The sequence below is a fragment of the Gardnerella sp. KA00243 genome (assembly GCF_049244105.1).
GTDB classification, from domain to species: Bacteria; Actinomycetota; Actinomycetes; order Actinomycetales; family Bifidobacteriaceae; genus Bifidobacterium; species Bifidobacterium leopoldii.
This window is the reverse complement of sequence record NZ_CP058375.1, coordinates 346,029-403,699: the sequence shown is the minus strand read 5'-3', so window position 1 is coordinate 403,699 and position 57,671 is coordinate 346,029. Positions and strand designations below refer to the sequence as shown.

The window sequence follows — 57,671 nt, the reverse complement described above, 5'->3', positions numbered from 1 at the left end:
GAAAAACGTACTAAAACTGATGAAAGCAGCAATAAGCCTTGGTAATTTTAAATCTTCAAGATTGGTTATAAGCGAAGCAATAAGCATTGAATAACCTTTTAACCACATTGAATATTTTTTAGTGACTTTTTATTAATGAACGTGTGTAATAACGATTATGCACACATATTACGAATGGCAATGGCTTATACAACGCACTCAAGAGTGCGCTCGCTGCGTTATAGCAGAATCCGCAGCGACTGAATTAGAAGATTGGCAAGGGCTTGCAGCCGAACATTTTCGTCATAGTATGAAAAATATTTCCGCACAAGCGTATGCGTTATATAACATTCGCGGAGGAATATAGTATGTCTTGGAAAGTTAAGTCCTCTGTTGTAGGTGGAATGACGATTAGCGTTGCTGATAGAGAAGCGTATATTAGTTTTTCCAGAAAACTCAACAATATTGCTAAAGAATTGCTTACGCTAAAAAATTTATGGCTTAATGCAGCGATGGTTATTGCCGGTCAAAATTATGGTATACAAAAAGAATCAGGAGCATATATTCATGATTCTTCGCAATCATTTTTAACTGAAAGCATATGTCATGAGTATGCTCATAAATGTTATTTAATGTCTCAAAATTTAGAAAATCTTGCTTTTCTTATTGTAAGAGCAAATAATTTATATGAAGATGCAGAATTTCGTGCAAAAGACGAGTTAGACAATAAAATTTCTTTCTTGGCTCTTGCAAACCCTATTTTTGCTTTACACGTTTTATTGTCCGCAAGTCTTGCTGTCAAACAAGATGATAAAAATCATTCAGGTTTCCAATATCTTGCTAAATGGTCCTACGCAACTAAGAGTATGCAACAAGGAATTATTCGAGGTTTATCGCAGCACCTTATTTTAAATCCTATTACAAGTTTGCCAATATTTATTGCCGGAAATGCGAAAGGCCCCATAAATAAAAAAGAGCGTGAAACCTCACTAAACTTTTTATCCAATGCTCAAAAATATTTATCACAAGCTATTCCATTTATTTCTAGTGCTCTTAGCTTCGTAAGCGCGCCTATTAATGATCGAAAGCAAGGTAATAATTTACTTCTCACTAAAGTAAATGAGACGTGGAGAAAACCTGGATCTGTTCTTGCTAGACCTGGACGTAATCTGCTTGAAACTTTAGAAAATTTAACGGAACTTGGAAGCGGAAATTTGGGCGTTAGGCCACCACTTGTTAATCCAGATGCTGCTACTATTGCAATTCAACGTTTTAAGCGCAGCGATGGCAGTTCGTCATGGTTAGTAATAATTCCAGGAACTGACGGTAAAGCACACTCTCCTTTTGGTTGGGCACAAAACGCAGAAGTAATGAGTCATAGTTCTTTAATGAGAAAACAAGCTGATAGCACTCGAATGGTTGTAGAAGCTATGAAACGTTCTGGAATTAAACCTAACGAGCCTGTTGCTTTAGTAGGCCATTCTCAGGGAGGCATTGTTGCAGCAAGCATTGCAAGCGATTACTCTAAACAGTACAACATACAGCATGTTGTTACTGCTGGATCTCCTATTGCAAATCATCCAATTCCCAAGAAGACTTGGGTTACTAGTATTGAGATGGACGATGAGATTGTACCATCTTTAGATGGCAAGGAGAATCCTCGTAGAAATAATTGGGTGACTATTCATGGGCATGCAATTCATGTTAAAGAATCTAAGCGTTCTTTACCTCCTGGAGTCACGCGTTTTTCTGGCAAACAATATTCGATTAAAAAATTCGATAATGACGGAATATTCGTTAATGATGTTCCAGAAGAAGGAACTTTAACTCATGATTTGCATTACCATACTGCAGCTTATGAAGATGCTCTTCAACTCGGATCTAAAAGTGTGCGCGAACAAGATCGACATTTTCAGAATACTATTAATGGCAAATTGCAAAGTACTACATTGTGGCAAGGAGTAATGAAAAAATAAAATAATTAAATTCTTATCGAGTAAAATTAAGCTAATTCGCAGCATGATGTAACCTTAAACTATGAAGCTTACCGATATTTCTCCTGCAATAGCTCTGACTCCTCTCGATGGACGTTATCATAATCAAACATCCGCACTCGTTGAATACTTAAGCGAACCTGCGTTAAACCGCGAGCGCATGCGTGTAGAAGTTGAGTGGATGATTCTTCTCGCAAATGGTTATGAAGCTAATCGATTCCAGCCAATTGTTAAGGGTGTTAATCCTTTAACTGATGAAGAATGCTCATATTTGCGTTCTATTCCTGAAAATTTTGATGCTGAAGGAATTGCTCGTCATGCTGCGCATGAGGCTATTACTCATCACGATGTTAAAGCAGTTGAATACTACATTGACGATGCGTTAGACGAAGCAGAGAATAAGCTTGGTCATGCTACTGAGCTCTCAAATTTAAAAACTTTAGTGCATTTTTCATGCACAAGTGAAGATATTAATAATCTTTCTATTGCGCGTTGCGTAAAGCAAGCTGTTTTAAACGTTTATCGTCCGAATTTAGAAGCGATAGTTGATTATTTAGTTAAGAATGCTAACGAATATAGAGATTTATCTATGCTTTCGTTAACTCATGGCCAGCCTGCTACTCCAACTACTTTGGGTAAGGAATTGGCAGTGTTTGCATATCGTTTACGTCGTCAACTTCGTCATCTTGATAATCAAGAGTATTTAGGAAAGTTGAATGGTGCTACAGGAACTTTTGGAGCTCATTTAGCTGCTTTCCCAGAAGTTGATTGGATTAGCGTATCTCAAGAGTTTGTTGAAAATAGAATGGGTCTTCAATGGAATCCATTAACAACTCAAATTGAAAGCCACGATTGGCAAGCTGAACTTTATAGCACTGTAAGTCACATAAACCATATTTTGCATAATCTTGCAGTTGACGTATGGATGTATATTTCTAGGGGTATTTTTGTGCAAGTTCCTGTAAAGGGAGCTACAGGATCTTCTACTATGCCTCATAAGGTTAACCCTATTCGTTTTGAGAACGCTGAAGCTAATCTTGAGATTTCTTGCTCACTGTTTGACACATTATGTGCAACTCTTACTGAAAGCCGCTGGCAGCGTGATCTTACAGACTCTACTACTCAAAGGAATGTTGGCTCAGCTTTCGGTTATGCTCTTCTTGCTTTGAATAATCTTTTAGGCGGTTTGAAGTCTATTCATCCTAATAAAGAATTTATGGCAAAAGAATTAGACGGAAATTGGGAAGTTCTTGGAGAGCCAATTCAAACAGCAATGCGTGCTGAAGAAATTGCTGGCGTACCTGGTATGGAACGACCATATGAGCAAGTAAAAGAATTAATGCGCGGTCACCATATTTCACAAAGTGACGTAGAAGAATTCATTAAATCTCGTAGCTTTGATGCCAATACTGCAGCTCGTTTGCAAGCAATGACACCAGAATCTTACACTGGATTTGCTTCACGATTGGTGGACTTTATTGATTAAGTAGACGGTAAAGCCATGCAATCTAGCATAAATCCAAATCTTGTTATTGAAGATACTCAGCCTAGCTTAGTACGTAGTTGGGCTGATTTGTTGTATGCAATATCATCAGTTGTAATTGGCGTTTTTACTTTGTTGTCGTCAATGTGTTTATCAGCAACAGCTGATGCTATGAAGATTGATGCACGAAGTGCTACTCAAATTATAGGATTATCTTTTAATAATCTTTCATTTGTTCTGATACAGCAAGGTCTTACTCTCATTGTTGTTGCAGAAGTTATTGCACACATGGTTTCTGACAGGCGTTGGATTGATACCGCTATTTCTGTTATTACACTGTTTATAAGTTATGGTTCAGTATGGCTGTTATCTATTGCGATATTTTCTACACACAATATAGCTTTGATTGAATCTTTACAAATGCAGTCCAATAACACTTGGGCTGATTTGCTTCCAGACATGTATGCTGTTCTAGTTGCTTTTCTTACAGTTAGTGGTCCTAGACGCGAATATAAGCATGTAATGTGGGGCTGGAATGCTTTATTCATTGTTACAGCAATACTTCTATTTTCATCTTGGGACTCCTACTCTGCTGTTCTTGTATCATGCTGCTTAGGAAGAGCAATTGGTACGCTTATTCGTTTCGCAAAAGGCACACGCAGTAAGGGTGCTTGGGGTGACGATATTGTTCTTGCTTTAAAAAATATTGGCATAGATAATCTTACTCAATTAACTCGTAGAACTCAGCAAGCTGATCATACTGGAGTTCTTCGTTCAAGTCTTGATGACGATTTAATTGAAAATTCAAGATTGTATGATGCAACAGACATTCACGGCATACGTTATGTAATTTCAGTATTAGATAATCAAGTTCATTTACCAGGTTATTTAAATCAATTATGGCAGTGGGTGCGTTTAGTAGATATACCGACTCGTAGAGATCGTTCTGCTAGGCATTCTGTTCATCACCATCTTTCTATGCTTCTTGTTTTACGAAATATGCATTTGCCAACAGCGAATGTTTATGGAGTAAGCGACAGTGATAAATCTTCAATAATGGTTTTTCACGCTTCTAACGCTCTGCTGCCTTGTAATTTGAACACTTTAACTATTGATGATGCAGCAAAATTAATGCGTTATGTCGATGCGGCTAATACTCGCGGTATTACGCATAGACGCATCACTCCTGAAACTATTGCTAGGCTTGAAGATGGAACCCCAGTTATTGCAGGTTGGCAAAATGGCGATGTTGCCAGCGATGATACAAATATTGCACTTGATAAAGTTCAGCTTTTAACGCTTATTGCATCTTGCACAGATATTGACACTGCTCTTAAAGCTGCTATTAACACATGGGGTGTAGAAAAGTTATCTGCGCTATTGCCTTTTATGCAAAAAGCCGCTATTCCTGCTTCTACGAGATCTTTGCCATCTTGGAATAAAAAAGTTTTCCAAAATCTTTGCAATAAGCTAAGTGAAACAGTTGCTTTAAGCACAGATGAAGAAGAATATGATACTGTGCGTTTAGCTCGTTTCAATATACGTTTCTTTGTTAGCTTAGTTCTTTCGATTGTTGCTGTTGCTGTTATTGCTACACAGTGGCATCCGCAGGAAATATTTGCTGCCTTGCGTCACGCAGATAATGTAATGGTATTTATGTGCTTTGCTTGCAGCATGTTTGCTTGGATTGGATCTGCAATTACTCTCGGCTCATTCATGGATGATCAAAAACCTTCTGCACATGTTTTGTTTGCATCTCAAGCAGCTTCTGGTTTCACAGCAGTTTCTATGCCTGCTGGTGTTGGTCCTGCATTTGTAAATATGCAATTATTAAAGAAAAACGGGTACACCCCAGCTCAAGCTACAGCAATTACTAGTGCAGTATGGCTTATTCAAGCATTAATGACAACTTTGGTATTACTTTCTATAGGCGTTTTCACTGGTAAAAATGTGCTTTCTGGAATGATTCCTACTCATATGCTCATTACTTTCATTGGAATAATCACTCTTATAGTTTGTGTTTTAATGGTTATCCCGTCCGCTCGTAAAACAATTCGCAAACATTATTTGCCAATATTATCTGATTACGGTCGTCAAATTAAGGAACTTATTTCACATCCTATGCAACTTATTGCGGGCTCTTTCGGTGCTATTGTGCTTGTTTCATGCATTGGATTGGGTTATTGGATTTCTTTACTTGCATTTGGATATTACGCAAATCCTTGGGAAACAATCTTACTATTCTTACTTGCTAACGCTGCTGGGTCGGCAGTGCCTACACCAGGCGGCTTGGGTGCTGTCGAAGCTTCTCTTACTTTCGCTTTTACATCTGTAGGTGTTCCTCCAACAGTTGCTTTGTCTGCCACCCTTCTGTATAGACTTATGTTCTACTGGTTAAGAATTCCGTTAGGCGCGTTTGCAATGAAGTGGCTTAGCAATAATGAGCTTATATAAGTGAGATTTACAAACATTTGTGTATTTTTATTAGCAAATATCGTATCTGATTTAATACGAGTATGTTTTAAATAAAAAATAACAAAAAATAAATAAAAATATTAAGAAAAAATGCAAAAATGGCTACATTTGTAGGGAAAATGTACTAGTATCTAGTATGAACGTGACCTTTGAAGAGAAGGTCCCCTGACACAAAGGATGCTGCATGGCATACAACAAGTCTGATCTCGTTTCTAAGATCGCACAGAAGTCCAACCTGACCAAGGCACAGGCCGAAGCCGCCGTCAACGCATTCCAGGATGTGTTCGTTGAGGCTTTACAGTCCGGTGAAGGTTTGAAGCTTACTGGTCTGTTCTCCGCAGAACGCGTAAAGCGTGCTGAGCGCACTGGCCGCAACCCGCGTACCGGTGAAACAATCAAGATTCCAGCTTCTTACGGTGTACGTATTTCTGCTGGCTCCTTGTTGAAGAAGGCTGTCACTGCCTGAAATTAAGCGTTTTTCGTATTTATTACATTAAACAAATACTATTTGCGCAAAAACGAAGATGGGCACTCCAAAGCTGGGGTGCCCATCTTTTATAAATCTCCTCGTTCCATTTTTCGCAAACGCGGCTCTGCGCTATCTTTTGCTCCCGTAATGCGGTAAACGTCAAAAACGCCTTCAATTTTACGGATAGCAGCAAGTAGAGTTGCTAAGTGCTGAGGATCTGCCATTTCAAAGGTAAATTGACTTGTTGCAACACGGTCATCGCCTGTAGCAATAGTTCCGGAAAGAATATTTACTCCATGATCTGAAAGAACGCGAGTAACATCCGAAAGAAGATGTTGTCGATCCAATGCTTCAACTTGGACCTTAACCAAGAACAAGCCTTTATCGCTAGTCCATTGAACAGGAATAACGCGCTCTGATTGAGTTTTTTGCAAATCGAGCATGTTCTGGCAGTCAGTCCTATGCACAGACACACCTTGGTTTCGTGTTATAAAACCAATAATCATATCTCCTGGAACTGGCATGCAACATTTTGCAAGCTTTACCCAAACGTCTCCAACACCCTTAACTGATACTCCCAAAGCGCCGTTAGACTTATGGCTGCGCTCAACATGACGTAAAGGCAATGCTTCTTGTTCTACTTCTTCTGCAACTTCATCAGCGCCCGCATCTTTTACTAAACGCGAAATAACATTCTGTGTAGAAACTTGGCCTTCGCCAATAGCCGCATATAAAGACTCAACATTAGTAGGCAAATTCAATTCATCAGCAACGCCAATTAATGCCTGCTGCGTCATCAAAGTAGTTAAAGGCAAGTTACGTTTACGCATAGCGCGAGTTAGCTCATCCTTGCCCTCTTCAATCGCCTCAGAGCGGCGTTCCTTGCTAAACCATTGACGTATTTTATTTCGAGCACGAGGAGATTTTACAAAACTCAGCCAATCGCGTGATGGTCCAGCTGTATCCGACTTTGAAGTAAGTACCTCTACAGTGTCACCGTTTGAAAGCTTCGTATCAAGAGGAACTAAACGTCCATTTACACGAGCACCCATCATGCGATGACCAACTTCAGTATGCACAGAATATGCAAAATCAACAGGAGTTGCATCCTGCGGAAGCGCAACAATACTCCCCTTTGGAGTAAAAACATAAACTTCAGAAGCACCAAGATCTTGCTTTAATGAACCTAAGAATTCATCTGAATCTGGAGTCTCACTAGTCCAATCAGCAAGCTGTTGAATCCACTTAAGATTATCTGCTTCGCTAAGCTCTTTTTTGTCATCAATATTATTTTCGCGTTTTAAATCATCATTATCAGGCTTACTTAAAGCGCGACCAGCCTGACCATTAGCTTTGTACTTCCAATGCGCTGCGATACCAAATTCAGCACGCCTATGCATATCCCATGTGCGTATTTGAATCTCTACTGGCTTTCCACCAGGGCCTACAACTGTAGTATGCAAGCTTTGATACATATTCAACTTTGGAGTTGCAATGTAATCCTTAAAACGTCCTGGAACAGGGCTCCATCGAGCATGCACTGCACCTAATGCTGCATAACAGTCACGAATAGAATCGACTATTATTCTCACGCCAACTAAATCGTAAATATTAGCAAAATCATGACCTCGAACGATCATTTTTTGGTAAATAGAGAAATAATCTTTTGGTCGACCTTTTACTGATGCTTTAACGTGTTGTTCTGCAAGATCTGCATTAATTTCTTCAAGAATTTGTCGTAAATAAACTTCGCGCTGACCTGCTCTACGAGCAACTAAAACAACAATTTCATTATAAATTTTTGGATACAGTACTTTAAAACTCAGCTCTTCAAGTTCAGTTTTAATTGCATTCATACCTAAACGGTTAGCAAGAGGCGCATATACGTCAAGAGTTTCTCTTGCTTTTTTATGTGAACTTGATGGCTTAACATACCTCCAAGTGCGAGCATTGTGCAAACGATCCGCAAGCTTTACTACAAGCACTCGCACATCGCGGCTCATTGCAACAACCATCTTACGAATAGTTTCTGCTTGAGCACTTTCGCCATATTCCATGTTGGATATTTTTGTAACACCATCTACAAGACCTGCTACAGTATCGCCAAATTCAGCTCGACATTCTTCTAGCGTGTAATCTGTATCTTCTACAGTGTCGTGTAATAATCCTGAAGCAACAACAATTGGTCCCATTCCAAGATCTGCAAGAATTTGAGCTACAGCAAGAGGATGAATAATGTATGGCTCACCAGATTTGCGTCTTTGACCTGTATGCTGCTTTACAGCACGATCATAAGCTCTATGAAGAATGCTCATATCCTCATTAGGATGATGCCATTGGCACATGCTCAATATTGGCAATAATGGATTTCGAGAATCTTCGCTGATTTCACATCCGAGCCTATTGGATCCTTTTACATCCTCTTGAAGTTCACCCATTTGGCACCTCCTGGTACTTTTACTATCCTACCTGCAATTCGCTCAATACACTACAAAAACAAAAAATACATACAATAAATCCGACTCAGTTTTAAAAACCGGTCGGATATTTATAAAAAGATTATTGTACGCCAGTGGAGCCAAAACCTTTATCAGAGCGATCAGATTCAGGTAATTTAGATGCGGGAATAAATTGTGCTTCTACATAACGTTGTATAACCATTTGAGCGATACGATCACCTTTATGGAATTGCACTGTGTTCTCAGGATCTAAATTAATAAGAGGAACCTTAATTTCACCACGATACCCGGCATCAACTGTTCCAGGTGCATTTAGCACAGTCACACCCTGTTTTGTTGCTAAACCAGAACGAGGATGCACTAAAGCAACATAACCTGCAGGTAAAGCTATAGCAACTCCAGTAGGAACAAGCGCTCTCTGGAAAGGACGCAAGGTAAAATCTTGGGTAGTTCTTAAATCGGCACCTGCATCACCTGCATGCGCGTAGCAAAGCGGCTGTAATGTAGATGTTTCATCATCGAGATACTTAATTAATACCTCAACCTGTTCGGGGCCAGTATAGGTCTCGTCATATGCCATTTAAGCTGCGCACTCCTTGCAAATAGGCTGACCATCAGCATTAGTTTCAGCTAACTGGCTGCGATGCTTAACTAAGAAGCATTCAGAACAAATAAATTCATCGCCTTGCATAGGGATAACAGTTACGGATGCATCTTCGTTACTTAAATCAGCACCTGGCAACTCGTAGTCTTCAGCAATAGCATTTTCATCATCGTCAATATCGCTGCTTGAATTTTGAGAACCTTTACTCAAAGCTTCCAACGACTCTTCGTCCTCATCTTTGCTACGAGGAGAATCATAATCCTGTGCCATTATGGTCCTTTCGTTTTTAAAGCTACTTACGCGCATAGCATACACGAATACTACCCCGTATATTACACATTTTTTATTTTAAATAAAATGGTAAAGAATGCAGTGTATGGACTAAAGTATATAAATAGTATTGTTAAAAGCGAAGAAAGTGGTGCATAATGCTTGAAAATCCGCCAAAAGAGGCGAGTTTCGACCATATTGACGCAGACGGTAATTTGATTTTCATTTGTGAAAACACGCCGTTACGTATTCAAGTGGACGACACGCTGGAACGCGCCATCGCTGGTTCACATAAAATTACGAGTAAAAACAGCGATGAACAGAACTCAGCAAACGCTGGCGCAAATTCTATGCAATCTAATGCAACATTGCCTATTTCGCAAATTCAGGCATTGATTCGCGCAGGAGTTGCACCTTCACATGTAGCACAAAGATACAACGTTAGTGAAGCACAAGTTAGGCGTTTTTCTGCAGGCGTTGAAACCGAAAAGCAGTATGCAATTGAGCAGTTCCTTCTAGTACCTGCTCCTAAACAAAGCAATATGCGCACTATTGCAGATTTAATTGAAAGAACGTTAGCTAAAGCACATATTGGCATGGAAACAGTGCAATGGAAAGCAACGCGCAGAGGATTAGAGCCATGGCGAATTACTGCTACTTTCAAAACTGCTAGTCGCACTATTAAAGCTGAGTGGACATGGAACATGCATGACAACTCTGTTACATGCGCGAACCCTTCGTCTAGATTATTGCTTGGTGAAGATGTTAATGCAGCGGATACTTCTAAACAGTCTCCATATGGTGGAGCTTATAGAGACACTGTAAGCATTAATTTCCCATTCAACACTGAAGAGCTTCCAGGAAATTCTATTCGTTCTGCCAGAATCGAACGAGCTGTTTCTCAATGGGAACTTAGAAACAGTGACAAACTTGCAGATGCACAAGCCCAATCTTCCTTCGAAAATCAGGACAATAATTCTGACATACAGCAAGTATTAGAAAAAGGCTATTCTAAGCGTTCTACTAAAACAAATACGCAATTTATTAAAGAAGATAATTCTCAGCAGCCTTCGCTAATACAACCGGATGCTGAATTTATTAATAGAAACGAAACGAATAGCAAAATCGTCAATGAGTCTAATGAAGCACAAAAATCATTGGCTGCAAAAGTTCAAAATGCTGAAAAAGCAGATATTGTTAATACGAATTTGCAAAAAAATGCTGCTGAAAGTAATCAAAATTCTGCTAAAAATAATCAAGAAATTAATGCTAATGGTCAAGAAAAATCATCTTCTGAGCACAATAAACGTAAAGCTGGAAGAGCAGCAGTACCAAGCTGGGATGAAATATTATTTGGTGAAAGCTAAATAAGAAGTTTAAAAATAAATTTTTCGCTTATTGACAAAATGTGTGACACTCTTAGTAAAATTTGAGTGTCACACATTTTATTTGCTAAGTTGTGATTTATAAAAACATTTTCAATACTAGAAGCAAAAACTCACTAATTACACTAAATCTATGAGGCACGGAATATCCATTTCCATGTGAGTCATTGATCCATGAACGCTAGGTAAACTCATAGCTTTATCAGATTGAATGCGAGAATCAACAATTGTGTAAGCTCCACAAGCTTGCACAATAACATCGCCAATAACAGCCTCTGCCCTGTTGTTTACTAAACCAAAAAGACCATCGTCAATGGCTTGTTTTTTACTACGTACAATTGCATTAGTTCCAAAATATTCACGCCAACGGTAAATAATATCTTCAGGATTTGCGTCACTGTTAGCATACAACATTACAGAACGAGGTTCACCGCCAACCATCGATACGCCTTTTATCAACTCATCATGCTTAGCAATATCAACTCGCTTATTGGGATCAGATTTAATCATCCCATGATCTGCAGTAATAACAATTAATGTTCCAGGAGCACAATTTGCTCGCAAAAGACGCAACTGCTCATCAATTTGCTCAAAAACAGAAACCCACTGCTGAGAATCCCAACCATAATTATGACCGGTTTTATCAGCGTCACGTAAATACATATAAGTTAAACCTGGAGTTTTACTGCTATTAGCAGCCTTAAGAATGCGAGCTCTAGGAGTTCCAGCAGTAATATAATTTGCTCCACGAAAAGCAGCTTTGGTAAGAGGAGTATTTTCAAACTTTGGTAATCCCACGCTATCTGCACGGACTCCATTAGAAACTAAACTTTCAAATATAGTTGGCTCTTGCTGCAAAACTAGCGGATCAGGCGCATCATTAAATTGAATAAGCTGCGCAAGTTTACCAGTTTGAGAATTCTTTTGCGTGTAACCGGTCATACAAGTAAGACCCGGACATGTGCCTGTTCCAAAAGTAGCCATTGCAGCAACAGTTGTGCTTGGGACACACGTGCTAATTGGTCTTTGATTTATTGATTCTTTAAGCAAGGATCGTAAGTAAGGAGCGTGACCTTTGCGCATAAGAATATTCCAGTATCCTAAACCATCTATTAGCACTACAATTGCAGAATTAGATTTAGGGAAACCAAGGCTTTTTCGTAAAGCGTGTAGATCGTTATGAATAGCTGTTTTAACGGGAGCATCTATTGCATCACTTAAAGCTGGAAGAATCGAAGATATATGTAACGCTCCACCAAGATTTTTTTCATTAAAATCATAAGAAAAATTTTCATTAACTGCGAAATTAGAAAAATCACCGTACTTAACATTTCCAACGAATTGTAAAAGATCATTTTCAGACGGTATTTCAGCACTCATACTTACTATTGAACCACTTATATTGCATTGAACAAAACGCGAATAACAAATATTTATATAAATAACTAATCAAATTGCTGAAAAATTCAGCAAAAACATGCTGTTTGTGCATATAAATTGGTAAGATTGATAGCCGTAATGTCATTCAAGGAGTTCTAAATATGCCCTCACGCCATCACTCAACACAGCAAGCTTTCGACCCAAGAAAAGTTAAAGAGCATATTGTTGAAACACCATTGAACGAAGAAATGAGCAAATCCTTCCTGGAATATGCTTATTCAGTTATTTATGCTCGAGCTTTACCGGACGCACGAGACGGAATGAAACCAGTGCAGCGACGCATTGTGTATCAAATGGGCAATATGAATTTGAGTCCTGATCATGCTTATATGAAATCAGCGCGCGTTGTTGGTGAAGTAATGGGTAAACTTCATCCTCACGGTGATTCTGCAATCTATGAGGCAATGGTTCGCTTAGCTCAACCATTTTCACTACGCTTGCCACTTGTTGACGGACACGGTAATTTTGGTTCTCTTGACGACGGTCCAGCAGCTTCTCGATACACAGAAGCGCGTTTAGCTCCTGCATCACTAGGTATGAACGCGGATATCAACGAAGATACAGTTGATTTCGTACCAAATTACGACAATAAACTAAAAGAACCTACTGTGCTTCCTGCAGCTATTCCAAATCTTTTAGTAAATGGCGCTTCTGGAATTGCTGTAGGCATGGCAACTAATATGGCAACACATAATCTAGGAGAAGTAGTTGCTGCAGCAAAATATGTTATGAAACATCCTGACGCAACCCTAGATGATCTTATGAAACTAGTTCCAGGACCTGACTGGCCTAGCGGAGGAATTATCATTGGTCGAAGTGGCATTCGCGAAGCTTACGCAACAGGTCGCGGAGCATTCACTACAAGATCTACAACACATATAGAAAATATTACTGCTCGCAAAAAAGCTATTATTGTTACAGAACTTCCGTTTATGGTTGGACCAGAACGCGTTTTGGAAAGAATTTCTCAAGGAGTTAAATCAAGAAAATTAGACGGTATTTCAGGTGCTATTGATTTAACAGATCGACATAACGGAACTCGTATTGTTATTGAGATTAAGACAGGCTTTGATCCTAACGCTGTGCTTGCTCAACTTTTTAAGCACACTCCTTTGCAAGAGAGCTTTACTATTAACAATGTTGCACTTGTTGACGGCAGACCTCACACAATGGGATTGAGAGAGCTATTAGACGTTTGGATTTCTCACCGCAGAACAGTAGTACGCAGACGCAGCGAATTTAGGCGCAAAAAAGCTCAAGAACGCTTACACTTGGTTGACGGCTTACTTCTTGCACTTCTTGATATTGATGAAGTAATTCAGGTTATTCGTTCATCTGAAGATGCAGATAGTGCAAAAACTAAGTTAATTAAAGTATTCGATCTTGATGAAATTCAAGCACAGTATATTCTTGACTTACGTCTTCGCAGACTTACTAAAATGAGCCGAATAGAGCTCGAAGCTGAACGCGACGATTTGCTCAAAAAAATTGAAGAGCTAAATCAAATATTAAGTTCTGAAGCAAAACTCGACAACGTCGTAATAGCAGATATGGATACTGCAGTTAAACAATGGGATACTCCACGCAGAACAATTTTGCTTGACGAAAATGAAGATGGTAGTTTTACTCCAGTAGCCTCCAGCATAAATAAAAACAGTGAGGATATTGCGATTAAAGCTGTGCAATCAGCAAATAAAATTACTTCAACTCAAGCAGATTTGGCTGCAGCAGCTAATGCAGCTCGTAAAACTGGAGAAGCTGACGCATCTTCTGTTGCAATGCAATTAAGTGACGAACCTTGCGCAGTAGCATTAAGCACTTCCGGGTTAATTGCTAGAACAAGCATTGCAGTGTTAGAACATTGGAATTCACACAATAACAACGTATTTAACACTCCTTGTAAAACAATGTTTGCGACAACAACGCGTTCGACTTATGCTCTTGTTACTTCATCTGGTCGACTAGTTCTAGCTCATGTTGCAGACTTGCCACAACTTAACTACGAAGAAGGAAAACCTGCACTACTGAGCCACGGAGTAAAAGCACAAGAATTGCTAACTTCCACACAAAGCACGGATCCAGTAAGAGGAGAACATGTAGTTTCAGCAATAGCATTTAATGCCTCACAAGATGCTACTCCACTTGCAATCGGCACACGAAACGGTGTAGTTAAAAGATGGAATTTTGAAGCTCCAACTACCATGGATTCATGGAGCATAATTGACTTAAAAGACGACGACACCGTTATTGCTGCAGCCCCAGCGGAAGACAACGACAGACTTGTGTTCATTAGTAGTGATTCTTCATTACTTACTTTTGACGCTAAACAAGTTAGGCCACAAGGACGTACAGCAGGCGGAATGGCAGGCATTCGTTTAGCAGAAGGCGCTAAAGTTGCAACCTTCGCAGTAGTGCCAGAAAAATCAATAGAGTGGCATTACGAAGAAGGTGAAAATGGTTTATTCTCCGCTTCTGGAACAGTAGTGTTCACCGTTGCTGGAGACAGTGAAGCTCTTCCTGGAACCGAAAACGGTTCTGCAAAGATTACTCCATTTGACATGTACCCAACAAAAGGTCGCGCAACTGGTGGCGTGCGCTCGCAAAGATTCCTTAAAGGTCAAGATACGTTGATACACGCGTACGTTGGATACTATCCATTGCAAGCCGTTACAGAAGGCGGAAGCAATGTTGAGCTACCTAAACCAGATATGCGTAGGGATGCTTCTGGAACTGAGCTTGTTTCCCCAATTGCACATATTGGATAGCATTACGAACAATTTTTAGAAAATTATTAGTGATTAGTCACCAATAAGAAAATAGATAATATAAAACTAAAGCTATTAAAAATTAGGTAAATTTTTTAAAGAGAAAGGGAAAATATGTCATTTTGCACTCATTGCGGCAGTAGCATGGTAGACGATGCAAAGTTTTGCGAACAATGCGGTACGCCTAACGAAAATTACGAAGATAAAACTAAAGAACAAGAAATAAATCAAGTAGAGCAACAAACACATGCTCAAGAGTTGCAAGAAGAAACTAATAAAAGTAATAAAAATAATAAGCAAAAAGGCGCATTCATATCAATTATTTGCGCAATAATAGTTCTAGCTATAGTTGCGACCGCTGGAACGATTTATTACATAACGCAAGTACAGCCAAATTCAGGTATGGTCACAGTGCCAGTGATTAAAGATACAAATGCTCAAGCTGCTGCAACGAATTTACGCTCAAAAGGTTTTAAAGTAGAAATTGTTAGGGAACTTAATAAACGCAAAAAAGGTTCTTTTATTTCATTAAAAGGCATTAAACCAGGTAGTAAGGTTAATCATTCCACAAAAATAACAGTTGTGGAATCTCTTGGTCCAGGTATGCCAAAAAACGTTATTGGGAAAACTGTAGACGAAATTACTGACGAAGTAAAAGCAATGGGCTTAAAAGTAGAAGTTCATAAAGTTCCTGCAACAGTAAAGCCTGGAACCATTATTTCAACTTATCCTATGCCCGGAGAAGCTTTTAATGCAGCTTACGAAGGTGACAATATGCATATTGCTATTGCTAGTAAATGCAACAAAAAAGTAGTACCTGCAGACTTGTTAGGAAAAGATATAGACAGCGCAAAACAAATACTGGAAAAAGTTGGAATAACGAAATACGAATTAAAACCACGATTTTCTTCTCGTAATTATATTGATAAAATTGTGGGCTCCTACCCTGCATTGGGTGAAGAAAATTTGAAAGAAGTAAAAAAGGTTACTCTATACTACGGTGTTGATGCAAGTGAAACAAAAGAAGTACTAACTAAAAAAGAGCATCTGGACGGAATAAATAATGCTGATGTCCGCGTAACAAAAGGCCTTTCTCCAATTGCAGGAGTTTGGTGTAATAAAGGCGGCGAATGCTTATACTTCAATGAAATGCCATCGTTTGTTGAAGGTGAATCTACAGTTGTGTTAGGGACACGCGTTGGCGATCTCATGAATGATGGAGCTAAGCCTATTATGATAAGTGATGAAAATTATCTTAGCATGAATAACTATTCGCAAGATATATCTGGATCTATTCTATACGATAAAAAATTACCTATGAATGATATGATGAAAAATCATTTACTTTCCGGCGATACTGGCGCAGTAGAATTCTACAAAGGATTAGATTTGCCATCTTGCGGAAACAATATATTTTCCCCATCACCAGGTGTAAGAGTTTGTGAACATGGTAAAGATATAAACGCAGAAAACAGCCCTGAAAAATTTGATGATCAAGGAATGTATAAAGGTTCTAACAAAGATGCTAATACAGGATTAACCTACAAAATGCATGATTTCTTTGTGCTTGTTCCTGTAAATACAAAATTTGATGAACTTGAAAAGAGCGGATACTTTAAAGGCAAAGGGAAAAATAAGCCTGATTTTAGCCGACCATTCATTATGCGAAGAGATCCAAAGCTGTACGATAAAACACAAGTAGCTATTCCTGATGGAGTTACTGGACCCGATTATCCAACTAGCCCGTTTGTGCCAACGAAAAAGAACAAGCCAGTGCCTTTCGCGCCAGCTCCAGACGACGACAATGTTTATTACAAGATTGAAGAACCTTTAAATTGGTTAAGGTTCGATATTATAAAAACCTTGTAGTTAAAATTTGACGTTGTAAAGCAAATAATATTAGCACTTAAAAAACGCTTAATCATTTGCTTATCAATAAAATTAAGCCCTTCTAGTTGTAGTATTTCAACTTTTTAAGGGCTTAATTTTATTATAAGAGATTATTATGCATAAACGCGCATCAGACGCACATGCATAAAAGTCATTACAGCGAGAAGAATAAGCAAATAAGCTGGAAGCAGCATCATGGAAACATTCTGTGCAACTATTCCAAAAATCGCAGGTATTACCATAGAGCCGATGTATGCGCTTGCCATTTGCATGCCAACAATTGCTTGAGACTTATCAGCACCAAAATAATGCGGAGTTGAATGAATGATGCATGGATAAACAGGAGCGCAACCAAGTCCAATAATAATGAATCCTGTAACAAGCTCAATATGATTCGGCAAAGGCAGCAGCAACACCAGAATGCCCATAAGCATTACGCACTGCCCAATACGAATCATGGTTGCATCGTTAAAACGCATAGTAAGAAATCCGCTTACAAAACGACCAACCGTAATACCAACATAGAACAGGCTTGCCCAACCAGCTGCAACAATGCGGCTAACTCCTCCATGCAAAACCATGTAACTACTAGCCCACAAGCCTGCAGTTTGTTCCAACGCACAATAGCAAAAGAACATAATAAGTATATTTTTAGCTCCTGGAATGCGCAAAATTCCCGCATAAGATACCTTTTCAAAAGATTTTGTTTTTGACTCAACGATCTTATTCAATTCATTCTTTTTATTGTTTTTCCACAACGGCAAACTCATGAGCAGCACAAGTGTTAAAGCAATCTGCATAACGGCAATATACTGGTATCCAGCAGTCCATCTTTGACCATGCGAAAGCGCAAAACCCATAACATAAGGACCTGCAGAAGCACCAATTCCCCACATGCAGTGAAGCCAGCTCATATGCCAACTCTCATAGTGCACTGCAACGTAGTTATTAAGAGCCGCATCCACTCCTCCAGCACCTAAACCGTAGGGTATAGCTAGAAAAATAAGCACAAGATAATTCGGAGCAAAAGAAAAACCTAGTAACGCTAAAGCTGTTAGAGCAACTGAAATAAGCGTAACTTTCCCAGGGCCAAATTTGCACGTAAGTTTGTTCGAAAGTAATGCAGAGATAATTGTTCCTGCAGAAATAACCATTGATATTCCGCCAGCCCAAGAAATTTGCGCACCAATATCGTGACTCATAGTAGGCCATGCAGCTCCAAGAAGAGCATCCGGCAAACCCAAACTGATGAAAGCAAGATAAATAACAGCAAGAAGAAGGTTAATCATAAAAATTCCCAAACATTAGTACTTCATATTTCTAACGCAAACACGCCTTCATAAAGCAATATAAAGGAATATAAATATACAAGGCGACATAAAGCAACGCAAACAACATGCCGACATCAGGTATCGATTTTGGAACGATCAAAGTCATCAGCGTTATCAACAATAAACTGCTTGCGCGGAGGAACATCATCACCCATCAGCAAATCGAATACTTCGCTCGCTTGCTGAGCATCTTCCATACGAATCCTTCGAAGCATACGGGTTCTAGGGTCCATAGTAGTGTCTGCAAGCTGATCCGCATCCATCTCGCCCAAGCCCTTATAGCGCTGAATATCGCTGTTAAAATCAATGCCCTTAGCTTGCAAATCATCAAGCTTTCCAGCCAATTCGTCGTCTGAATAAGTATAAATATACTCACCCTTTCGCTTTCCAGCGAGCGCAATTCTGTGAAGAGGCGGCACTGCAGCATAAACATGACCGTGCTCAATAAGCGGACGCATATAACGATAGAACAGCGTCAGCAGCAAAATACGAATGTGCGCGCCGTCAACATCAGCATCAGTCATCATAACAATCTTGTTATAACGCGCTTGCGAAATATCAAAACTTGCGCCCGATCCCGCTCCAACAACCTGAATAATTGCAGCACACTCTTTGTTTGAAAGCATTTGTGCAAGACTTGCCTTTTGCACGTTCAAAATCTTACCGCGAATTGGAAGAAGCGCTTGGAAAGCAGAGTTCCTAGCAGCTTTTGCAGTGCCAAGTGCAGAATCACCCTCGACGATGAAAAGTTCTGCAACATCGTCGTTTCCAGGCTGGCAATCAGAAAGTTTTGGTGGCATTGAAGCAGACTCAAGCGCATTCTTTCTGCGCGTAACTTCCTTAGTTTTACGCGCCTGAACACGAGCATGCATTTCGGAAACGATTTTTTCCAAAACCCTAGCAGACTGCTCTTTGAATCCTCGCTTAGATCCAGTAATCATCTCACCAAATTGAGCATCAGTCATTTTAGTAACAATTGGCTTAACTTGTGCGGTTCCAAGAACATCCTTAGTTTGACCTTGGAATTGAGGCTCAGCAATGCGAACAGTTACGACTGCTACCAATCCTGCTGTAATGTCGTCTCGCTCAATTTTCGTATTCGAATCTTTAAGATTTACTTTTAATTTGCGTGCGTTGTCTTCAACAGCTTTACGAATTTGCTTGGTCAATCCTTGCAAGAATCCGTCAACGTGCATACCTCCGCCAGGAGTTTCAACAACGTTTACGAAACTAATAATCGTTGAATCGTAGCCGTTTACCCAACGCATTGCAATGTCAACGCCGCACTTACGCGTTACTTGTTGAGCATGTAAATCTCCTGCAGAATCAACAGCTTGCGTTTCTTCTACATATGTATCTTCGCCAGAAATACGCCAAATATCCGATACTGCTTCACCTTTTGAAAGAAAATCAACGAAATCTTTGACGCCACCATTATGCAAAAATTCAACTACTCGAGGATGATGCTTATTTTGCATTGAGTTAGCAGACTCAGCATTTGCAACAGATTGTGCAACTGATTCTTCAGATTCAGCATCTTCATTCGCGATATTTTCAGTCTCATCTTCAGAATCATCTTCATCTTCTAATATTGTTTCAGATTCTAATTCTTCAAATTCAGGCACAGAGTCATCGCTATTATCAGACTGGTTTTCAAGAAGATTATCTTCTGCAGCATTATCTTCTATAACATTGTCTTCTGGAGAATCAATTTCTTCAATATTTGCAGATTCACCTTCAGGCACATGCTCGTCAATAACAGTAATTTTTAAGCCTGGAACCAGGAAACTTGTTTGACGCACGCGAGCAATAAGCTGCTCATAGCTGAAATGCGCAGTTGAGTTAAAAATTTCTGGATCCGCCCAGTAGCGTACACGAGTGCCGGTAGTTTTTGGCGAAACAGTGCCAATAATTTCAAGCTCAGTAGGCTTATTTTTTCGCGTGCGCTTAAACGGAGAAGCAGGAGATGGATGCTCTGGATCTGCATCACTATAAACTCCAGGATGTCCCTGATGGAACGCCATATGATGCGTTTTACCGTCTCTATCAACTTCGACATCTAAACGCAAGCTTAAAGCGTTTACAACAGAAGAGCCAACGCCATGTAAACCGCCTGCAGCATTATAAGAAGCGTTGCCAAACTTTGCTCCAGCATGAAGCTTAGTTAAAACAACTTCAACGCCTGTAAGTTTTGTTTTAGGCTCAACGTCTACTGGAATACCACGACCGTTATCTGCAACTTCAATAGATCCATCGTCGTGAAGAGTAACAATAATATGATCGCAAGCTCCAGCTAAAGCTTCGTCAACTGCGTTGTCAATAATCTCCCAAAGGCAATGCATTAAACCTTGACTGTCTGTAGTGCCAATATACATGCCTGGACGCTTACGAACTGCGTCTAAGCCTTCAAGCACAGTCAAGCTATCAGCATCATATTGCTCTTTATGAGAGACCACTTCTACCCCTTGCACTTATTAAACGTACAACCGATTATTTTAAGCAATAAGTGTCGTACTATCGCAAAAGCAACAATACGACACTTTGTAATATAACTTCACACAATCACTGATCTAAGAAGTCACGCAAAGTTTGCGATCTAGAAGGATGACGCAGCTTAGACATTGTTTTAGACTCAATTTGACGAATACGTTCACGAGTAACACCATAAACGCGACCAATATCGTCTAAAGTCTTTGGTTGACCATCTTCCAAGCCATAGCGCATCTTAATAACTCCAGCCTCTCTAGGGGCCAAAGTTTCCAAAACTTGCCTAAACTGTTCTTGAAGAAGCGAGAATGCAACAGCATCAGACGGTGCGATTGCGTCAGTATCTTCAATCAAATCGCCAAACTCAGAATCGCCATCCTCACCCAAAGGAGTGTGCAAAGAAATCGGTTCACGACCGTACTTTTGTACTTCCTGAACCTTTTCTACTGGCATATCTAGTTCGCGAGCAAGCTCATCTGGTGTAGGTTCACGACCTAAATCTTGAAGCATTTGACGCTGAACCCTAGAAAGCTTATTAATAACTTCAACCATATGCACTGGAACTCGAATAGTACGAGCCTGATCTGCCATAGCACGAGTAATAGCCTGGCGAATCCACCAAGTTGCGTAAGTTGAGAACTTAAAGCCCTTCTTCCAGTCAAACTTTTCAACTGCACGAATCAAACCAAGGTTACCTTCCTGAATCAAATCAAGGAAAAGCATGCCTCTACCCGTATAACGCTTAGCAAGAGAAACAACAAGACGCAAGTTTGCTTCAAGAAGATGATCTTTAGCTTTCTTACCATCTGCTGCAGCCCACTTAAGCTCACGCTTACGCTTAAACTCCATTTGATCAATTTGAGTATCAAGCAAATGCTGAGCATACAATCCAGCTTCAATACGCTCTGACAAATCAACTTCTTGCTCAGCGTTAAGCAAGCTCACGCGACCTATCTGCTTTAAATAATCCTTAACAGGATCTGCAGTAGCGCCTGTAGCAATTACACGACGCTTAGGATTACCAGACGGAGTTAGATTATCATCATCGTCATCGTCTCGTACAACAAATGCGCCTTTTGCTTGTGGCACTTGCGGAGCATCATGCTTAATTTCGTCGTGATCATCAATTTCATCAAGATCTTCAGACTCTTCATCATCAAGATCATCTGCAACGTCAATATCGCTTAAATCGTCAACATCAGATATATCTTCTGGCTGGATATCGTCTAAATCATCAAGATTCAAATGTTCATCATCAACATCAAGATGTGGATCGTCATCTAAAGGATCGTCAATAGATAATTGATCTTGAGATTCAATATCTACGCTATCCTCAGTTTCGTCATGTTTAGCATCAGACGATACTGATTCAGTATCAATCTTGTTGTCTTCAGTTTTCTTTGAGCGAGAACTGCGTGTCTTGCTATCAGCTGACGAAGTTCGAGTACTGGTTTTACGCGCAGCGCTAGCCTTGCGAGTTTTTACAGGCTTAGTATCATCTTGCATTTCGTCGCTGTCGACCGTTGATCCAACTTCACTCGTCAAACTGTTCCTCCTGTATTATCCCCTTGTAACGCATATAGGCATAGTTCATGCAAGGGCAAGTTTTACCTTAAGTAGTAAACCATTTAAGCAAGACGATTATTCCCCAACTAATTTTTTGCGGCGTGGCGAATTATTCAATCCATGCTGGCTCAAGACCATTTTCGAATGCTCCACACACTATTTTTGCCATAGAACAATCAGGATCAATGCGCAATGCACAATCACAATAATACTTTACTTCTCCTAGCCTAAACCACCAGCTGATATAAGCTAATAAAGCGTAAACTTGCACAGATAATTTTGGAATGCTTTTAGTAATAATAGCCATAGATTTTAAAATTTTGCACGCGAAAATAGCTCTCTTTATATCAGGCTTATTATTTGTTTGAGCGAATTTTGCTTCTAAACAATGCCGCAAATTACGAGATACTTCAGGAGTGTGAGGACACCAAGCAAATTCCGACAAAGTTTTTTCGTCATACCATTCTTGATTTTCATCCAGAATAGAAATAAGCATTGCGTCACGAACATTAATATTATGCAACATTGCTATTGGCAGGTTTACTAGATCATATCCAAAAATTTTTTCATCATAAGCAAACATGTTGTACCATCGCATAAGTGCTCTACTTGCAATATCTCTAATAGCGTATTGTTTGCCATTTCGATCAACATTTTCTATAAAAGCTTCCGAAACTGCCGGAACCCAATATTCTAATCCTTTAATCCATTGCGCACTATCACTACAGTTGTTGTAAATATATTCCTTAGAGAAAGTCATAAAAAAGCTGCACTCTTTGGAAGGATATATATTCCCATTAATATCTGAAATTTCTCTTCCAGCAAAACTTTCAAAATCTTCTGAACCTGCAAAATCTAAACAACCATTAAAAGAATTAGCGCTTTCACCATAAATTTGCATAAGACTTTGCATATCAAAGTCATCCATACAATTATGCGATATCTTTGTTTTCAAATCATCCTCTACAATTTCCATGCATACTCCCCCTCATTTTTTACATGATTTTTTACATGATTTTTTATTTTGATAATCAAACTATGTAATAGCATTTTTTGATATATTGAAGTTTCTCAAGACATAAGTCAGCATTCAATAAAAAACTATTTCCGCGGTGAAAAGCTTATTAAACCATAATAATAACTGCGTTTTGTAATGTTCAGCCCTGTGGATAACTTTCATAATATGAGCACATTTATAGGTAACAATTACAGTCTTAACGATATTGAATCTAGAATTACTTTTTTAATTTCTCAGCAATTTAATACGGGACTAGAAGATAATCTTTCATCCACATGTGCGCAAACACTACAGCAAGTAATAAAGCAAGCTATTGTTTCAAGCGAAGGCGGAAAACGTCTTAGAGCTCTTCTTACGATTTCAGCATTTTACGCTGCATCAAAAGAAACCAATATTCAAAAAATCCATGAACAGTCTGTATTTGACATAGCTTGTGCTCTAGAAGTATTTCAAACAGCTGCATTAATTCATGATGATATTATTGACGAATCTTATTTGAGACGTGGAAAGCCTAGTGCGTATTGTGCATTAAGTAAAGCTTGCAATAATAAGCATATTGGCACAGGCTTAGGTTTAATGCTAGGAGATCTACTTGCCACAGAAAGTTTCGATATTGCAAGAAATTGTGCGAAGAATTTTACTTATAGCGAGGAATTGTTAGCAGCATTTGCGTCTATGCAAAGAAATGTTGGTATTGGTCAAGTATTGGATTTGTCTATAGAAATGATGCAACTAGATAATCCAATACAACTTGCGGAATCATCTTTGAATGTTTTTAGATGGAAAACAGCCAGTTACACTACTGTTGCTCCATTAGCTCTCGGCTTTCTTGCAGCAAATATGCAACCAACTGAAGCATACAATCTTGCTAATTCTATTGGCAATTCGTTAGGCGTTGCTTTCCAGATTGCTGATGATTTGCTTGATATTGTTTCAGATAGCAAGATTACAGGTAAGCCTATTGGCGGTGATATTAGAGAAGGTAAGCGTGCAGTTCTTCTTGCAGATGCTTTGCAATACGGAAACGATAACGAAAGAGAAATACTATTAAAAGCTTACACGAGTAGTACTAGAAGTGAAGATGATGTAAATAAAATAATACAGATTTACCATACTTCTGGTGCTATTGAAAAATCAAAAAAGCGAATTGAGAATCTATGGAATGATTCACAACAAGCAATCGAATCAAGTACATTGAGCGATAGTGGAAAAACTATTTTGCATGAAATTAGCAAACGATTTATACCAGAAGCATGGCGTAATGTACAATAATATTTAGTAAATAACGCTCGAAATTAGCCTTCTTTACTATCTTGCTTGTACACTCGTAAGTAGCAAAAATGGTTTTACGCGTATAAGGATTGTGACAATGGATGAAGCTACGCAGGCGCAGCCAGGTATGCGCATTGAAAATCGCTATCGCATTGTGCGCAAAATAGCTCAGGGTGGCATGGCTACTGTGTATCAAGCAGAAGATGAACGCCTTGATAGACCTGTAGCAATTAAAATCATGCACACTCAACTTGCTCAAGGAGTGCATCGCCAGCAATTTATTGCTAGATTCCGCAGAGAAGCAACCTCTGCTGCAGCAATTGCCAATCCACATATTGTGCAAGTTTATGATACGGGCGAATATGATGGGCTTGATTATCTTGTGATGGAATATGTTCATGGCGTTAATTTGCGTTATGAAATGAATATGCAAGGCACATTCAGTGTGCGAGATACGCTGCGTTTACTTGCAGAAACTTTGGATGGTCTCGCTTCTGCACATAATGCTGGAGTTGTGCATAGAGATATTAAGCCGGAAAATATTTTAATTAACGATCGAGGTCATGTTCAGATTACTGATTTCGGTTTAGCTAGAGCAATTTCGCAAGCAACATTATCTTCTACAGGATTGCTTCTTGGCACAGCAGCCTATCTTGCTCCTGAACTTATTGAGCATAATCTTGCAACTCCTCAAGGTGATTTGTATTCAGCGGGCATGATGGCTTGGGAAATGCTTGCAGGAAGAGTGCCTTTTACTGCAGATAATCCTGTTACGCTTGTTTTCAAGCATGTGCATGAAAACACTCCTTCAATTGCTACAGCTTGCCCTGGAATTAGCGAAAAAGTTGCACAATTCATAGCAAACCTCACTGCTCGCGACATGAACGAACGACCTAAAGATGCAAGTGAAGCATTAGCAAAATTACGTGCACTTTCTACACAATTAAACCCTGAAGATTGGCAATACAAAGCAGAAGAACCACAAGAGTTTTCAGAAGAAACAGACTTTTCTCCTATTAATAATTTGCGTGTTCCCCCTGAAGCAAATTATTCGGACAAATTGAATCCTAATAATGACTCAGATGCTACACGAGCGATAAATACTTCAGGCTCTAATTTTTCTGCTAATTCCAACTCTTTATTGCAAAATGCTACAGACGAAACTGTTGCAATACCTAGAGATAATTCTGTAGGTGAACTCGATTCACGCACAAATAATGATCTACATAATCCTGAAGTCAATAATGTAGCAATAGACAATTCACTAGCAAAGTCCGACAGTGCTTTCGATGCGAATAATCTTCAAAAAACACAAGCTATGCAATGGCATGCTACTAATGCAGAAGATGTGTCATACAATTCGCAAGATAATCCTTTAGAAGAATTTGACGATAGCAATATGCCAACAATTGCTATTAGCTCTCGCAATTTTAACAACAACTTAAATGCAACAAAACCATTGGGCCTGTCATATACAGAAAAGAACTTAGGAAATAAGTCTAACCGCTCTTCTAAAAAGCGTCTCTTCATTATTGCAGGTTTAAGTACAGCTGGAGTATTAGCAATTGCTGCTATTGGTGGTTTTTGGTATTTCTTAGGTCCTGGCAGTTATTGGACGCTACCTAAGCCTGACGACCTTCAATGCAACAATTATGCATCTTGCAAAATAACTGATGTCAATTGGCAACGATATGAGCACACGCTTAAAGTTGCTGGAATTCCTTACACAGTTTCAAAAGATTATAGTGACGATGTGCCAGAAGGAAAAGTAGTTTCAACAAATCCTGATGTTGTCGGAAGCCATATTCAAAAGCACAATAATAGTGCTCTTAATGTTGTAATTTCGCGTGGAATTCGTAAGGCTACAATCCCGGACGATATTACAGATCCAAAGACTTACAATGGCAAAAATCCTCTGAAAACATTGCGTAAAGCAGGCTTTACTAACATTATTCACGATAAGTCAGGAGATACGTATTCTATAGATATACCAGCTGGCAGCTTAATTGATATTAACCCTAAACCTGGCACACGCATGAACCATAACGAAGAAGTAAGTATTTTACTTTCTAAGGGACCTAAGCCTGTACAAATGCCAGATATAGTTGGGAAAACAAAGAATGAAGCTGACTTAGCTTTGACTGACGCTAAGCTGGATGTAAAGTACGAAGAAGAAAATAGCGATACTGTAGCAAAGGGTAAGATTATCCGCGCTTCTGTTGAAGCTGGTTCTGACTTACATTGGGGCGATAGCGTTAAAGTTGTTGTTTCAAAAGGTCCAAAAACTGTTACATTGCCAAACGTTTGCGGAAAGAGCAGTGATGAAGCTAGAAGGATTATTGAAAGTCTAGGGCTTAAAGTTCGTGTTTCTGCTCCACTTGGTGATTTAATGCACGTAGTGCGCTTCCAATCCCCTGGAGCTGGAAGCGAAGTGCCATTGAAGGATTCTAATGGAAATCCTTCTATTATTACTCTTACAGTAATATAAGCGTGTCTTAAGTATTATGTAAGCGGCGGAAGCTCAATAACTTTCGCCGCTTACATATTTGAACATAAATAAAATTTAAATATGTAATAATGTTAATCTAATAGCATGAGAATCAGCATTATATTTTACTTATTTTCGTTACTTTCTTCACGTTTTTGACGCATACGTTCTTTTACGGTTTGAGCATATTCATCAACGTATTCTTGACCACTCATTTGCTGAATAGACTTAGTTACTTTATCTGTAATTTCGCGTAAACGCTCGTGAGTAATCTCGCTTTCGTCACAAACACGCTCTACTTGAATAGGCTCGCCATAAATCGCCTTAGTCTTGCCTTTTGCTGGAATAACTTGACCATGCACTTGTAATTCTCTAGTTCCAATAATTGCAACAGGTATAATCGGGCAACCTGTTTCAAGAGCAAGACGTGCAGCACCAGTATGACCACGATATAAACGACCGTCTGGGCTTCTTGTGCCTTCAATATGAATGCCAAAAAGCTGACCTTTTTCTAATATTTCACGAGCATGATTCAAAGCGCCAAGAGATTTTGCGCCTCCAGAACGATCTACAGGGAAAACGCCCACAGAAGTAAACCACCACTTCTTAAAACGACCCTTTAAACCTTTGCCTTCAAAATATTCTGCTTTACCCATAAAGTGGATCATACGAGGACAAGTCAATGGCAGAAGCGCGTCATCAATAACAGCAAGATGATTTGCAGCAATAATAGCTCCACCCTTTTTAGGAACATTTTTAACACCTTGCGCTGATGGATGAATCCTCATGCGGGCAATACCCCCAAGTCCCTTCACGAAGAACCAGTACAACATACCATATCCTTTCTTGCAAGTCCAATTTCGAACATTTTAAGCATAGAATCAGGAAGACTTGCTACAGTATAGTTCATGACTTCTTCTAAGAATACCAACGACCCTCGCCGTGATGACGAGTTAACGTCAGAATCGTTAAAAAATAATCAAAAACAAAACAACGGAGATTTTGATGACGAATGGTCATCTTTTGTTGCAGAACATTCTGATGACATGAACGATATTGCTAATTCACGTAGCGCAAAAAGTTTTGAAAAGCACGCTCAGAAAGAAGAAAAAAAGAAAGAGCTCAACACTATAGCAAGCGACAATAATTCTAAAAATCAAAAAAGTGTAATAAAAAATAAATTTAACTTAAAAAATCTAAGTAGTCATAAATCTTATATTATTCCTACTAGAATGCAAGATTCTCACACGATTATAACTGCTAAAGGTCCTCGTGATAATACCCGCACAAGTTGGCTCGATTTAGATAAGACTATGGAAGACTATGGCGATGATTTTGTGCCTCCAAATCCACAATTTTATAACGTATCTTTAGTTAATGTAGTTTTGTGGATTCTATTTGTTATAGGTATCTTCGGTGTTATTGTAAGTGCTTTTATTCCTACTATAGCGAACATTGTTGGTATTATATGCGGCTTATTAATGCTACTTAGTGGAGCTGGATTACTTATGAATCGCAAAAAACCTGATCCGTATAAAGAAGATTACAGCGATTATGGAGATGGTGCTCGAGTATAGCTAATAATCAATCGAATATAATAAAAGGCGGCATGATTCTGATCACACCGCCTTTTCTTTATTTTACTTTAGTAAGCTTTAAAGTCACTCAGCTTCGTTTTCAGCTTCGTTTTGACCATGGCAAAGCTTGTACTTACGACCAGAACCACATGGGCATTCGTCATTCTTATTTGTTCCTGGGAATGTACGTCCATCAGACCATGGAGTCTTCCATTCTTCATTCTTTGGTCGCATGGTTAATGGAACATCGCCTTCAGCATGGCTCAAAGGTGCAGGACCAACAATACCAGCAGCTTGATCTTCAGCATCTACCTCAGACGAAGCTTGCGCAACATCTTCATCAAGCTCATCGTCAGAAGAAATATCTTCAGTAGAAGCAATCTGATTGACATCAATGTGGAATAGAAGCTGAATGCTTTCTTCCTTAATTGCCTCAATCATCGAATTGTACATCTGGTAGCCTTCACGCTGATATTCAACGAGCGGATCACGCTGACCCATACCACGCAGACCAATACCATCCTTCAAATAATCCATCTCATAAAGATGTTCACGCCACTTGCGATCGAGAACAGAAAGAACAACGCGACGTTCAATTTGACGAAGTGGATCAGCACCGAGACGATCTTCGACGAGAGAGTAAACCTTTACTACACTGTCGACGATCAAATCACGCAAAGCAGAAACAGCTTTTTCGCCCTTGAGATTGATAATAGTTTCACGTACCTGATCCCAATCAAGAAGTACAGGCATTACAGAGTTAAGAGCATCTTTTAAGCCGTCCAAATCCCAATTCTTTGGCTTATCAGAACCGTTCATTGCGCCACGCACATAGCTTTCTACGGTGTCACTGATGAACTTCAAGATGTCCTCGTGAATATCTTCACCCTTAAGAACCATCTGACGCTCTGCATAAATCACAGTACGCTGCTTATTCATAACATCGTCATACTTCAAAACGTTCTTACGCATTTCAAAGTTACGAGCTTCAACAGTCTTCTGTGCGGTGCGTACACCGTTAGAAACGTACTTAGACTCAATTGGTTCGCCTTCTGGCAATCCCTTAGCCATAACACGAGCAACAAGCTGAGTGTTGAACAGACGCATCAAATCATCTTCCAAGCTCAAGTAGAAGCGAGATTCGCCAGGATCGCCCTGACGACCAGATCGACCTCGAAGCTGGTTATCAATACGACGAGATTCGTGACGCTCAGTGCCAAGAACATACAAGCCACCAAGCTTCTTAACTTCTTCATGCTCGTCTTTAACTTGCTCTTTAACTTCAGCTAAAACGCCTGGCCAACGCTTCTCATATTCTTCAGGAGTATCGTCTGGAGAATAACCATCAGCCTTCAACTTTGCATCAGCCAAGAATTCAACATTGCCACCAAGCATAATATCAGTACCACGACCTGCCATGTTAGTAGCAACAGTTACAGCACCCTTACGACCAGCAACAGCAACAACAGCAGCTTCCTTAGCATTCTGCTTAGCATTCAAAACCTGGTGAGGAATGCGAGCAACGTCAAGGAGTGAAGAAAGAATCTCAGAAGATTCAACAGAAGCTGTACCAAGCAACACAGGCTGTCCTTTAGCATGGCGTTCAGCAACATCGCGCACGATAGCAGTAAGCTTTTCTTTCTTTGTGCGGAAGATCAAATCGTCCTTATCTTTACGAATTACTGGACGATTGGAAGGAATTGGAAGAACACCAAGCTTGTAAGTTCCCATGAACTCTGCAGCTTCAGTCTCAGCAGTACCAGTCATACCAGCAAGCTTGTCGTACATGCGGAAATAGTTTTGCAAAGTAATAGTAGCAAAAGTCTGATTTTCTGCCTTAACTTCCACATTTTCTTTAGCTTCAATTGCTTGATGCAAGCCCTCGCTATAACGACGACCTGGAAGAACACGACCAGTATGCTCATCGACAATCAAAACTTCGCCATTGGTGACAACATAGTCACGATCTAGAAGGAAAAGCTCCTTAGCTTTCAAAGCGTTATTCAAATAACCAATAAGAGCTGTATTGCTTGGCTCATAAAGGTTATCGATGCCCAAGTAATCCTCAATTTTTGCAATGCCAGGATCAAGAATACCTGCGGTTTTTTTCTTTTCGTCAATCTCGTAATCAACATCGCGAGTAAGCTTCAAAACAAGCTTTGCAAATTCACGATACCAATGAGTTACATCACCTTCAGCAGGACCTGAAATAATAAGTGGCGTACGAGCCTCATCGATAAGAATGGAATCGACCTCATCGACAATTGCATAGTGATGACCGCGCTGCACAAGTTCGCTCTTTTCCCACGCCATATTATCGCGCAAGTAATCGAAGCCAAACTCATTATTTGTACCGTAAGTAATATCAGCATTGTATTGCTTACGACGCTCAGGTGGCTGCTGGTCGGTAATAATGCAGCCAACGCTCATGCCAAGGAATCTATAAATACGACCCATAAGTTCGCTTTGATAGCTAGCAAGGTAATCGTTGACTGTGACAACGTGCACGCCTTTGCCTTCCAAAGCATTCAGATAGCTTGGCAAAGTAGCGACCAACGTTTTACCTTCACCAGTTTTCATTTCTGCAATATTGCCCCAATGCAATGCAGCACCACCCATAAGCTGCACATCGAAATGACGCTGGCCAAGCGTACGCTTTGAAACCTCTCGCACAGTAGCGAAGGCTTCAGGCATCAAATCATCAAGCTTTGCACCATTGTCTAAACGCTGCTTGAATTTAGCAGTTTGACCCTTCAATTCTTCATCGGAAAGCGCGGAAATTTCATCTTCCAACGCATTCACAGCCTTGGCTACGTTCTCAAGGCGCTTCAATTGACGGCCTTCACCCATACGCAAGGCTTTATCGACGATATCTACCACGTTTTGCTCCCTTAGGTCATGTCTATGACGACGGCCTAGCCAACATAGACGTAAACTGTGCCTATATTACGCGACGGCTACGATTTTTGTAAGTTAGCGAGTCTGATTTCTACATAAAAATGCCCGCCCAACATTGTGCTAGACGGGCACGCGCACTTATTCGCGCACTTTAGACATGTTTTTAACCATTACTTTTGCTTAGCAACATTTTCAGGTGTATCAATTTCAAACACGCCATAGCTCCAACCATGTCTGCGATATACTACAGATGGTCTCATAGTTTCTTTGTTTACAAACAGGAAGAAATCATGTCCAATAAGCTCCATCTCATACAAAGCCTCATCTATGCTCATAGGCTCTGCAATATGTAGCTTACGACGAATCACAATAGGAGTGTCGCCAACACTTACTTCCACAGATTCACCAGGACCTAAATCGGAAGCAACAGCAGCATCTGCGCTATTAACCTCATTTTCTTCTGGCTCTTCAACGGTAGTTTCAATCTCAGGCTCTACAGCACCCATATCTACAGGAGTCATTTCCGTATATCCACGGCGATGATCCTTACGACGATCGCGAGTACGACGCAAACGAAGCGTCAACTTATCAAGCGCCATATCTAATGCGCTAAATTGATCAGTGCTAGAAGCTTCTGCGCGAATCACAGTGCTTCCTGCAACAACAGTGATTTCAACTCGCTTTGCTGTGTCAGCCTGCCTTGGATTGCCTTCATGAGTCAACACGATTTGCACGCGCTGCGCATCAGGCGCAATGGCGGTCACACGATTCATCTTACTTTCTACAACGTCACGGAACCTTTGATTAACCTGCGTATGACGACCAGTAATGACGATTTCCATGCGAAACCTCCCCATATAGACTCGAACCTTAAGCTCGATTTGTACAACCCGACTGCCACGATGCCGTCGGTTCTTCTATTATATCTGCTAAATCCATACAAACCTAGCAATTTATTAAATTAAAATAAAAAAATTAACGTTTATTACGGAATTTCTTATAAAATAACGAATTTTTTACGATATTAATATTATCTGCTATAATTAGGAAGGTTGAGGTTTCACGATGGCCGCGGTCACAATGTTCATTCGGAGTGACTGAGGAACTTCCGGGCTCCACAGAGCACAATGGCGGATAACGTCCGCCCAGGGCGACCTGAGAGATAGCGCAACAGAGAATAGACCGCCTGAACGTTTCGTTCGGGTAAGGGTGAAACGGCGGTGTAAGAGACCACCGGGCTTCTGGTAACAGTAAGCCGCATGGCAAGCCTCATTGGGAGCAAGGTCAAGCAGAAGACGCTTTAGAGCTGCTCGCTCAAGTCTTCGGGTAGACTGCTAGAGTTTGGCGGTAACGTCAAATCGAGATGGATGGCCATCCGCATGCACTTGTGCATGCGACAAAACCCGGGGTATGTGAAACCTCATCAACTCAACCAAATAGCATATTTTCAACTTATATCGCTGATTTTTGGAGCGAAAGAAAAATCAGAAAATACTGCTAAACACTTATTAAACGACGAATCTAAATCAATTTTTACGTTTGAATTATCAACTACCCCGCATGTTTGCATACCAGCTTGCTGAGCTGAACATAAAGCTGTAGCAGAATCTTCAAAAACTATGCATTCAGCTGGATCTGCTTTAAGCTGATTAGCAATATCGATATAAGTTTTAGGACTATGCTTACCTTTTTCAGATAAATCTTCTCCAAAATGAAGAAAATCAAAACAATCAAAAATACCAACTCTTTTTAAAGCTGGAATACACAAGCGTTTAGAAAGAGTTGTAACAAGAAAAAGCTTTACACCATTAGAATGCAAATAATGCACATATTCATACGCGCCTTTTCTTAGCGGAAGATGATTAGCATAAGCGTCAAAAGCCATATCTGACCACTCCTTCATCAAAGCTTCAGGAGCATCAGTAAATCCGTAATTTTTAATAACATATTCTGCAATTTGTCTAGGATTCATTGTTGCAGTTGTACTAGCAAAGATTGAGGGAACGCTCATACCACGTTTCGCAAAACTTACTCGATCAATATCATCCCAAACGCTTAAAGAATCAAGTAATGTGCCGTCAAAATCAAAAATCGCTGCAACAATAGACGAATTATTTTGTAAATCCATCAATGATCTTCCTACTTGCATTCAATAGTTCACGAGCATGTTCTAGTGAAGTTTTTGATTCACTTCCATCAAGCATCCTAGCAATCTCTTGTTCACGCATCAAATCATTAAGCTCAATAACAGAAGTATTTGCAACTTTAGCAAAAGAGCTATTCTCGCTATTATCGCCATTTTCAACAAGATTTTTTTGTACTGCAAATTGTACATCTGCAAAAGAAGCAACCTGAGCTAAATGAGTAACAACAATAACTTGAGCATGTTTAGAAAGTTGAGCCAAACGTTTACCTAGCTCTACTGCCGCAACACCACCAACACCAGAATCTACTTCGTCGAAAATAAATGTCATATTTTCTTCGTCGCAATCTGTCAACTTCGCAATAACAAGCTCAATTGCAAGCATAAGCCTACTTAATTCACCACCAGAAGCACTTTTGCTCATCGGCAAATCTGAAGAAGCAGGAAATGGTCGGAACAAAAACTCTACATCATCACATCCGTTAGTATCAAGCGGAATAGAACCAGATAAATCTTCGCAACGCTTATTTACACTGATAATTAATTGAGCACCTGGCATAGCCAAAGAGTTTAATTCTTCACTAACTAAAGTGCCAAAATCATGAGCTGCATTTAAACGAGTTTTATATAATTCTTCAGCAAGTTTAAGAGCATCATCATATCGTTGAGCACATTTAGCACGCGCTTTGGCAATAGCTTCAGGAGAATCATCTAAATCTTCAAGTTCAAACTGAGCTTTTTCAGACCAATCAAGTACATCATCTAATGTCGGCCCCCACCTACGAGTTAAATCAGTAAGATCATGAATACGAGAATTTAAATCATCTAAATCTTTTTCACTTACATCAATATCCAACTGTTGAGCAAGCTGCATTACGATATCGTCAAGTTGAGCATGAATATCGTCAAGTTGATTTGCAATAGAATTGAAAGAATCATCTACACGAATATTTCGTAATGCTTGAGAAGCTTTATCTACAAGGAAACAAGCATCTTCAGATGATTCTGAAGCACCACAATCTATTTGACTGGAATCAAGGGATGCGAGCGCAATGCTCACTGCTTTGACAATTTGAGCAGAATTCTCAATTCTTTCTCTTTTTGCGCGCAATTCCTTATCTTCATTAGGGAGAGGATTCACATCTCGTATTCGCGCTAATGATTCTCTAAGGTAATCTGCACGTTGCCGTGAAGAAGACGCTTGATTTTCTAGTCGGTTACATGTTTCTTTAGCATCTTTCCACGCTTGATACGCACATGCGTATTGCTTAAGTAATTCACTATTTTTAGATACAGTATCAAGCAATTCGCGTTGTTTTGAATTTGTTGCTATGCGTAATTGGTCACTTTGTCCATGAATCACTATCAATCGAGAACATACTTGTTCAAGAACTGTTTTTGGTACTGCGAAACCAGAAATTGTTGCTCTTGAACGACCTTCTTGTGGTACTGTTCTAGAAACATACATATCTGATTTATTTTCGTCATTTTCTGAAGGCTCTAATTCAATACCGGATTTGCCAACAGCATCTACTAATTCACTTGTTTTAGGAATACTAAATATGCCTTGGACCCACGCTTCTTTAGCATTTGGAGAAATCCTTGCAACTTCTGCTTTGGATCCAGAAATAAGCTTGATAGCACTTAAAAGCATTGACTTTCCGGCACCTGTTTCGCCCGTAATAGCTGTCATGTGAGACGAAGGAGTAATAAGCGCATGTGAAATTGGCCCAAGATTACGTATTTCTAACTCTTCAAGCACGCTGTACCTCGTTTTATAAATGCTATATTTAATATTATTTTCTACTTAAATAATTCATTTTAAAGAATTATTATTGTGCTCACGCCATCCAACTATTGGCAAATCAAATTTTGTAACTAAACGCTTCGTAAAAGGAGCGCCAGAAAGTCTAGCTAATAATAGCTCATCTTTTGATTGACGAACTTGAATCCTTGATCCCTGAGGGAGCGCACGCTGTCTTCTACCGTCGCAACAAATCCAACCTCCAGAAGACGATTCATTAAGAATGTCAATAGTAAAAGTAGAACCGGCACCAATAATTAGAGGACGCGCAAAAAGAGCATGAGCAGCTAATGGCACTAATTGCAATGCTTCTACATTTGGCCACATAATTGATCCACCTGCTGAAAATGCGTAAGCTGTGGAACCAGTAGGAGTTGAAACTATTACACCATCGCAACCAAAAGATGACATTTCAACATCGTCTACTCGTATTGAAAGTTCTACCATTCGACCTCTGTCTTCGCGATCAAGAGTTATATCGTTCAACGCCCAATCACTTAAAGGCTTACTTTCGCCAGGAAGCCAAACATCTACATGAGCTTCCATTCTCCTGTCAATAGTGTAATCTTTGTTTGCAATTCTACGAATAGCATCATTAATTTGAAAACTTTCGAATTCTGCCAAAAAACCAACATGACCAAGATTTATGCCGATAATTGGAACAGTAGTACAATGCACTAACTCAGCAGCCTGAAGCATGGTGCCATCTCCCCCAAGCACCACAACTATTTCCGTATTTTCGTCAACTATACGAGTAGTTTTTTTAGCAAAATCAGACACAGAAGCACTGTTGAATACGTCAACAACGAATCCAGCTTTAATAAGTTGAGTCTTGACTTGATTTACCACATCACTGTGAACATCGATCCTAGCGTGAGTAACTACAAGAGCACGACGAGCCGCCGAAGCGGAATTAGTATCGAAATGTTCCTGCATATACAGCCCCTTCGTACTGTTTAAACACAACTACTACTATTGTAATTGTTAGGATACATATTGAAAAATGCTAAACATTCAATGATTAACTTATTTCTTATTTCTTATTTCTCGTAACGCGCATAAAGAAGATACTCCGTATTGCCATGTGTTCCTTCAATAGGAGATTCACAAGAGGAGATAACCTTTAGACCGTTTTGATTTGCACAACTTTTTATTGTTTCTAAAGCTTTAATTTTTAAAGTTTCGTCAGTTACTATTCCACCTTTTCCAAGGTTTCCTTTTCCTACTTCAAATTGCGGCTTAACTAAAAGCACAATATCTGCATGCAATTGAGCTATTCTAGAAATTACTGGAATAACAAGCGTTAGAGAAATAAAAGAAACGTCAGAAACTATAAGATTTGGCTTATATGGCAAGTTTTCTTCGTACACATTTCGAATATTTACACCGCTCATTTCAATTACATGTGAATTGTTAGCTATTTTTGGATGCAATTGACCATGACCAACATCTAAAGCTATTACAGAATGAACGCCTCTTTGCAAAAGAACGTCGCAAAAACCGCCCGTTGATGCACCTATATCTAGAGCTTTAGTTGATTTGGAAGTAGTTAAACCATTTTTAGAAAACGCTTCGAAAGCACCTTCTAACTTAAGCGCTCCGCGAGAAACGTATCTAATACAAGATTGCGTATTTTTTGATTCATCGATTGTTATTGCATGTGAATTGTTTACTAAAAATGAGGATTTTGTAATATTTCGATTGTCAACACTCACTACGCCAGCACGAATTAAACGCTGAGCAGTTGTCCTACTTTCTGCTAAACCACGCTTAACCAAAGCGCAATCTAAACGTTGTGAAATATTGCTATTTGAAAGTTTACTTAAATCCTCATTTACAGTCATAAGGAAAACTCCGGAAGAGTATAATTTTCCATATTTTCACCGCAATCTTGCAAACTCCATGCCAGCGCACAAGCAGCTCTCAAAGCATTGCAATCGTTGGTGTTATTAACTTCAATAATATTATTATTCACAACTCTTGCTATAGCATCTTCACAAGTAAAAGTAGTACCGTTAACGCGTTCAGGAGCATTATGAGATTCGTTTAATCCTCGCAAGTCTTTAGAAACAAAACTTGGACGCAAATGTTTTGGTGCAAGCATAAGCATGCGAGGATCTGTAACTCCAGTAAGAACAAGTAAAGAAGCATAGCCTCCTCTTGTCCCAGCCTCAATATCAGTATCTAAACGATCTCCAACTGCTAATGAATGCTCAATACTAATTACAGGATTCCCATACTCGTCTTTTTCAGTGTATTCTTCACATTCAGAATCATCATGCTTAGCATTAGCAGCAACCAAAAACCTTGCTTCATCATACATTGCAGATTCTGGTTTTCCAGCAGACGAAATAGGCTCCACACCCGTAGCATTAATAACAGCTTGAATCATGGAACCGCATCCAGGAGCAATACCATGCTCTCTTGGAATAGTTAAGTCGCGGTTAGTAACGAAATATTTTGCACCATGCTCAACAGCGAAAGAAACTTCCGCCATTTCTTGCCAAGTCATTTGAGGATACCAGCCTTGAATAACAGCTTTAGGATTATCTTCGCACGAATCTACAAGCTCTAATCCTACGCGTTGCACTTCTTGACGCAAATGTTCAGCGCCGAGAACAAGAACTTTAGATCCTTTCTCAACATTGCGAGCTACCATTCTTGCTGCAACAACAGAAGACGTTATAATCTGCCATGGTTCTACTTTTAAGCCAAAACTTTCCAGTTGTTTTGCAACAACAGATTGGAAACGCGAAGAATTATTAGTTGTGTATTCAATTGCCATTCCATTTTTTTGCGCAAACAAAATGGAATCAGACGCATATTCAACAGCATTTCCACCACGATATACAACACCATCTAAATCAAGCAGTGCTAGACGAAATGCATCGCTTAACGGACGATTACATGAAGAAAAATTCTTTTTCGTTTCAACTTGCATACTATACCTCATTTAAGTTTGCTAAACACTGCACTTAATTTAGATTCAAATTTTATTAAGCCTATTTTATAAATATCAACTCTTAAAGCAGCAAGTGCCCGGCTTACTTAAAAGCAGCCGGGCGCAAATATTCAAATGTTACGAACTACTCTTCGTCAGCGTGAACAGCACTCATCTCGATAGTATCCGTATTATCCGCATTCTCAGAGTTACTTGTCTCTTCTGAGTCTTCTAAATCTTCAGTTACTTCAGATTCTTCATCAGGAGCAAATTGAGCATCATCTTCACTCATGCCAATTTCATCCATCATGTCATCATTCAAATGCTCTAAATCATAGTCGATAACAATATCATCAGGATTTATATCTTCGTCATCAACATCAGCATACTGTTGCTCAAGCTTATCAAGCAAAGACTCTAATTCAATTGCTTCGTCACTACGACCGGCTTCTTCCAAGAAGTATTGTTCTGCTTGAACTGCACGCATACGATACTCCCCAGGAAGACCCTTTGAACGACCCATTGCATGAACCAATTCAATAGCCTTATCAGCATGACCATTATCAGCCAAAACGCCTGCATAAACGAGGAACATTTCGGCTTTTACTTCTCCTCTTAAGGTTTTTGCTTCATCTGACATGCAAATTTCTAAAGCCTTATCTAGATTTCCCATACCGCGCTCGCAATCGGCAATAAATGGCAAATAATCAAGGTAACCATTCATTCGCATTGCAGTGCGGAATTCCTTAGAAGCAAGCTTGTAATCGCCCTGACGATAGGCCACAAAAGCTAAAGTTTCGCGAGCAAAATCAATACGAGATGCTTGCTTAGCAGCCCACTTTGCATGTTCTAATGCAAGTTCAGGATTTTCTTCTTGCAAAGTATAGGCCGCAAGAATATGAAGACCAATATTTTCAGCATGCTCCTTTGAAAGACCGCGCAAACGCTCGCGATCTTCTTTAGAAAGCATTGCCCATTCCAAACCTTTTGGCATCTTAGGCTCACCAGAGCGGCGTGCTGTATAAGGATTTTGAGATGGATAAGAAACAGTTCCGTCAGAATTGCGGCGTGGACCATCTTCAAAGCGGAAGTTACTACGCGAATTTGCGCGACGGTCATCTCTGCGGTCATCTCTGCGGTCATCTCTGCGGTCATCTCTGCGATTGTCACGACGATCAAAGCGACGCTCATTATCTCTGCGCTCATCGCGACGATCGTCTCTGCGGTCATCACGGAAGCCACCCTTAGAGCCTTTATGAAAATCTTTATGGAAATCGCCATTGCGATGGTTCTCACGACGATTATCCCTGCGATCGTCACGATGGTTAAAACGATGTTCACCATCAAACTTCTTGTAGCGTGGGTTGCCACCTTCTTCACCAGAATGTTCAAAATCTCTAGAGCGACGATCATCTATACGATCAAAATGACGGTTACGATCAAAGCGACGATCATCATCGCGATTCTCTGAGCGGAATCCATCCTTCTTAAAACCATTCTTCTTAAAACCACCGCGACGGTCATCTTTACGATCGTCATGACGGTTAAAACGACGATCACCATCACGCTTTACGCCAGAGCGGAAGCTCTCTTCACGGTCATCATCATTACGGCGGAAACCACCCTTCTTAAAACCGCCTTTATGGAAACCATCTTTATGGAAACCGCCGCGACGCTCGCTACTTTTACTACCATTGCGATGACCAAATCCACCACGTTCACCAAAAGATTTCTTACCACTCCGCGAGTGTTCGCGTTCTTCGCCCATTCTGGCATACCTCTCATCTATGTGCAATTTTATTACAAAATCACATTTTAATTATATTCATAAAACAACTAAACATCTGCTGTAAGCAAGCTATAGCATACATCAAGCAGCAAGCTTACAACAGATGTATTTTTAATAAATCACAAACATTTATTAAGCGCGCTCTACGGCACCGATAGCTTTCTTGCCTCGGCGAAGCAAAGCGAAACGACCGTGCAAGAAAGAGTCCTCACTTAACACATCGTCGACACCACTTACACGTTCATTATTTAGATACAAACCGCCTGCTTCAATAGCGCGACGAGCTTCGGAAACAGTGCGGAACAGACCTGCGGCAACTGCAGCCTCAACAACACGATCTGCAACTTTAGCCTTAGCGAAATCTAAACTACCGTCTTCAGCCTTAACCTTAACGCCATCTAAAGCAGCTTCAAGAGTCTGCTCATCAATATTGCAAAGATCGCCACGTCCAAACAAAGCGGAAGAAGCTTCAATAGCCTGGCTCGTTAAATCTTCACCGTGAACGAAACTTGTAACTTCCCACGCAAGCACGCGCTGAGCTTCACGACTTCCAGGATCATCCTGAATTTGCTGAGCTAAACGCTCAATTTCATCTTTTGGCAAGAAAGTGAACACCTTAAGCAACTTAACAACTTCATCATCAGGCTGATTGAACCAGAACTGATAGAAGCGATAAGGGCTAAGCATAGAAGGATCAAGCCACATGGCGTTACCTTCTGACTTACCAAACTTACGACCTTGATTATCTGTAATAATTGGGCTAGTAAACACGTTTACGGATGCGCCACGAACCTTACGAATCAAATCCATGCCGGAAGTGAGATTACCCCACTGATCCGAACCGCCAAGTTGCAAGGTTACGTTGTAATTATCAAACAAGTACAAGAAGTCGTTGCCTTGCAAAACTTGATAGCTAAACTCAGCAAAAGAAATACCTTCATCGGAATTTAAGCGACGAGCAACAATATCCTTAGAAAGCATTGTGCCAACACGGAAATTCTTACCAACATCACGCAAGAAGTCGATAGCAGACATCTTAGAAACCCAGTCGTAATTGCTAACAAAACGAACAGGATTTTCACCATCAAGAGGCAAAATTCTGCCAATCTGCTTACGCAAACGTTCAGCCCAGCCAGCCACAATATCTTTAGAATTAAGAGTGCGTTCTCCGCTTTGACGAGGGTCACCAATCAAACCAGTGGCACCACCAACTAAAGCAATAGGATGATGACCTGCAGCCTGCAAGTGGCGCATATTAATAAGCTGCACAAGATTACCAATATGCAATGAAGCAGCAGTAGGATCGTAACCGCAATAATACGTTAATGGTTCTCCGTCAAGCGCTTGAGCAAGTTGCTGCTCATCAGTAGATTGTGAAATTAATCCACGCCACTTAAGCTCTTCAAACAAAGAAGCAAAACCTGCTTCCTTGTAGTTCCTGACCTGAGCCATTCGTATCTCCTTAATACAGAATACCGATAAATATCGGGCGCTTTGCGCGTCCACAAGCCTTTCAATTTTTGCAGCACATGACGACACGCATAATAAAAAGTGCCAAATATCATAACGTACGATACTTGGCACTATAACGTTACAGCTAATAATCTAATTTTAAAATTATTTTATAAACGAAATATAAGCAGAACCATCGCTTTTCGAATTTGCAAATTTATAATAATTATCCATTGCGTTTTCAGCCTCTACAATTTGCTCTTTAACTCGCACGAAGGCTGTACCGCCACGACCGCATCTGGCAGACACAGATCCAGCACTAGTCAATATTGTTCTAATATTCGCAATTTCTTCGCTATCAACAAAACCGCTTAGAATATTTGAAAAATCATCATCGCTTAAATCAGCAAGATCTCCCCCAATTTCCTCAGCTCGCTTTACACACAAACCAGACAAAGTATGAGCATTACGGAATGGAACACCCATTTTTACAAGCCATTCTGCAATATCTGTAGCAAGAGCGAAACCAGTAGAAGACTGTTCATAAAGTCTATTTAGATCAAATTTCATAGTTTCTACCATTCCAGCAAAAGCTGGAAGCAGCACTTCTAAAGTGTCAATTTGATCAAAAACAGCTTCTTTATCTTCCTGCAAATCGCGAGCATAAGCAGTAGGAAGACCTTTAAGAGTTGCCATTAAACCAGTTAAATCGCCTATTAATCTACCAGCTTTTCCGCGAGCAAGTTCCGCAATATCTGGATTCTTTTTTTGAGGCATAATCGATGAGCCAGTTGAATAAGCGTCATCTAAACGAACAAATGCAAATTCTTGAGTATTCCAAATAATAATTTCTTCACTTAATCGTGATATATCAACGCCAACCATTGCTGCAATGAATGAAAATTCTGCAACTAAGTCTCTACTTGCAGTTGCGTCTATAGAATTAGCGCAAACTTTTGAAAAACCAAGCTCTTTAGCTACTTCTTCTGGATTAAGACCAAGAGTATTGCCTGCCAAAGCGCCTGCTCCATAAGGGCTTTCATCTGCACGCAAATCCCAATCTATGAAGCGATTTACATCTCGTAAAAGCGGCCAAACATGTGCCATTAACTGATGCGCAAGCAAAATTGGTTGAGCATGTTGCATATGAGTGCGACCCGGCATCACCGCGTCTTTTGCATTTTTTGATTGATTCAGCAACGCTTGGCAAACTGACAACAATAATGATGCAATAATGCGCGCATGCCTACGCAAAAACATACGTATTAAAGCTGCAATTTGATCATTTCTAGAGCGACCTGCACGAAGCTTTCCGCCAAGCTCATTTCCAGCAATTTCAAGTAAACCGCGCTCTAACGCTGTAGCTTCATCTTCATCTTCCTCAATGGGTGCGAAAGTTCCGTCATCTACATGCTTTTGCAATTCATCTAATGCACAAGATAAATCAGCATACTCTTTTTCGTTAAGAAGACCTGCACGATGCAACGCATGCGCATGAGCTCTAGAACCAGCAATATCATCATCCGCTAATCGCCAATCAAATTGTGTGGACTTGCTTAGTTTCGCTAGCTCTGCTGAAGGACCTGAACTAAATCGTCCACCCCACAATGCAATAGGGTGATTAGTATTATTAGTTTCATTATTTTCTAGTTCTGCGGCTGCTGCTTTTGTTGCATCGTGCATAGTTTATTACCTTTATATCTTTTTTATATATATCGTATTAGTTGTTGTTTGCAACGCGCATATCTCTTGCTGCTGCAACCTTGCTAGACAATCCGTAGATTTCAATGAATCCATTGGAAGCACGCTGATCAAATGTATCTGAAGAATCATATGTTGCTAAATTAAAGTCATACAATGATTCCTCAGAACGGCGTCCTGTAACTACAGCTTTGCCAGCATACATAGTCATTCGAATTTCTCCAGAAACATGCTCTTGAGTCTCATTAATAAATGCGTTAAGAGAACGCACAACTGGAGAGAACCACTGACCATCATAGACAAATTCAGCCCACTTTTTATCAAGAGCACGCTTTAGCCTGTGCTGCTCACGCTCCAGGCAGCAATTTTCAAGCTCTTGGTGTGCAACAATTAAAGCTTGAGCACCTGGAACTTCGTACAATTCACGAGATTTAATTCCTACAAGACGATCTTCAATAATATCGATTCGTCCAATTCCTTGCGCTCCAGCTCTTGCATTCATTTCTTCAATTGCTTGCAAAGGTGTTACGCTATGACCGTCAATTGCGACTGGAATACCTTTTTCAAAAGTAATTGTAACTTCATCCGGTTCTTGAGATTCAAGAGGATTTTGCGTATAAGAGTAGCACTCTTCAGTCGGAGCATTCCATGGATCTTCTAGGAAACCAGTTTCGATTGCACGACCCCACACGTTTTGGTCGATCGAATATGGGCTTTTCTTGCTCTGTTCAATTGGAAGCTTATGCTCGTTAGCGAACTCTATTTCAACATCACGAGTAAGTGACAAGTCTCGAATTGGGCTAATAGCTTTTAATTCTGGATCCAAAGATTGGATTGCAACTTCAAAACGAACCTGATCGTTTCCTTTACCTGTGCAACCGTGCGCAATTGTGTCTGCATCAAATTGATGAGCTGCATTCACTAAGTGTCGAGTAATCAAAGGCCTAGAAAGAGCAGAAACCAATGGATACACGTCTTCATACATTGCGTTAGCTTTTAATGCAAGCATGCAATAGTTATCTGCGAATTCTTCGCGAGCATCGACAACATATGCTTCAACTGCACCACAAGCCAAAGCACGATTTTTAATTACTTCAAGCGCTTCACCGCCCTGACCAACGTTTAGTGACACAGCTACAACGTCTTGACCTGTTTGCTCTTTAAGGTATGGAATTGCTACAGAAGTATCGAGGCCACCTGAATACGCCAAGACAATACGTTTTTTATTAGTCATAGTGACCTCCCAGGTCATGTATTGAATAAATAAACAATAAAGAGCATATTATACATATAAAATAAAATCAACAGATGCGCTAAAAAATTATTATATTTTTATCATCTTTGAAGAGTTATTATAAAATATAAAAAATATATCAATTATAGTTATACATATAAAAACGCGCGCAGCTCAGCAATGCACTGCACGCGTATAAATTCTTTTCGTTACTGCAAATTTATTTTTCTAATATAATATTTATTTAAATAGCCACAATATTTCTTAATAAATTGTTTAACGAGAAGCTACTGAAAGCATCCAATTTGCTCGATTTTCAGCTTCTTCATTTGAAACGCAAACCATAATAACTGTATCATCTCCAGCAACTGATCCTAAAATACCTTTCAAAGGCTGACGATCTATAACACTTGCAACGTATTGTGCAGCGCCGGATGGAGTGTGAATAACAACAATATTATTTGCATGCCCAACTTCAGTGACAAGACCTGCTAAAGTGCGAGCAACTTGCTGATCAATTCGCACAGTATCCATAGCATGACGATTGCCAGTACCATCGCCAAGCACATACGCAATCCTGCCATCCGTCAATCGAATTTTAACGGCATTTAACTCATCTAAATCTCGGCTCAAAGTAGCTTGAGTAACATTAAAACCATGACGCGCCAACACTTTAGCGAGTTGAGATTGAGAAGTAATCACTTCTGCCAGTAACGCTTGTTCAATAGCGTTTAAACGCGCTGCTTTTGTTGCAGGACGTTGCTGTTTTATTGACACTTCGTTATTTGATTCTGCATCCGTTTCTGGATTCATCATAGTTTTATCAAAACCTTTCATAAACATATTTTCAATTAAATATATACGAATATGTGTATACATATCTACATGCATAAAAAATTATTTATGTGTTCTTCGTCACACATATCTATTATGCATGAAAACGCTAGATTCTCATTAAAAAATGAATGTTACTTTACATAAAAAGAAAAAAGAGTCAATAATGCAATAAATGCGATTATGCATACTATTATTAGAACGTATGCACAATCGCATTAATTAAAATATATTATATTTTACACTCGCAAAGTTGCGTGCAAGACTTCAGCAGCATCCGTAATCTTCTTACGAACTTCTTCCATCTCTTCGCCAGAAAGTGTTCTATCATTTGCTCGGAACGTTACAGAATAAGCAAGAGAACGCAAACCTTCTCCAAGCTGCTCACCCTCATACACATCGAACAACTCAACAGATTCAAGCAAATCTCCAGCAGACTTTTCAATAGCAGACTGCAATTCATTCGCCTTCAACTCAATTGGTGCAGTGAAAGCAAAATCTTGCTTTACAGGAGGGAAAGTCGAAATTGGTTTAGCTTGAACAGGCTTCATAAGCATATTCTTAAACAATTCAGTTAAATCAAGCTCGAATGCTGCAGAATGCTTAGGCAAATCTAGCGCTTCACAAACATGCGGATGCAATTCGCCAACAATACCGAGATTGACGCTTGAACCATCTTCAGCAAGAACACAAACTTGAGCACTACGACCAGGATGCCAAGAAGATGGAGCATCTTGAGCTTTAAACTGTTCGAGAATGAACTTAACACCAATTCTCTTACCAACTCGCTGGAGTGCTTCAACAGCATCGCTCCAATCGACATCTCTATGAGTACCAAGCCAACCAGTTTCTTCAGCATGACCAGTTAGCAAAGCAGCAACATGCAAAGGTTGTTCCGGTAATCCAGCATCCAGCGCAGCAAGTTCAGCATTAGAAGGTCTAACAGAACCAGGTAATGCAGGAATTGCAGGAGCATTTGGATCGCTAAAGTACACATGACCAAGCTCATACATGGAAATATCTGTTAAACCACGATGAAGATTGCGTCGAACAGTGCCAGCCAAAGTCATCAAAACAGAACGACGAAGCCAAGGTCTGTCTCCAGCCAAAGGATTAGCAATACGAACACTTACTTCAGCAACTTCGTCCACATTTTGGCGGAAAGCCTTAATATCTTCTTCACCAACAAATGGATAACTTAAAGATTCAACAAAACCAGTTTCTGCTAACTCATAAGCAATAGCTCGCCTAGTTTGCTGTTGCGTGGTTAAACCGGTTCGACCAGTAACAGGAACTGCAGGAACCTTAACAGGAATCTCATCATATCCAATAAGTCGAGCGATTTCTTCTACTAGATCGCAAGGCTCATTCAAATCAGGACGCCAAGTTGGAGGAAGAACGGAGAAGGATCCATTGCCACCACCAGCAACAGAGCAACCAATATCGGTAAGAATATCGCTAATGCGATTCAAATCAACTTCCAAACCAGCAACTCGCTGCACTTCATTAGCTTTAAACACAATCACATTTCGCGACTGAGTATTATTAACATCACACGGCGATGTAGATGGCTTAGCTCCACCAAACTGTTCCAAAAGATTCGCAGCCATTTGCGCAGCTGCTGGCTGCAATTGAGTATCAACGCCACGTTCAAAACGACGAGAAGCCTCAGAAGGAATCTTATGTCGTCTAGCAGTGCGAGCAATTGAAACGGGATCAAAGTGAGCTGCCTCAATCAAAATATTTTTCGTTTCACTCGTAACTTCGCCGTACATGCCTCCCATAACACCTGCTAAGCCAAGCACGCGTGAACCGTGGTTTCCATGAGGAGAATCGCAAATAACTAAATCCTCAACATGCAATTCATGATCTTTGCCATCCAAAGTCGTAAGATGTTCGCCATCATGTGCACGACGAACTACAATTGGACCTTCAATTTTGTCTAAATCATAAGCATGAAGAGGTTGACCCAAATCGAGCATGACATAATTAGTGATATCAACGGCAAGAGAGATACTGCGCATACCTGCACGCGTTAAACGACGCTGCATCCAACGTGGGCTTGCACAAGTGGAGTCAAAACCATGTACAGCACGCGCATAATATCGATCACAACCAGGTACACCATGAATTGGATTAGTATCTTCAATGCTCACGTCAATATCTGAAGTCTTGTGACCTTCATCATTAATTTGCGATACCTGCTCATTCAACTTTGAAACAGGATCCGTATAAACAGCACCAGTTGAATGATGATATTCGCGAGCAACACCACGATAAGAGAAAGCATAACCACGATCAGGCGTTATGTTAATCTCCAAAATCGGCTTATTAAGATGCAACAACTCCATTACATCATCGCCAGGCTTCAACTCATCATATTCAGCCTTAGAAAAGCCATATTCACGCAACAAAATAATGCCATTGTGGCTATCTCCCAAACCAAGCTCACGCTCTGAAGCACACATACCGTCAGAAATATGACCGTAAGTCTTGCGCGGCTCAATCTTAAAATCTCCAGGCAGAACAGCACCAGGAAGAGTTACAACAACCTTTTCACCAGCAGCCATATTAGGAGCACCGCAAATAATGCCACGAGGAACTTTCTTGCCGTTCTCGTCAACATCGTTGTATTTATCTCCAACATCAACATGGCACCAATTAATAGTTTTGCCATTTTTCTGCGGTTCAGGAGTTGCGTCAACTACGTAACCGACAACAATTGGACCGGTAACTTGAGAAGTGTGAATCTCTTCTTCCTCTAAACCAACACGAACTAAATCTTTAGCAAGCTGTTCGTATGTTAAACCTTCTGGCACTTCAACATGATCTTTAAGCCAGTCAATATCTACCATTGGCATGAGTTTTACTCCCCCATCACAAACTGTTCACTGAAGCGCTTATCGCCTTCAACCAAATCATGCATATCGTTAATGTCATGTCGAAGTAGCAAAGTTCGCTCCAAACCTACTCCGAAAGCAAAACCAGTATAAACTTCTGGATCTAAACCAGCAGATTTAAGGACATTAGGATTCACCATTCCGCATCCGCCCCATTCAATCCAGCCTGGACCGCCCTTTTTATCCGGGAACCAAAGATCCAGCTCAGCACTAGGCTCAGTAAATGGGAAGTAGCTTGGTCGCAAACGGCTCTTTGCATCTGGACCAAACATAGCAACAGCCAAACGATCGAGAACACCCTTTAAATCAGCCATTGTTAAATGCTTATCCACAGCCAAAGCTTCACATTGATGAAAAACTGGAGTATGCGTTGCATCCAGTTCATCAGTGCGGAACACTCTACCAGGAGAAGCAATATACAGAGGAACTCCACGCTCAATTAACGCACGTACTTGGTCAGAAGAAGTTTGCGTGCGCAAAACCATATTTGAACCAACAAAGCCTGCGGCATCCTTAGCTTGATTTCCTTGAACGTAGAAAGTATCTTGCATTTGACGCGCAGGATGATCCGGTCCAAAGTTCAATGCATCGAAATCAAACCATTCAGTTTCAACTTCTGGACCCGCAGAAATCTGCCAACCCATAGACACAAAGAAGTCTTCAAAATCTTCAATAATACGAGCAATAGGATGACGAGCACCTAAAGGCTTACGATTAATTGGAAGAGTCATATCTACAGTCTCTGCAGAAAGCATGTTAGCTTCTTCAACGGCTTTAATTCGCTCTGTAGCTTCTGCAAAAGCTCGACCAAAATCAGCTCGCAAAGTTGACATCACCTTGCCAACTTCCTTCTTTTGATCTGCAGGCAAAGAACCAATTGCTTTGCTTGCAACAGTCATCACTGACTGCGCGCCAGCATACTTAGTTTTAACAGCCTTCAGCTCTTCCATAGTTTGAGCAGCTGTAACGCTAGCAATACCTTCTTTTACTGCTTTAGTTACAGCTTTAATATCGAATGGCTTATTATCGGTCACAGCACCCTTCCTATCTGTGTTATACGTATATTCATTGTTTATATACGATATTGCAAAATATTGCCCAAAGTTATATTTTTCGCTCATGACTCGACATAGCCAAGCCCATAAGCATTACTGCTGCACTTGTTGCAAGGTTCATTGATTCTGCTTTTCCATATATTGGAATTATTGAAATATCGTCAACCTGTTGCAATACTTCTTTAGGTAAGCCTCTAGCTTCATTGCCAAATAAAATAGCCAAAGAACTGCTAATAACCTCGGAATTGACTAAAATTTTTGGAAATGGCACAGGTTTAATCTTGTCAGTTCCGTAAATATCAGCTGCAATAATTCGAATATTTGATTTTGCAGCGCATTCGAACCAGTCTTGAACGCTTAATTGCACTACAGGAAGATGAAATAGTGAACCTGCAGTCGAACGCACAAGCTTAGAATTCCAACGACTTACGCAATCATCAACAAAAACAACAGCATCGCATCCAGCAACATCTGCAACGCGAATAATAGCACCAGCATTGCCAGGATCTCTTACCTGCCAGCAAGCTGCAATACGAAGAGGCTTAAAATCGTTTTTTGATTTTACTTGTGCTGATTGTTGCAAATTTTTAAACTCACTAAAATAGATATCATCTAAAGATTTCGAATTAGCAACCGCAACAATTCCCTGTGAATCAGCACTAATTTTTTGCATAATACTCGGTTCAACAGGATGAACATAACAAGATCGAGATAAAGCTTCTTTAACTATTTCCCGCAAAGAAGAAAATTGTGAACTTTCCTTTTCATTACCTTCACAAGCATCTTTAGTAACATAAATATCACATAACGAATCTGTGGCATAACGTACAGCTTCGCGCACACTTTGCGGACCTTCAACTAAAAAACGCTGCAAATCATGCGACTTTGCGCGACCTAAAGAAACGAGTCTGCGCACGCGCTCACTGTGAGTATTATCAATTAGTTCTTTTAACGGCATAAATATAACTTTACTTCAAAAACGATTACGACACAGGAAATACACATTCACATATTTATGCAAACCTGCCACATTCATTGCAACAAAACTTATAAATAAGCAAAACCTTATAAACTCTATTCATGATGCTCTGAAGCACTGGAAGTTGTATAGCCTTTAGGCTCAAGTTGAAAAGTAGTGTGAGACACAGAAACAGGAAAATGTTCGCGTAAGCAGTCCTGAAGCTGAGAAAGCACATGAGAGCATTGAGACATTGTCATATTAGGATCCACAACGACATGTGCCATAAAAATCGGCATACCAGTAGAGACAGTACTAGCGTGCAAATCATGAACTGCAAGAACATGAGGAACATGCTCTAGATGTTCACGAACTTTGTTTAAATCAAGACCTTCAGGAGTCTGCTCAAGAAGAACCTTAACAGCATTCTTAAGAAGCTTTAGCGCACGTGGAATCATAAGAAGCGCAATAATACCGCCAGCTAAAGCATCAAAACCTGCCCAACCTGTGCTCATCATTACAATAGCTGAAACTACGACTGCAACAGATCCAAGAGCATCGTTCATAACCTCAAGAAAAGCAGCACGCATATTCATATTGTCTTGCGATTGAGACATAAGAATTACAAGAGAGCCTAAATTCGCAGCTAAGCCAAGAATACCAAAGAATAGAAGCTGATTTACATCATGAATGCCTTGATGACCACTACCAAAAAGACGCATTCCAGCTTCAACAAGAGCATACACTCCTACAAGCAGTAAAATAAGAGCTCCCGCAGCAGCTGTAATAACCTCAAGACGCGCCCAGCCCCACGTACGCTTACTATTTGGACGACGACGCATAAGAATTGCAGTAACTGTTGAAGCTGCAAGAACTGAAATGTCTGTAAGCATATGACCTGCGTCTATAAGCAGCGACAAAGAATTAGTTAGAAAAGAACCAATTACCTCAGCAAAAAACACAGTTGCAGTAAGAGAAAGCGTAAGAAGCAAACGATGCTGATGTGCATGACTTGCGTGAATTGCGGCTGCTTGGGAAGCTGCGTTGGCGTTATTGTAATGAGTATCGAAAGAGTTGACATTTGCATTCACACTGCTTGAGCGTGAACCAGTGCCGTTAGTTTGAATTACATCGTTATGATTATGCACTTTCCAGCCTCCTAAAATATTAAAATATTTGGGCGATATCGTTTCTCAATATCATTCGCATTTTGCCGTATACGCAATGAACCCCAGCCTAAGCCGGGGTTCACTATTATCAATTACTTTGTCTATGACTATGTAATCACAAGCTGTCAACATGCATAAACATTGTACAAAACATGTTACAAAGTAATGCTATTTCTCTGCTTTTAGCACTCTTTCACACAGGTAGTACAATACAGAGGATCCAAGCAAAGCAAGTGCAGAGAGAATGAATAAGTAGAAACCAATGCCATAACTTACAGATCCAAGCATCGAGAATCCACCAAACTGCGATTTGAGGGAAGATATCTTGCCATTAATATGGAAAAACTCAAAAATCATAAATACGGCAGCAACACCGCCAACAATCATCATTATTTTTGACTTATTCATAAAAGCAAAAACTAAAGCAACAATAGCAATAATTATATAGAAAATTCCATCGCCAGGAGTGTTATTATTGTTTACAAAATTAAACGACTTGGAGAGACCAAAGCAATTTACAGTGATAAGTGGCAAGAATGGAGCAATAATTGCAACAACAGAAGCTGCCATATAAGCAATCAAGGAGTACTTATGTAAAAGCTCAGGATCTGAATCTTCAATTACTGAATCTATTGTCTCATTAAAATTCTTAAAGCCATCTTTAACAGAATTTAAAGTATCGTTTGCTGGCTGCTGAGTATTTTGAACAGTCTGCTGCACATTTGGGTTTCCTAAGCGATTTCCGCAATTAGCACATACTTGACTATTTGCGTCGTTCTCTTTACCGCAAAAATTACAAAGCATAATTCACCTTCTACTTCAGTTGTTAAGCAATACAACTATTGCATTGCAAATTCGCAACAATTATAACAATCGAACTGACTATAAGACAAATACGGGATTGTCAATCGCAAATATGCTAAGTAAAGTGCAAATGTGGGTTATAGGTCAAAAAGAATCGCCACCCCCAATTGTTATCTCAGGGTGGCGATTGCAAATAGATTGGGCAGCGCTCACGCGTCAACACTCTATCCGTTATCATAATGACTTGGCTAAATTGTAAACGCGATAAAATTTATAAAACAACGGATTCTGGAAACTAGTAGTACCCAAAATCTATCATCGATTCTTTCATAATATTACGAATAAATCAAGAGAATTAATCATTATTAAACATTGTATTCCGCTACAATATAACAAAACATGACTAACAAGCACATGTAAGAAAACACTCTTGTTTTATTACTTATAATCGTACAGGAAGAAATTCACTCACGCTTATTAGAGGATTTACTGCTGCATAGTCCAGCTGATAAGCCAGCTATGCCAGCAGCTAAAGTAAATCCAATGCCAGCAAACGGCACTTGTAAAATAACATTTGTTGCCGCAGTGATGGCGCATATTGCCGAAATAATACCTAATACTCTTGCTCTACTCATAATAGTGGGGAAAATTGAGGAACTAGGGGTTTCAACCAGTACCTTTGGCTGGAATCCACATGATTGTACATTCATCAAAAACGCCACACAGCAAACAGCTGTGCAGCGTTTCGTTTGTGCCTCCGGTGGGACTCGGACCCACAAGCCCGTAAGGGCGTCAGATTTTAAGTCTGATGCGTATGCCAATTCCGCCACAGAGGCAGCAATCACTTATTATGCCATACATTTAAGCAAAGAACAAGCTCAGCGTGTGGCGAAATCACAAACACATATTCTCAGTATCCGTCAGAAACTGCAAACACGCGCACTCATCAACCGTCAGAAACCGCAACCACACGCACTCAGCGTGTGGCGAGTAACTTTCTTCCCAAATCAATCGTGATTCCGTCAAGCAAACCATGCTCACTTGCAACAAACGTATCCAAAACCCCACCGTGATCCTCATACGCAGCTTTTGCTAATCTCTCCAACACTCGGCTCCAAATCACTGCTCCACCGCCAACAACATCCACACGCCCTGGGTGAATCGTCGCATACGTGCGCCTGCAGTCCTTAGGCATACGCAAAAATCGATTATTAACAGCATAAGCCTGCTCTAATCCAATACGCACACCATCGACAGCAGTATGATCATAATGCTGCAATCCCATAGTCAAAGCAGCCATAGTTGTCACAGTTCCAGAAACGCCAATAATAGTGCGAGCTCGTCCTGCAGGAACAACTTTGAAAGCATCATCAATATGCTTGTCAATATCTTCAATCGCAGCTTGAATTTCCTCTTCAGTCGGAGGATCAGTATGCAAATGCCTTTCCGTCATTCTAACGGAACCAACATTCATGGAGTATGCTGCAGAAACCTTGTGCGCTGGCAAGCAGTCACCATCCCCTCCAAGCACTAACTCAGTAGAGCCTCCACCTAAATCAACTACGAGATACGGTGGCTGCAACTCATCGCGAGACACAACGCTTGTTGCTCCAAGGAAGCTAAGAGCCGCTTCTTCGGTACCACTAATAACTTCAGGGCGAACACCAAGCTCATCAATCATCATTTGTTCAAAAATCTCACGATTTTCAGCATCTCGTGTAGCTGAGGTTGCCACAAAACGAATCGCATCAACTGGATGTTCTTTCAAAACTTGCGCAAATTCGTGCGCAGCCTCCCTCACTCGCTTCAAAGCGTCATCTGCGAAACGATGAGTTTCGTCAATTCCCTGACCGAGTCTAACGACGCGAAGCATACGAGGAACAATATCTTTCATTCCATGCTCAGAAACTTGCGCAATTTTTAGTCGAATAGAATTTGTACCGCAGTCAATTGCAGCAACCTGTACTGTTTTTTCTGCGCAAGTAGTCGTTTCACTTTTTACAGCTTCACCCTCTGCAGTTTTAGCCGTTTCGTCTTCCACAACAACTTCCGTTTCAGTAGCATATGCATCATCGCTCCACGGAGTAGTACAACGGCACACGTTAGGATCAAACTCATCTTTAATGCGCTCTAACACCATGTCACCAATCGGATTTACACCTTTGCCCATTACCAATGTTTGCGCAAGCAAAGCATGCAAGCATTTAACACGAACTGGCATTCCACCAGCGCTCATCTGACTAATATGCTCCTCACTATCCCCCAAAGACACAGCTAATTCATGACGGAATTCCAAATAATACTTATGTGCACGCTCATATTGTTTCTTTAGATCTTCGTCCGATTGTAATAGCTCGTTATATTCTCGCATAATACCGTCTGCTTCTACGCGAGACACCGCTTTTACAGCTTCAGGACTGGTAAGGTAGCATGTAGTTGGGAATGGAGTGCCATCTTCTAAGCACGGTCTAGTAATAACAGCAAGAGGCCTACCACAAACGCAACGCGCACCAACGGCTACCATTCCTCTAGGGAATCTTCCAAGTTGCTTTTCAACAATTGCACGCTCAGCATCACTCGCAGGTGTAGTAAATAAAGGTTTTACAGCTTCTTTTGGAATATAATTCTTATTACTGTTCTGCATTTTATCTGAACTTTCTTGGCTGTTAGCCATGCGTTTCTACTCCTGTTAAAGCTGTTTTACAAATAAATAATTCTTTACTTTATCAGTTTATATGTTATAAGGATGGCACGGTATCTGGTTTGTCTGCTTTATGTATTGCATACATTAAGTCACTATACCAAGGCAAGACTGAATGAGTCTTAGTTTCGCTATTTTCTTGAGCAAATTCATTCGGAACTTTTCCAGTTACTGCCTCAGGATGCTCTACACGAACAGCCTGCTCACCAGGAAAAATAAAGCCGAGGCGATCTCTAGCTTGAGCGGTAACGTATGCTTTGTCTTTCCATCGGTCAATATTATTATCCAACGTACGCTTTTGTTCACGTAAATCACTTTCTTCACGCTGAAGTGCATGAAGCTCCGACAAGCTTAACGCATAATTTCTAACTGTTGAAATGCATTCAATTGAACCAACGGTAACTACAAAAACCATAAATAAAAACACGAGCGGTCCTGAAAGTAGTCGACGCTGTTGCAATGGTGATACTACATCCTCACCTAATGCCGTTTTACGACGCTTTTTCATAACCATACTCTCTAAATTACTTGATGTATTCGACGTGAAAACATCATGTATTCCGCTAATATCTTACGTGCTTTAGATGCAAAATGCTGTTGTACCACATTTACAGTCACGCTACATTTACAGTCACTCTACATTTATTCGTTATTAAAATTAAAAAACTGACGAACAAAACTGCAAAAAAATATTCAAATTTTTCTACTTAAACCAGTAATTTCTATTAATAACATCGATCATTTCAACTAATTGCTTTGTTTCTGCAATATCATGAGCACGTATTACACGTCCACCAGCCATAAACATCGCTGTTTCTGCAACTAAAGTAACTGGCAAACGATCTTCTTTATCTAAATTAAAAAGCTTCTTACCAAAGCCTTTTCTAGAAATCGCAACCAATATTGGTCTACCAAAACGATGCAATTGATTAATATTGCGCATCATTGCATAATCTTGTTCACCATCAGCAACCTTTGCATAGCCAATTCCTTGATCAAGAATGATCCTATTTAAGTCAACTCCTCCATCAACAAGCATTTTTAAATTATCACTAAAGAATTGACACATAACCTTTGTTAAATTGTCATATTCTGTATCTCTATTGCTATGCATTGTTACTAATCCAACGTTAGAATCTGCCATAAGCTTTACTTTTTCTGGAGAATCAAACGCACGAACATCATTTATAATATCTACGCCAGCTTCAATTGCAGCTTCCATTACAGGTAACTTGTAAGTGTCTACTGCTACAGCAATTTGAGGATAATTTTTGTGAATATACTTAATAGCAGGTATAACGCGACTTATTTCCTCTTCTGGAGTAATTTCTAAATAACCGCCAGGTTTTGTAGTTTGACCGCCTACTTCTATAACATCAGCACCGGCTTCAACTATTTCTTTAATATGGCTATTTACTTCGTCCTCACTTTGGTACTTGCCGCCGTCATAGAATGAGTCAGGAGTAATATTCAAAATCGCGTAAACTATCGGCTTGTCAAGTGTATCAAAGCAGAATCGCCCTGCATTCCACACAATTGCTTTTTGCTTTAATAGCGAGCGCAAACTTGCAAGTAATTCTCGATCTTCGTACCATGCTTTTTCGCATTCTTGCATAAAAGGTTTAAGAGCAATAAGCGGCAAAATGAAGTCAATAGAAGACTCGGAAACTTTGATAGCTGTATCAAAATGATCGAGAAAATCAGCTACTTTGCTTAAATCGTTTTCGCTAATATTTTCCCACGTGCATAAAATTTTTTGATTTACACAAAGATCCTGCAGTAACGCTATATCTGCAATATTTTTAGAAGATGCATTCTCCAAATTGCTTTCAATAATTCGCATTTGTATTCTTTCTTTCTAAAACCTCATATTTAAAAAACTAAATTTATATTCCAAACTAATTAAAAACTTCGCTACTTTCAATAATATTAATCCAATTAGTGTCGCTAGTTTTATTAAGCTTATCTTGGATGAGCTCATGATAATTTGCATCGTCTGCGCTTATTTCGAGCAAAGGAACTAATACAAATCTGCGATTATCTCTTTCTTTGTGCGGAATCGTAAGATTTTCACTTTTTATAGTTTGACCACCAAAATCAATAATATCTAAATCGATTGTTCGAGGACCCCAACGAACTATGCGCTTTCTATGAAGACGCTGTTCAATATCATGAATAAAATCAAGCAATTCAAAAGCTGTTAAATCAGTGTCCAAACGTAAAGCAATGTTATAAAAACTGTCTTGCACTACGTCACCAACTGGTTCAGTTTCATACACTGAAGAAACGATAATATTGCTTACATGCGAATTTTGCTTCAATAGCGAAACAGCTTG

At 39.9% G+C, this 57,671-nt stretch carries 42 protein-coding genes, 1 tRNA gene and 1 other RNA gene (2 of these 44 cut by a window edge); 13 read left to right on the top strand and 31 right to left on the bottom strand.

The annotated features are described in order from the left end of the window. From HXT50_RS01570 to HXT50_RS01545, 6 genes are all read left to right on the top strand, one after another. On the top strand, positions 1–45 hold the 3' portion of the coding sequence (locus HXT50_RS01570) for a DUF6466 family protein (protein ID WP_004119493.1). It extends 546 nt beyond the left edge of the window; 45 of the gene's 591 nt are visible here — the last part of the coding sequence; its start codon lies off the left edge, out of view; it ends in the stop codon at positions 43–45. A 112-nt stretch (positions 46–157) separates the two neighbouring features. Then, complete coding sequence (locus HXT50_RS01565) at positions 158–346, top strand: hypothetical protein (RefSeq protein WP_004119491.1); 189 nt, start codon at positions 158–160, stop codon at positions 344–346. Between the two features lies 1 nt (position 347). Then, positions 348–1,955, top strand: a complete 1,608-nt coding sequence (locus HXT50_RS01560; RefSeq protein WP_117008801.1) for an esterase/lipase family protein — start codon at positions 348–350, stop codon at positions 1,953–1,955. Between the two features lie 61 nt (positions 1,956–2,016). Beyond that, positions 2,017–3,459, top strand: a complete 1,443-nt coding sequence (gene purB, locus HXT50_RS01555) for an adenylosuccinate lyase (RefSeq protein WP_415696186.1) — start codon at positions 2,017–2,019, stop codon at positions 3,457–3,459. Positions 3,460–3,474: 15 nt separating this feature from the next. Next, positions 3,475–5,910, top strand: coding sequence for a lysylphosphatidylglycerol synthase transmembrane domain-containing protein (locus tag HXT50_RS01550; protein ID WP_116442712.1), 2,436 nt, complete (start codon positions 3,475–3,477; stop codon positions 5,908–5,910). Positions 5,911–6,115: 205 nt separating this feature from the next. Further along, entirely contained in the window at positions 6,116–6,397 is a 282-nt protein-coding gene (locus tag HXT50_RS01545) for an HU family DNA-binding protein (RefSeq protein ID WP_004119480.1), read from the top strand. 89 nt (positions 6,398–6,486) lie between these two features. On the opposite strand, the gene HXT50_RS01540 is transcribed toward HXT50_RS01545, so the two are convergent. From HXT50_RS01540 to HXT50_RS01530, 3 genes are all read right to left on the bottom strand, one after another. After that, the gene (locus tag HXT50_RS01540; RefSeq protein ID WP_004119477.1) at positions 6,487–8,838 is read right to left on the bottom strand and encodes a RelA/SpoT family protein; all 2,352 of its coding nucleotides are present in this window, start codon (positions 8,836–8,838) and stop codon (positions 6,487–6,489) included. 121 nt (positions 8,839–8,959) lie between these two features. Then, the gene (gene dut, locus HXT50_RS01535; RefSeq protein ID WP_421776939.1) at positions 8,960–9,439 is read right to left on the bottom strand and encodes a dUTP diphosphatase; all 480 of its coding nucleotides are present in this window, start codon (positions 9,437–9,439) and stop codon (positions 8,960–8,962) included. Further along, a complete protein-coding gene (locus tag HXT50_RS01530; protein WP_004106775.1) occupies positions 9,440–9,733 on the bottom strand; it encodes a DUF4193 domain-containing protein in 294 nt (97 codons plus the stop codon). It abuts the gene before it with no gap. Positions 9,734–9,891: 158 nt separating this feature from the next. Here HXT50_RS01530 and sepH point away from each other — a divergent pair, with 158 nt between their 5' ends. Next, positions 9,892–11,100 carry a septation protein SepH gene (gene sepH / locus HXT50_RS01525; RefSeq protein WP_421776938.1) on the top strand — a complete coding sequence of 403 codons (1,209 nt, stop codon included), beginning with the start codon at positions 9,892–9,894 and terminating at the stop codon, positions 11,098–11,100. A gap of 138 nt (positions 11,101–11,238) precedes the next feature. Here sepH and HXT50_RS01520 read toward each other — a convergent pair whose 3' ends face one another. Continuing rightward, the gene (locus HXT50_RS01520) at positions 11,239–12,498 is read right to left on the bottom strand and encodes an alkaline phosphatase family protein (RefSeq protein ID WP_421776937.1); all 1,260 of its coding nucleotides are present in this window, start codon (positions 12,496–12,498) and stop codon (positions 11,239–11,241) included. 161 nt (positions 12,499–12,659) lie between these two features. Between HXT50_RS01520 and HXT50_RS01515 the strand changes: the two genes are divergently transcribed. Together HXT50_RS01515 and HXT50_RS01510 are read left to right on the top strand one after the other, a co-directional pair. After that, positions 12,660–15,323: a DNA gyrase/topoisomerase IV subunit A gene (locus tag HXT50_RS01515; protein WP_421776936.1), complete on the top strand. Its 2,664-nt coding sequence runs from the start codon at positions 12,660–12,662 to the stop codon at positions 15,321–15,323. Between the two features lie 114 nt (positions 15,324–15,437). After that, positions 15,438–17,192 (top strand): PASTA domain-containing protein, encoded by a 1,755-nt coding sequence (locus HXT50_RS01510; RefSeq protein WP_421776935.1) that lies wholly within the window; start codon positions 15,438–15,440, stop codon positions 17,190–17,192. 134 nt (positions 17,193–17,326) lie between these two features. On the opposite strand, the gene HXT50_RS01505 is transcribed toward HXT50_RS01510, so the two are convergent. The 4 genes from HXT50_RS01505 to HXT50_RS01490 form a co-directional block, all read right to left on the bottom strand. After that, positions 17,327–18,502, bottom strand: coding sequence for an MFS transporter (locus tag HXT50_RS01505; protein WP_410297088.1), 1,176 nt, complete (start codon positions 18,500–18,502; stop codon positions 17,327–17,329). Positions 18,503–18,618: 116 nt separating this feature from the next. Next, a complete protein-coding gene (locus tag HXT50_RS01500; RefSeq protein WP_421776934.1) occupies positions 18,619–21,000 on the bottom strand; it encodes a DNA gyrase subunit B in 2,382 nt (793 codons plus the stop codon). Between the two features lie 106 nt (positions 21,001–21,106). Continuing rightward, on the bottom strand, positions 21,107–22,576 hold the full coding sequence (locus tag HXT50_RS01495) for an RNA polymerase sigma factor (protein ID WP_004106787.1): 1,470 nt from the start codon (positions 22,574–22,576) through the stop codon (positions 21,107–21,109). Between the two features lie 130 nt (positions 22,577–22,706). After that, positions 22,707–23,573 carry a hypothetical protein gene (locus HXT50_RS01490; protein WP_174164009.1) on the bottom strand — a complete coding sequence of 289 codons (867 nt, stop codon included), beginning with the start codon at positions 23,571–23,573 and terminating at the stop codon, positions 22,707–22,709. Between the two features lie 207 nt (positions 23,574–23,780). Between HXT50_RS01490 and HXT50_RS01485 the strand changes: the two genes are divergently transcribed. Both HXT50_RS01485 and HXT50_RS01480 read left to right on the top strand, forming a co-directional pair. Further along, the gene (locus HXT50_RS01485) at positions 23,781–24,887 is read left to right on the top strand and encodes a polyprenyl synthetase family protein (RefSeq protein WP_421776933.1); all 1,107 of its coding nucleotides are present in this window, start codon (positions 23,781–23,783) and stop codon (positions 24,885–24,887) included. A gap of 97 nt (positions 24,888–24,984) precedes the next feature. Next, positions 24,985–27,375 (top strand): protein kinase domain-containing protein, encoded by a 2,391-nt coding sequence (locus HXT50_RS01480; protein ID WP_421776932.1) that lies wholly within the window; start codon positions 24,985–24,987, stop codon positions 27,373–27,375. A gap of 125 nt (positions 27,376–27,500) precedes the next feature. Here the strand turns inward: HXT50_RS01480 and HXT50_RS01475 are convergent, their stop codons facing one another. Next, the gene (locus HXT50_RS01475) at positions 27,501–28,208 is read right to left on the bottom strand and encodes a lysophospholipid acyltransferase family protein (RefSeq protein ID WP_032835394.1); all 708 of its coding nucleotides are present in this window, start codon (positions 28,206–28,208) and stop codon (positions 27,501–27,503) included. Positions 28,209–28,283: 75 nt separating this feature from the next. Here HXT50_RS01475 and HXT50_RS01470 point away from each other — a divergent pair, with 75 nt between their 5' ends. Next, positions 28,284–28,952, top strand: a complete 669-nt coding sequence (locus HXT50_RS01470) for a hypothetical protein (RefSeq protein WP_421776931.1) — start codon at positions 28,284–28,286, stop codon at positions 28,950–28,952. 84 nt (positions 28,953–29,036) lie between these two features. On the opposite strand, the gene secA is transcribed toward HXT50_RS01470, so the two are convergent. Then, complete coding sequence (secA, locus tag HXT50_RS01465) at positions 29,037–31,832, bottom strand: preprotein translocase subunit SecA (RefSeq protein WP_004106800.1); 2,796 nt, start codon at positions 31,830–31,832, stop codon at positions 29,037–29,039. A 188-nt stretch (positions 31,833–32,020) separates the two neighbouring features. Continuing rightward, positions 32,021–32,692, bottom strand: coding sequence for a ribosome hibernation-promoting factor, HPF/YfiA family (gene hpf, locus HXT50_RS01460; RefSeq protein WP_421776930.1), 672 nt, complete (start codon positions 32,690–32,692; stop codon positions 32,021–32,023). A gap of 211 nt (positions 32,693–32,903) precedes the next feature. Between hpf and rnpB the strand changes: the two genes are divergently transcribed. Beyond that, positions 32,904–33,277, top strand: an RNA gene (gene rnpB / locus HXT50_RS01455) — RNase P RNA component class A. A 20-nt stretch (positions 33,278–33,297) separates the two neighbouring features. Here the strand turns inward: rnpB and HXT50_RS01450 are convergent. The 20 genes from HXT50_RS01450 to folK form a co-directional block, all read right to left on the bottom strand. Further along, a complete protein-coding gene (locus tag HXT50_RS01450; protein ID WP_421776929.1) occupies positions 33,298–33,978 on the bottom strand; it encodes an HAD family hydrolase in 681 nt (226 codons plus the stop codon). Further along, positions 33,962–35,755 carry a DNA repair protein RecN gene (gene recN / locus HXT50_RS01445; protein ID WP_410297349.1) on the bottom strand — a complete coding sequence of 598 codons (1,794 nt, stop codon included), beginning with the start codon at positions 35,753–35,755 and terminating at the stop codon, positions 33,962–33,964. The genes HXT50_RS01450 and recN overlap by 17 nt, the downstream gene beginning before the upstream one ends. A gap of 54 nt (positions 35,756–35,809) precedes the next feature. Beyond that, positions 35,810–36,733 (bottom strand): NAD kinase, encoded by a 924-nt coding sequence (locus HXT50_RS01440; RefSeq protein WP_004119420.1) that lies wholly within the window; start codon positions 36,731–36,733, stop codon positions 35,810–35,812. Positions 36,734–36,837: 104 nt separating this feature from the next. Then, on the bottom strand, positions 36,838–37,641 hold the full coding sequence (locus tag HXT50_RS01435) for a TlyA family RNA methyltransferase (RefSeq protein ID WP_421776928.1): 804 nt from the start codon (positions 37,639–37,641) through the stop codon (positions 36,838–36,840). Continuing rightward, entirely contained in the window at positions 37,638–38,738 is a 1,101-nt protein-coding gene (locus HXT50_RS01430) for an HAD-IIA family hydrolase (RefSeq protein ID WP_064340443.1), read from the bottom strand. Before HXT50_RS01430 ends, HXT50_RS01435 begins: the two co-directional genes overlap by 4 nt. A gap of 145 nt (positions 38,739–38,883) precedes the next feature. Next, positions 38,884–40,506 (bottom strand): hypothetical protein, encoded by a 1,623-nt coding sequence (locus HXT50_RS01425; protein ID WP_421776927.1) that lies wholly within the window; start codon positions 40,504–40,506, stop codon positions 38,884–38,886. Positions 40,507–40,659: 153 nt separating this feature from the next. Further along, positions 40,660–41,979: a tyrosine--tRNA ligase gene (gene tyrS, locus HXT50_RS01420; protein ID WP_116442695.1), complete on the bottom strand. Its 1,320-nt coding sequence runs from the start codon at positions 41,977–41,979 to the stop codon at positions 40,660–40,662. 165 nt (positions 41,980–42,144) lie between these two features. Beyond that, the gene (argH, locus tag HXT50_RS01415) at positions 42,145–43,662 is read right to left on the bottom strand and encodes an argininosuccinate lyase (RefSeq protein ID WP_421776926.1); all 1,518 of its coding nucleotides are present in this window, start codon (positions 43,660–43,662) and stop codon (positions 42,145–42,147) included. A 37-nt stretch (positions 43,663–43,699) separates the two neighbouring features. Continuing rightward, positions 43,700–44,914: an argininosuccinate synthase gene (locus HXT50_RS01410; protein ID WP_004106825.1), complete on the bottom strand. Its 1,215-nt coding sequence runs from the start codon at positions 44,912–44,914 to the stop codon at positions 43,700–43,702. A 276-nt stretch (positions 44,915–45,190) separates the two neighbouring features. Next, entirely contained in the window at positions 45,191–45,730 is a 540-nt protein-coding gene (locus HXT50_RS01405; RefSeq protein WP_032842537.1) for an arginine repressor, read from the bottom strand. A gap of 257 nt (positions 45,731–45,987) precedes the next feature. Continuing rightward, complete coding sequence (pheT, locus tag HXT50_RS01400) at positions 45,988–48,609, bottom strand: phenylalanine--tRNA ligase subunit beta (protein ID WP_101886021.1); 2,622 nt, start codon at positions 48,607–48,609, stop codon at positions 45,988–45,990. Positions 48,610–48,614: 5 nt separating this feature from the next. Then, entirely contained in the window at positions 48,615–49,682 is a 1,068-nt protein-coding gene (gene pheS / locus HXT50_RS01395) for a phenylalanine--tRNA ligase subunit alpha (RefSeq protein ID WP_032842538.1), read from the bottom strand. A gap of 70 nt (positions 49,683–49,752) precedes the next feature. Beyond that, positions 49,753–50,661 carry a TrmH family RNA methyltransferase gene (locus tag HXT50_RS01390; protein WP_410294522.1) on the bottom strand — a complete coding sequence of 303 codons (909 nt, stop codon included), beginning with the start codon at positions 50,659–50,661 and terminating at the stop codon, positions 49,753–49,755. 116 nt (positions 50,662–50,777) lie between these two features. Beyond that, complete coding sequence (locus HXT50_RS01385) at positions 50,778–51,809, bottom strand: cation diffusion facilitator family transporter (protein WP_410294523.1); 1,032 nt, start codon at positions 51,807–51,809, stop codon at positions 50,778–50,780. Between the two features lie 189 nt (positions 51,810–51,998). Continuing rightward, a complete protein-coding gene (locus tag HXT50_RS01380) occupies positions 51,999–52,634 on the bottom strand; it encodes a zinc ribbon domain-containing protein (RefSeq protein ID WP_004119400.1) in 636 nt (211 codons plus the stop codon). A gap of 752 nt (positions 52,635–53,386) precedes the next feature. Next, positions 53,387–53,470 (bottom strand) — tRNA-Leu (locus HXT50_RS01375). A gap of 140 nt (positions 53,471–53,610) precedes the next feature. Then, entirely contained in the window at positions 53,611–55,278 is a 1,668-nt protein-coding gene (locus HXT50_RS01370; protein WP_162861605.1) for a DUF501 domain-containing protein, read from the bottom strand. A 94-nt stretch (positions 55,279–55,372) separates the two neighbouring features. Next, a complete protein-coding gene (locus HXT50_RS01365; RefSeq protein WP_004106839.1) occupies positions 55,373–55,849 on the bottom strand; it encodes an FtsB family cell division protein in 477 nt (158 codons plus the stop codon). A gap of 189 nt (positions 55,850–56,038) precedes the next feature. Next, entirely contained in the window at positions 56,039–57,178 is a 1,140-nt protein-coding gene (gene folP / locus HXT50_RS01360; RefSeq protein WP_410295054.1) for a dihydropteroate synthase, read from the bottom strand. Positions 57,179–57,233: 55 nt separating this feature from the next. Further along, positions 57,234–57,671 carry the 3' portion of a 2-amino-4-hydroxy-6-hydroxymethyldihydropteridine diphosphokinase gene (gene folK / locus HXT50_RS01355; RefSeq protein WP_116442690.1) on the bottom strand. It continues 63 nt past the right edge of the window, so the window shows 438 of its 501 coding nt (coding positions 64–501); its start codon lies off the right edge, out of view — the gene reads right to left on this strand; the stop codon is at positions 57,234–57,236.

What these genes read in the sequence shown, in the direction of transcription:
- HXT50_RS01565 (WP_004119491.1), top strand. Translation starts at nt 158, where the DNA reads ATGCACACATATTACGAATGGCAATGGCTTATACAACGCACTCAAGAG.
- HXT50_RS01560 (WP_117008801.1), top strand. Translation starts at nt 348, where the DNA reads ATGTCTTGGAAAGTTAAGTCCTCTGTTGTAGGTGGAATGACGATTAGC.
- purB (WP_415696186.1), top strand. Translation starts at nt 2,017, where the DNA reads ATGAAGCTTACCGATATTTCTCCTGCAATAGCTCTGACTCCTCTCGAT.
- HXT50_RS01550 (WP_116442712.1), top strand. Translation starts at nt 3,475, where the DNA reads ATGCAATCTAGCATAAATCCAAATCTTGTTATTGAAGATACTCAGCCT.
- HXT50_RS01545 (WP_004119480.1), top strand. Translation starts at nt 6,116, where the DNA reads ATGGCATACAACAAGTCTGATCTCGTTTCTAAGATCGCACAGAAGTCC.
- HXT50_RS01540 (WP_004119477.1), bottom strand. Translation starts at nt 8,838, where the DNA reads ATGGGTGAACTTCAAGAGGATGTAAAAGGATCCAATAGGCTCGGATGT.
- dut (WP_421776939.1), bottom strand. Translation starts at nt 9,439, where the DNA reads ATGGCATATGACGAGACCTATACTGGCCCCGAACAGGTTGAGGTATTA.
- HXT50_RS01530 (WP_004106775.1), bottom strand. Translation starts at nt 9,733, where the DNA reads ATGGCACAGGATTATGATTCTCCTCGTAGCAAAGATGAGGACGAAGAG.
- sepH (WP_421776938.1), top strand. Translation starts at nt 9,892, where the DNA reads ATGCTTGAAAATCCGCCAAAAGAGGCGAGTTTCGACCATATTGACGCA.
- HXT50_RS01520 (WP_421776937.1), bottom strand. Translation starts at nt 12,498, where the DNA reads ATGAGTGCTGAAATACCGTCTGAAAATGATCTTTTACAATTCGTTGGA.
- HXT50_RS01515 (WP_421776936.1), top strand. Translation starts at nt 12,660, where the DNA reads ATGCCCTCACGCCATCACTCAACACAGCAAGCTTTCGACCCAAGAAAA.
- HXT50_RS01510 (WP_421776935.1), top strand. Translation starts at nt 15,438, where the DNA reads ATGTCATTTTGCACTCATTGCGGCAGTAGCATGGTAGACGATGCAAAG.
- HXT50_RS01505 (WP_410297088.1), bottom strand. Translation starts at nt 18,502, where the DNA reads ATGATTAACCTTCTTCTTGCTGTTATTTATCTTGCTTTCATCAGTTTG.
- HXT50_RS01490 (WP_174164009.1), bottom strand. Translation starts at nt 23,573, where the DNA reads ATGGAAATTGTAGAGGATGATTTGAAAACAAAGATATCGCATAATTGT.
- HXT50_RS01485 (WP_421776933.1), top strand. Translation starts at nt 23,781, where the DNA reads ATGAGCACATTTATAGGTAACAATTACAGTCTTAACGATATTGAATCT.
- HXT50_RS01480 (WP_421776932.1), top strand. Translation starts at nt 24,985, where the DNA reads ATGGATGAAGCTACGCAGGCGCAGCCAGGTATGCGCATTGAAAATCGC.
- HXT50_RS01475 (WP_032835394.1), bottom strand. Translation starts at nt 28,208, where the DNA reads ATGTTGTACTGGTTCTTCGTGAAGGGACTTGGGGGTATTGCCCGCATG.
- HXT50_RS01470 (WP_421776931.1), top strand. Translation starts at nt 28,284, where the DNA reads ATGACTTCTTCTAAGAATACCAACGACCCTCGCCGTGATGACGAGTTA.
- hpf (WP_421776930.1), bottom strand. Translation starts at nt 32,692, where the DNA reads ATGGAAATCGTCATTACTGGTCGTCATACGCAGGTTAATCAAAGGTTC.
- HXT50_RS01450 (WP_421776929.1), bottom strand. Translation starts at nt 33,978, where the DNA reads ATGGATTTACAAAATAATTCGTCTATTGTTGCAGCGATTTTTGATTTT.
- HXT50_RS01440 (WP_004119420.1), bottom strand. Translation starts at nt 36,733, where the DNA reads ATGCAGGAACATTTCGATACTAATTCCGCTTCGGCGGCTCGTCGTGCT.
- HXT50_RS01435 (WP_421776928.1), bottom strand. Translation starts at nt 37,641, where the DNA reads ATGACTGTAAATGAGGATTTAAGTAAACTTTCAAATAGCAATATTTCA.
- HXT50_RS01430 (WP_064340443.1), bottom strand. Translation starts at nt 38,738, where the DNA reads ATGCAAGTTGAAACGAAAAAGAATTTTTCTTCATGTAATCGTCCGTTA.
- HXT50_RS01425 (WP_421776927.1), bottom strand. Translation starts at nt 40,506, where the DNA reads ATGGGCGAAGAACGCGAACACTCGCGGAGTGGTAAGAAATCTTTTGGT.
- tyrS (WP_116442695.1), bottom strand. Translation starts at nt 41,979, where the DNA reads ATGGCTCAGGTCAGGAACTACAAGGAAGCAGGTTTTGCTTCTTTGTTT.
- argH (WP_421776926.1), bottom strand. Translation starts at nt 43,662, where the DNA reads ATGCACGATGCAACAAAAGCAGCAGCCGCAGAACTAGAAAATAATGAA.
- HXT50_RS01410 (WP_004106825.1), bottom strand. Translation starts at nt 44,914, where the DNA reads ATGACTAATAAAAAACGTATTGTCTTGGCGTATTCAGGTGGCCTCGAT.
- HXT50_RS01405 (WP_032842537.1), bottom strand. Translation starts at nt 45,730, where the DNA reads ATGATGAATCCAGAAACGGATGCAGAATCAAATAACGAAGTGTCAATA.
- pheT (WP_101886021.1), bottom strand. Translation starts at nt 48,609, where the DNA reads ATGCCAATGGTAGATATTGACTGGCTTAAAGATCATGTTGAAGTGCCA.
- HXT50_RS01390 (WP_410294522.1), bottom strand. Translation starts at nt 50,661, where the DNA reads ATGCCGTTAAAAGAACTAATTGATAATACTCACAGTGAGCGCGTGCGC.
- HXT50_RS01380 (WP_004119400.1), bottom strand. Translation starts at nt 52,634, where the DNA reads ATGCTTTGTAATTTTTGCGGTAAAGAGAACGACGCAAATAGTCAAGTA.
- HXT50_RS01370 (WP_162861605.1), bottom strand. Translation starts at nt 55,278, where the DNA reads ATGCAGAACAGTAATAAGAATTATATTCCAAAAGAAGCTGTAAAACCT.
- HXT50_RS01365 (WP_004106839.1), bottom strand. Translation starts at nt 55,849, where the DNA reads ATGGTTATGAAAAAGCGTCGTAAAACGGCATTAGGTGAGGATGTAGTA.
- folP (WP_410295054.1), bottom strand. Translation starts at nt 57,178, where the DNA reads ATGCGAATTATTGAAAGCAATTTGGAGAATGCATCTTCTAAAAATATT.